The sequence below is a fragment of the Lunatibacter salilacus genome, assembly GCF_009797935.1.
Taxonomy (GTDB): Bacteria; Bacteroidota; Bacteroidia; order Cytophagales; family Cyclobacteriaceae; genus Lunatibacter; species Lunatibacter salilacus.
On record NZ_VOLC01000021.1, the window covers coordinates 57,672 to 115,342 of the forward strand.

Annotated in this window: 53 protein-coding genes and 2 tRNA genes (2 of these 55 cut by a window edge); 34 read left to right on the forward strand and 21 right to left on the reverse strand. The window is 42.3% G+C overall.

Features of this window, described 5'->3' with window-relative positions:
- Both FQ608_RS22610 and FQ608_RS22615 read right to left on the reverse strand, forming a co-directional pair.
- Positions 1-186 carry the start of a hypothetical protein gene (locus FQ608_RS22610; RefSeq protein ID WP_158860774.1) on the reverse strand. Its footprint begins 321 nt before the window's first position, so only the first 186 of its 507 coding nucleotides appear in the window; it begins with the start codon at positions 184-186; its stop codon lies off the left edge, out of view.
- A 219-nt stretch (positions 187-405) separates the two neighbouring features.
- The gene (locus FQ608_RS22615) at positions 406-915 is read right to left on the reverse strand and encodes an META domain-containing protein (protein ID WP_158860775.1); all 510 of its coding nucleotides are present in this window, start codon (positions 913-915) and stop codon (positions 406-408) included.
- A gap of 294 nt (positions 916-1,209) precedes the next feature.
- On the opposite strand from FQ608_RS22615, the gene FQ608_RS22620 reads away from it, so the two are divergent.
- Entirely contained in the window at positions 1,210-1,635 is a 426-nt protein-coding gene (locus FQ608_RS22620; RefSeq protein WP_158860776.1) for a hypothetical protein, read from the forward strand.
- 793 nt (positions 1,636-2,428) lie between these two features.
- Here the strand turns inward: FQ608_RS22620 and FQ608_RS22625 are convergent.
- Positions 2,429-4,171, reverse strand: coding sequence for a GMC family oxidoreductase (locus FQ608_RS22625; RefSeq protein ID WP_158860777.1), 1,743 nt, complete (start codon positions 4,169-4,171; stop codon positions 2,429-2,431).
- 257 nt (positions 4,172-4,428) lie between these two features.
- On the opposite strand from FQ608_RS22625, the gene FQ608_RS22630 reads away from it, so the two are divergent.
- The 18 genes from FQ608_RS22630 to FQ608_RS22715 all read left to right on the forward strand — a co-directional run bounded on the left by FQ608_RS22630 (position 4,429) and on the right by FQ608_RS22715 (position 23,001).
- Positions 4,429-6,144, forward strand: a complete 1,716-nt coding sequence (locus FQ608_RS22630; RefSeq protein WP_158860778.1) for an IlvD/Edd family dehydratase — start codon at positions 4,429-4,431, stop codon at positions 6,142-6,144.
- A 91-nt stretch (positions 6,145-6,235) separates the two neighbouring features.
- Positions 6,236-7,015: an SDR family NAD(P)-dependent oxidoreductase gene (locus tag FQ608_RS22635; protein ID WP_158860779.1), complete on the forward strand. Its 780-nt coding sequence runs from the start codon at positions 6,236-6,238 to the stop codon at positions 7,013-7,015.
- Positions 7,016-7,218: 203 nt separating this feature from the next.
- Positions 7,219-9,327: a bifunctional aldolase/short-chain dehydrogenase gene (locus FQ608_RS22640; RefSeq protein WP_158860780.1), complete on the forward strand. Its 2,109-nt coding sequence runs from the start codon at positions 7,219-7,221 to the stop codon at positions 9,325-9,327.
- A 9-nt stretch (positions 9,328-9,336) separates the two neighbouring features.
- On the forward strand, positions 9,337-10,620 hold the full coding sequence (locus tag FQ608_RS22645) for a TIM barrel protein (protein ID WP_158860781.1): 1,284 nt from the start codon (positions 9,337-9,339) through the stop codon (positions 10,618-10,620).
- Between the two features lie 63 nt (positions 10,621-10,683).
- Positions 10,684-12,024 carry an FGGY-family carbohydrate kinase gene (locus FQ608_RS22650; RefSeq protein ID WP_158860782.1) on the forward strand — a complete coding sequence of 447 codons (1,341 nt, stop codon included), beginning with the start codon at positions 10,684-10,686 and terminating at the stop codon, positions 12,022-12,024.
- A gap of 27 nt (positions 12,025-12,051) precedes the next feature.
- A complete protein-coding gene (locus FQ608_RS22655; protein WP_158860783.1) occupies positions 12,052-12,984 on the forward strand; it encodes an alpha/beta hydrolase in 933 nt (310 codons plus the stop codon).
- Between the two features lie 404 nt (positions 12,985-13,388).
- A complete protein-coding gene (locus FQ608_RS22660) occupies positions 13,389-14,240 on the forward strand; it encodes a universal stress protein (protein ID WP_158860784.1) in 852 nt (283 codons plus the stop codon).
- A gap of 78 nt (positions 14,241-14,318) precedes the next feature.
- Positions 14,319-15,008 carry a DUF1538 domain-containing protein gene (locus FQ608_RS22665; protein WP_158860785.1) on the forward strand — a complete coding sequence of 230 codons (690 nt, stop codon included), beginning with the start codon at positions 14,319-14,321 and terminating at the stop codon, positions 15,006-15,008.
- 10 nt (positions 15,009-15,018) lie between these two features.
- Positions 15,019-15,807, forward strand: coding sequence for a DUF1538 domain-containing protein (locus tag FQ608_RS22670; protein ID WP_158860786.1), 789 nt, complete (start codon positions 15,019-15,021; stop codon positions 15,805-15,807).
- Positions 15,797-16,144: a P-II family nitrogen regulator gene (locus tag FQ608_RS22675; protein WP_234364343.1), complete on the forward strand. Its 348-nt coding sequence runs from the start codon at positions 15,797-15,799 to the stop codon at positions 16,142-16,144. The genes FQ608_RS22670 and FQ608_RS22675 overlap by 11 nt, the downstream gene beginning before the upstream one ends.
- Positions 16,145-16,163: 19 nt before the next feature.
- Positions 16,164-16,568 (forward strand): CBS domain-containing protein, encoded by a 405-nt coding sequence (locus tag FQ608_RS22680; RefSeq protein ID WP_158860787.1) that lies wholly within the window; start codon positions 16,164-16,166, stop codon positions 16,566-16,568.
- Between the two features lie 325 nt (positions 16,569-16,893).
- Entirely contained in the window at positions 16,894-17,262 is a 369-nt protein-coding gene (gene arsD / locus FQ608_RS22685) for an arsenite efflux transporter metallochaperone ArsD (protein ID WP_158860788.1), read from the forward strand.
- A gap of 35 nt (positions 17,263-17,297) precedes the next feature.
- A complete protein-coding gene (arsA, locus tag FQ608_RS22690) occupies positions 17,298-19,088 on the forward strand; it encodes an arsenical pump-driving ATPase (protein WP_158860789.1) in 1,791 nt (596 codons plus the stop codon).
- Position 19,089: 1 nt separating this feature from the next.
- Complete coding sequence (locus tag FQ608_RS22695) at positions 19,090-19,422, forward strand: ArsR/SmtB family transcription factor (RefSeq protein WP_158860790.1); 333 nt, start codon at positions 19,090-19,092, stop codon at positions 19,420-19,422.
- An 11-nt stretch (positions 19,423-19,433) separates the two neighbouring features.
- A complete protein-coding gene (locus FQ608_RS22700; RefSeq protein ID WP_158860791.1) occupies positions 19,434-20,312 on the forward strand; it encodes an arsenite methyltransferase in 879 nt (292 codons plus the stop codon).
- 33 nt (positions 20,313-20,345) lie between these two features.
- A complete protein-coding gene (locus tag FQ608_RS22705; protein WP_158860792.1) occupies positions 20,346-20,981 on the forward strand; it encodes an arsenate-mycothiol transferase ArsC in 636 nt (211 codons plus the stop codon).
- Positions 20,978-22,009 carry an ACR3 family arsenite efflux transporter gene (gene arsB, locus FQ608_RS22710; protein WP_158860793.1) on the forward strand — a complete coding sequence of 344 codons (1,032 nt, stop codon included), beginning with the start codon at positions 20,978-20,980 and terminating at the stop codon, positions 22,007-22,009. The genes FQ608_RS22705 and arsB overlap by 4 nt, the downstream gene beginning before the upstream one ends.
- Positions 22,010-22,224: 215 nt before the next feature.
- Complete coding sequence (locus tag FQ608_RS22715) at positions 22,225-23,001, forward strand: alpha/beta fold hydrolase (RefSeq protein ID WP_158860794.1); 777 nt, start codon at positions 22,225-22,227, stop codon at positions 22,999-23,001.
- Positions 23,002-23,324: 323 nt separating this feature from the next.
- Here FQ608_RS22715 and FQ608_RS22720 read toward each other — a convergent pair whose 3' ends face one another.
- Complete coding sequence (locus FQ608_RS22720) at positions 23,325-24,434, reverse strand: Na/Pi symporter (protein ID WP_158860795.1); 1,110 nt, start codon at positions 24,432-24,434, stop codon at positions 23,325-23,327.
- A gap of 314 nt (positions 24,435-24,748) precedes the next feature.
- On the opposite strand from FQ608_RS22720, the gene FQ608_RS22725 reads away from it, so the two are divergent.
- The 4 genes from FQ608_RS22725 to FQ608_RS22740 all read left to right on the forward strand — a co-directional run bounded on the left by FQ608_RS22725 (position 24,749) and on the right by FQ608_RS22740 (position 29,745).
- Positions 24,749-25,888 carry a hypothetical protein gene (locus FQ608_RS22725; RefSeq protein WP_158860796.1) on the forward strand — a complete coding sequence of 380 codons (1,140 nt, stop codon included), beginning with the start codon at positions 24,749-24,751 and terminating at the stop codon, positions 25,886-25,888.
- A gap of 38 nt (positions 25,889-25,926) precedes the next feature.
- Entirely contained in the window at positions 25,927-26,370 is a 444-nt protein-coding gene (locus FQ608_RS22730; protein WP_158860828.1) for a nucleoside deaminase, read from the forward strand.
- 114 nt (positions 26,371-26,484) lie between these two features.
- Positions 26,485-27,093, forward strand: a complete 609-nt coding sequence (locus tag FQ608_RS22735) for a superoxide dismutase (protein ID WP_158860797.1) — start codon at positions 26,485-26,487, stop codon at positions 27,091-27,093.
- 216 nt (positions 27,094-27,309) lie between these two features.
- Positions 27,310-29,745, forward strand: a complete 2,436-nt coding sequence (locus FQ608_RS22740) for an outer membrane beta-barrel protein (RefSeq protein WP_158860798.1) — start codon at positions 27,310-27,312, stop codon at positions 29,743-29,745.
- Positions 29,746-29,822: 77 nt separating this feature from the next.
- On the opposite strand, the gene FQ608_RS22745 is transcribed toward FQ608_RS22740, so the two are convergent.
- Positions 29,823-30,287: a MaoC family dehydratase gene (locus tag FQ608_RS22745; protein ID WP_158860799.1), complete on the reverse strand. Its 465-nt coding sequence runs from the start codon at positions 30,285-30,287 to the stop codon at positions 29,823-29,825.
- Between the two features lie 179 nt (positions 30,288-30,466).
- Complete coding sequence (locus FQ608_RS22750; protein WP_158860800.1) at positions 30,467-30,703, reverse strand: acyl carrier protein; 237 nt, start codon at positions 30,701-30,703, stop codon at positions 30,467-30,469.
- A gap of 196 nt (positions 30,704-30,899) precedes the next feature.
- Between FQ608_RS22750 and FQ608_RS22755 the strand changes: the two genes are divergently transcribed.
- Entirely contained in the window at positions 30,900-31,409 is a 510-nt protein-coding gene (locus tag FQ608_RS22755) for a DUF1572 family protein (RefSeq protein ID WP_158860801.1), read from the forward strand.
- A 214-nt stretch (positions 31,410-31,623) separates the two neighbouring features.
- On the opposite strand, the gene FQ608_RS22760 is transcribed toward FQ608_RS22755, so the two are convergent.
- Entirely contained in the window at positions 31,624-32,700 is a 1,077-nt protein-coding gene (locus FQ608_RS22760; RefSeq protein WP_158860802.1) for a CNNM domain-containing protein, read from the reverse strand.
- A gap of 331 nt (positions 32,701-33,031) precedes the next feature.
- Here FQ608_RS22760 and FQ608_RS22765 point away from each other — a divergent pair, with 331 nt between their 5' ends.
- Positions 33,032-35,389 carry a TonB-dependent receptor gene (locus tag FQ608_RS22765; RefSeq protein WP_234364344.1) on the forward strand — a complete coding sequence of 786 codons (2,358 nt, stop codon included), beginning with the start codon at positions 33,032-33,034 and terminating at the stop codon, positions 35,387-35,389.
- A 90-nt stretch (positions 35,390-35,479) separates the two neighbouring features.
- Positions 35,480-35,710: an acyl carrier protein gene (locus tag FQ608_RS22770; RefSeq protein ID WP_158860803.1), complete on the forward strand. Its 231-nt coding sequence runs from the start codon at positions 35,480-35,482 to the stop codon at positions 35,708-35,710.
- Between the two features lie 72 nt (positions 35,711-35,782).
- Here the strand turns inward: FQ608_RS22770 and FQ608_RS22775 are convergent, their stop codons facing one another.
- The 9 genes from FQ608_RS22775 to FQ608_RS22815 all read right to left on the reverse strand — a co-directional run bounded on the left by FQ608_RS22775 (position 35,783) and on the right by FQ608_RS22815 (position 45,568).
- The gene (locus FQ608_RS22775) at positions 35,783-37,555 is read right to left on the reverse strand and encodes a hypothetical protein (RefSeq protein WP_158860804.1); all 1,773 of its coding nucleotides are present in this window, start codon (positions 37,553-37,555) and stop codon (positions 35,783-35,785) included.
- Between the two features lie 35 nt (positions 37,556-37,590).
- On the reverse strand, positions 37,591-38,562 hold the full coding sequence (locus FQ608_RS22780; protein ID WP_158860805.1) for a FecR domain-containing protein: 972 nt from the start codon (positions 38,560-38,562) through the stop codon (positions 37,591-37,593).
- Positions 38,563-38,567: 5 nt separating this feature from the next.
- Positions 38,568-39,149, reverse strand: a complete 582-nt coding sequence (locus FQ608_RS22785; RefSeq protein WP_234364345.1) for an RNA polymerase sigma-70 factor — start codon at positions 39,147-39,149, stop codon at positions 38,568-38,570.
- Positions 39,150-39,205: 56 nt separating this feature from the next.
- Positions 39,206-40,339 (reverse strand): hypothetical protein, encoded by a 1,134-nt coding sequence (locus FQ608_RS22790; protein WP_158860806.1) that lies wholly within the window; start codon positions 40,337-40,339, stop codon positions 39,206-39,208.
- Positions 40,340-40,827: 488 nt separating this feature from the next.
- Positions 40,828-41,085 carry a DUF5683 domain-containing protein gene (locus FQ608_RS22795; protein ID WP_158860807.1) on the reverse strand — a complete coding sequence of 86 codons (258 nt, stop codon included), beginning with the start codon at positions 41,083-41,085 and terminating at the stop codon, positions 40,828-40,830.
- A gap of 118 nt (positions 41,086-41,203) precedes the next feature.
- Positions 41,204-42,649, reverse strand: coding sequence for a M48 family metalloprotease (locus FQ608_RS22800; RefSeq protein ID WP_158860808.1), 1,446 nt, complete (start codon positions 42,647-42,649; stop codon positions 41,204-41,206).
- 198 nt (positions 42,650-42,847) lie between these two features.
- Entirely contained in the window at positions 42,848-43,819 is a 972-nt protein-coding gene (locus tag FQ608_RS22805; RefSeq protein WP_158860809.1) for a YihY/virulence factor BrkB family protein, read from the reverse strand.
- Between the two features lie 171 nt (positions 43,820-43,990).
- Positions 43,991-44,929 (reverse strand): SGNH/GDSL hydrolase family protein, encoded by a 939-nt coding sequence (locus FQ608_RS22810; RefSeq protein WP_158860810.1) that lies wholly within the window; start codon positions 44,927-44,929, stop codon positions 43,991-43,993.
- Entirely contained in the window at positions 44,930-45,568 is a 639-nt protein-coding gene (locus FQ608_RS22815) for a DUF459 domain-containing protein (protein ID WP_158860811.1), read from the reverse strand.
- Positions 45,569-45,661: 93 nt separating this feature from the next.
- On the opposite strand from FQ608_RS22815, the gene FQ608_RS22820 reads away from it, so the two are divergent.
- From FQ608_RS22820 to FQ608_RS22830, 3 genes are all read left to right on the forward strand, one after another.
- Positions 45,662-46,507, forward strand: coding sequence for a UbiA prenyltransferase family protein (locus FQ608_RS22820; RefSeq protein WP_158860812.1), 846 nt, complete (start codon positions 45,662-45,664; stop codon positions 46,505-46,507).
- Positions 46,508-47,149, forward strand: a complete 642-nt coding sequence (locus FQ608_RS22825) for a class I SAM-dependent methyltransferase (RefSeq protein ID WP_158860813.1) — start codon at positions 46,508-46,510, stop codon at positions 47,147-47,149.
- A 353-nt stretch (positions 47,150-47,502) separates the two neighbouring features.
- Positions 47,503-48,483 carry a bile acid:sodium symporter family protein gene (locus FQ608_RS22830; protein WP_158860814.1) on the forward strand — a complete coding sequence of 327 codons (981 nt, stop codon included), beginning with the start codon at positions 47,503-47,505 and terminating at the stop codon, positions 48,481-48,483.
- 54 nt (positions 48,484-48,537) lie between these two features.
- Here the strand turns inward: FQ608_RS22830 and FQ608_RS22835 are convergent, their stop codons facing one another.
- Complete coding sequence (locus FQ608_RS22835; protein ID WP_158860815.1) at positions 48,538-49,890, reverse strand: M24 family metallopeptidase; 1,353 nt, start codon at positions 49,888-49,890, stop codon at positions 48,538-48,540.
- 21 nt (positions 49,891-49,911) lie between these two features.
- The gene (locus FQ608_RS22840) at positions 49,912-50,211 is read right to left on the reverse strand and encodes a winged helix-turn-helix domain-containing protein (protein WP_158860816.1); all 300 of its coding nucleotides are present in this window, start codon (positions 50,209-50,211) and stop codon (positions 49,912-49,914) included.
- A gap of 422 nt (positions 50,212-50,633) precedes the next feature.
- On the opposite strand from FQ608_RS22840, the gene FQ608_RS22845 reads away from it, so the two are divergent.
- From FQ608_RS22845 to FQ608_RS22855, 3 genes are all read left to right on the forward strand, one after another.
- The gene (locus FQ608_RS22845; RefSeq protein WP_158860817.1) at positions 50,634-51,080 is read left to right on the forward strand and encodes a macro domain-containing protein; all 447 of its coding nucleotides are present in this window, start codon (positions 50,634-50,636) and stop codon (positions 51,078-51,080) included.
- A 109-nt stretch (positions 51,081-51,189) separates the two neighbouring features.
- Positions 51,190-52,014 carry a KilA-N domain-containing protein gene (locus tag FQ608_RS22850; RefSeq protein WP_158860818.1) on the forward strand — a complete coding sequence of 275 codons (825 nt, stop codon included), beginning with the start codon at positions 51,190-51,192 and terminating at the stop codon, positions 52,012-52,014.
- Between the two features lie 274 nt (positions 52,015-52,288).
- The gene (locus FQ608_RS22855) at positions 52,289-52,807 is read left to right on the forward strand and encodes a lipocalin-like domain-containing protein (RefSeq protein WP_158860819.1); all 519 of its coding nucleotides are present in this window, start codon (positions 52,289-52,291) and stop codon (positions 52,805-52,807) included.
- A gap of 210 nt (positions 52,808-53,017) precedes the next feature.
- Here the strand turns inward: FQ608_RS22855 and FQ608_RS22860 are convergent, their stop codons facing one another.
- The 3 genes from FQ608_RS22860 to FQ608_RS22870 all read right to left on the reverse strand — a co-directional run bounded on the left by FQ608_RS22860 (position 53,018) and on the right by FQ608_RS22870 (position 54,278).
- Positions 53,018-53,452 carry a response regulator gene (locus FQ608_RS22860; RefSeq protein WP_158860820.1) on the reverse strand — a complete coding sequence of 145 codons (435 nt, stop codon included), beginning with the start codon at positions 53,450-53,452 and terminating at the stop codon, positions 53,018-53,020.
- Between the two features lie 283 nt (positions 53,453-53,735).
- Positions 53,736-53,809, reverse strand: a tRNA-Asn gene (locus FQ608_RS22865).
- Positions 53,810-54,095: 286 nt separating this feature from the next.
- Positions 54,096-54,278, reverse strand: coding sequence for a hypothetical protein (locus FQ608_RS22870; RefSeq protein ID WP_158860821.1), 183 nt, complete (start codon positions 54,276-54,278; stop codon positions 54,096-54,098).
- Between FQ608_RS22870 and FQ608_RS22875 the strand changes: the two genes are divergently transcribed.
- Together FQ608_RS22875 and FQ608_RS22880 are read left to right on the forward strand one after the other, a co-directional pair.
- Positions 54,245-54,318, forward strand: a tRNA-Pro gene (locus FQ608_RS22875). The two genes, FQ608_RS22870 and FQ608_RS22875, sit on opposite strands and share 34 nt — an antisense overlap.
- A 788-nt stretch (positions 54,319-55,106) precedes the next feature.
- Positions 55,107-57,671: the 5' portion of a S8 family peptidase gene (locus FQ608_RS22880; protein ID WP_158860822.1), read on the forward strand. It continues 138 nt past the right edge of the window; 2,565 of the gene's 2,703 nt are visible here — the first part of the coding sequence; the start codon lies at positions 55,107-55,109; its stop codon lies off the right edge, out of view.

The window sequence follows — 57,671 nt, forward strand, 5'->3', positions numbered from 1 at the left end:
AAAACCTATCAGCTTCCATTTTGTGCTAATCAAGGGAAGAGAGGAATAGTCCTGGTTGTTGGAAATTTGGCTTAAAAAAACCTCTCCCTCCGGTAATTCTTCGCCCTGACATCCTTGTAGTAGAAGTAGAATAAAAAATACTCCCAAAATAAAGACCCAATTTAGACCGAAAACTATTAGCTTCATTTTTTATTTATTTAATTAAAATCCATTTTACCTCACTTCAATGGAAACCTCCATATCCACCGTTACCGGAACCCGATTAATTATTCCCGCATCTTTTACAAAAGAGCAGTATGTTCCGCGAGGAACTGATTCGTTTTCGGGATTTTCATCCCAAAATTCGCTTTCTTATTTTCATATTATGTGTGGAAAGGGATGATTTCTTTACATGACCCTCTTAAATTAATGGGGAGAATTATTTGTTTCCCCCGGTTTGAATAACAGGTACTTTTGCGTATCATAATGTAGAGCGAGTCCTTTTGTCGAGATTTGATACGTATATACACTGTTCATGGAAGCTATAAAAGGATCATCATCTGGAAATCTGGCCGCTTCTGTGATATCCCTGAAATCGGAAACGAGCAGTTGTTTATTTGTTAACGTATAGCTTCCGTGTGTCAGATTGGCCGCCGTGCGACCCGAGACCACACCACCCACATGAAAAGTAAGCGTATACCCGCCGGGTGCTTGGGGTAATCTTATGCGGCTCCCATTTACAAACCCGATAAGTTGCCATTCGGTCTCTATCAAATCAAGAGAGACGTAGTCCGTATTATCCGGAATTTGGGTCAACCGCTTTACGTCCGCACCCTCTCCGTCCGGAAGTGCACTTTCCTGACATCCAACTATCAATAGCAGTAACATTACTACCAAATAATGCCTTTGGAGAATATATCTGGAAAGTGGATTCATATTAAAGCGGGTTTATTTGACATGTTAGCATTTTGGCATTGTTGGGTTGGCCAAGTGCATAAACCATACGATCCAATCAGCAAGGCAGGAAACGATACACTCTCAACCTCAAGTATAGTAATGGTATATATTCCTGACGAAATATTATCCGATACTGCTACAAGGTAAATAAAGAAACTGATCAAAGACAATCAGTTGAAGGAATCTACAATAAATTCGGAAAGAAGATTAAAAAAATATTGATGACAAATTCAGCTAAATGCGATGTCAAATACAAGCCAAAAATCTAAAAAAATGAAAAAGCACATGCCTACTTCCAGAAACCCTTTTATTGTGATTTTATTGATGATGTCCTTCCTGATATTTTCTTGTAACAACGACGACGAGCCAGGGGGAGTGGAACTCTACCAAGGCACTTGGAGTGGAACTTATTCAGGCGATGTTGACAACGGCACTTGGTCGGTACAAATCAATGAAATGGGCGGTATTTCAGGTACTGCCACCTCCACTGTGATGTCCATGAATTACGGGCTTACGGGAACCGTAAATTCCGACGGAGACTTTCTTGCAACCTCTGGATCCGCCACCACCGGAACGACCTTTACCGGAGTGCTTACTGCTACGAACGGGCAGGGAACTTGGGAAAACAATCAGTCGGGATTATCCGGAATCTGGTCAGGAAACAAGCTGGGGGAATCCGGAAATGGAATAAGTTTTTGAATCTATTTAGTTTCTCCGACATCCAAACAGAATTTGTCGATTAAGGTGACAGTAAAGAGAAAAGGTACCTCTTGTTATATTGTCTGTTTCGCATAGCTTTAGGCCATAATTTGATCCGCTAAGGTCCGATTTCTATTGTATTTCTACAATGTTTTGGCCGTAGGCCATATCTCAACCTTATTTCGGCCCATAGGCCTAACTTGCCTGACGGCAGGTTTCCAGCAAATTCACGAAGATATTTTCTTCTTATATATAATAAAAATCAAAGGCCTTTGTAAATTCAAACTATATTGTTAGGAATAATCAAATCAATTTCGATTAATTAGATGAGAAAAAAGCGGTTTGTATACCAACCTTCCAATGGGCAATTTATAACCCGAATGAGCTTTGTGAACGAAAAAGGTTTGAATATGGCGTTTGTTGATTTTGAAAATGAGGATAAACTAAATTTTGTTAGTTTTAAAATTGATAGAGAATAAAAAGCACCGCCAGTTTTTTACGTGGCGGTGCTGGTTTTCGTCATAGAAGCAGCAATTTTGTACGCAATAAATAGTCGGAGTACTTTATATTACCCCCTTTTCGAGCAACCGCTTTAGTCGGGATTTCCGCTTATTTTCGACTTTGTCCATAGACCCTATTTCAATATAATTTCGGCCGTAGGCCATACCTGCCGGCAGGCTCGTTTCTACAAAATCTCCCCGATATTTCAATTTACTTCCAATATCAATTAATATCTAATATCCACTAATATCAATTCACCAATATTTCGGCCGATAGGCCATATTTCAATTCATCACCCAATATTCTTTTTACTCAACTGATCAATAATATACTCTGAAGTTCGGATAGACAATGCCATAATGGTCCAAGTCGGGTTCTTGTCGGCCTGGGAAACGAAGGATCCGGCATCCACGACAAACAGGTTTTTACACTCATGGGCCTGGGCATATTTGTTGAGCACGGAGGTTTTCGGGTCGTCTCCCATTCTGGAAGTACCCACCTCGTGAATGATCCTGCCGGGTGCAGCCAATCCGTACTGGGTTTCGGTTCCGGGCTTGTTGCCCAGAATTTTTGCCCCCATCGCCGTGAATATCTCCTCAAAGGTATCCTGCATATGCTTGGCCTGCTTCACTTCATGCTCTGTCCACTTATAGTGGAAGCGCAGCACGGGAATACCAAACTTATCCACCACATTGGGGTCAATTTCGCAATAGTTGTCATATTGGGGCACGCTTTCTCCCCGGCCCGCAATGCCGATGGTGGCACCGTACACGCTGCGGATATCTTTTTTCAGACCTGCACCATATCCTCCGTTGGTACCTGGATTTCCAAATTCATCTTTTATGTTCTGCCGCATACTATCCATACCAAAGCCGAAGCCATAATTTGGCATACGCATTCCCCCTCCAAATTCTAAGTGGTAACCTCGGGGGAAATCTAATTTTTTGTTATCCAGCCACCAAGGCGTATACACGTGCATGGAGCCAGTCCCATCCTCATTATATTTGTCTCTTCCCAGAAATTCCGGCACCAACGCTGATCGGCTGGCACCTGTGGAATCATGTAGATATCTTCCAAGCGTTCCACTACTATTGGACAGCCCATTGGGATGCTTTGGGGAGCTGGAATTCATCATGATTCTGGCTGTCTCACAGGCTGATGCACCAAGAACTACTACTCTTGACTTGAGCTTATATTCCTGCATGTCCACTTTACTCACAAAGGAAATTCCCGTGGCCTCTCCGTTTTCATTTGTGGTAACTTTTCGGACCATCGCATAAGTGTACAGGTCTACATGGCCTTTTTTGATGGCAGGCTTAACCAATACTGTACCGGCTGAGAAATCCGCATACACCTGACAGGCCCTGTTACACTGGGCGCAGAAGAAACAAACACCCCGCTCATTGTTGACGGGACGGGTCAAGATGGAAATCCGGGAGGGAATAACCGGGATATTGGCTTTTTTGCCACCCCTCATAAATGCAAGTTCGTGTAGTCTTGGCTTGGGAGGAGGAAGGAAAAATCCGTCCGGCTCGTTCCGTATTCCCTCTTTGGTACCAAAAACACCCACAATTTTATCCACCCTGTCATAGTAGGGTTTTACATCATCATAGCTGATAGGCCAGTTATCTCCTAAGCCGTCAATGCTTTTTCGTTTGAAATCATCCGGACCAAAGCGCAGCGATATTCTACCCCAGTGGTTTGTACGGCCGCCCAACATACGTGCCCGAAACCAATCGAACTGAGTGCCGTCCTTTCTGGTATAGGGTTCACCTTCAATTTCCCAACCTCCATAAGCCGCATCAAAATCCCCGAAATCCCGAACGGTACTCGCCCCTCGTCGAGGAGATTCCCAAGGGTATCGCATCTGGGTTCGGTATTCTTCTAGTGCCGGGTCGAAGTCGCTACCCGCTTCTACTACGGCAACACTCAGCCCAGCCTCCGAAAGGATTTTGCTGGCCATTCCCCCTCCCGCACCGGAGCCCACGATAATGGCGTCATATACTTCTGTCGATGATTTGATTTCAAAACTCATTGTGGATTACTTATTTGGTCTATTATTATTTTTCGTGGCCTAATATAGGTAACAACTTTTTATTGAAAATTGATTTGCGAGGATTTTATCAAATAAAATTTTAATTTCGGGATATCAACCACTAACCTTATACGGCAAAAAACCGGAATAGTACTACATGTCAATTTAGGGGGATTCCCTTCCTTTACCACAGGTCTTGGTAACGAATCGATCAAACCTGTATTTTGACCATTAATCAAAAAAATAACCTTATTACTATGAAAGAATCTACAAGGAGAAGCCAAGGCTGGTTTGGCAAGACAGGAAAAGACGGGCTGATATACAGGTCTTGGTTTCAGAAGCAGGGAATTCCAACCCATGAAATGGCCGGAAAGCCCATCATTGGAATTTGCAACACCTGGTCTGAACTGACACCTTGTAATTCTCACTTCCGTGAGTTGGCGGAATTTGTAAAAAAAGGAGTTTTGGAAGCTGGGGGCTATCCTGTGGAATTTCCTGTAATGTCCCTTGGCGAAACCGTAATGAAACCCACCGCCATGCTGTTCCGGAATTTGGCCAGCATGGATACGGAAGAATCCATCCGTGCTAATCCACTTGATGGAGTAGTGTTACTTTGTGGCTGTGACAAGACAACACCTTCCTTGGTGATGGGGGCCTGTAGCGTGGATATTCCTACCATAGTCGTTTCTGGCGGACCGATGCTGACTGGAAGATATCGAGGGCGTCAAATCAGTACCAGTGATATTTGGAGGTTCAGCGAGGATTCTAGAGCCGGAAAAATTAATCAGGAGGAATTGTTTGAAGCCGAAAGGGGCCTGTGCCGCAGTGACGGCCACTGTGGGGTGATGGGAACTGCCTCTACGATGGCCTGTATGGTGGAATCTCTCGGACTAACACTTCCAGGAAATGCCGCTATACCCGCACCCGATACCGGAAGGAAAATCCTAGCACACCTCTCCGGAATGGAGATAGTAAAGATGGTGGAGAATGACATTAAGCCCAGTGATATCCTCACCCGGGAGGCGTTTGAAAATTCCATTATGGTAAATGCCGCAATCGGCGGATCCACCAATTTTGTAATTCACCTTCTGGCAATAGCAGGAAGAATAGGAGTTGACTTGACATTGGATGATTTTGACAAATTCTCACAAAATATCCCGCTAATGGCTAATCTACAGCCATCCGGCATGTATTTTATGGAGGATTTTTACTACGCAGGTGGTCTGCCACCAATTATTCGGCAATTAAAAGACCACCTGAACAACGAGTCCATAACAGTTACCGGAAGAGGAATTGGGGATGTCAACTCCATTTTCTTTGACTACAACGAGGAAGTAATAGCGGGAATTGATAAGCCGTTTAATCCTACCTCTGGCATCGTTGTCCTGAAGGGAAACCTTTGTGAGACAGGTGCCATCATTAAGCCATCTGCAGCAAGTCCGGAACTGATGAAGCATACGGGAAAAGCAATAGTTTTTGAAGATATTGACGATTATAAAAATAAGATAGACGATCCTGACTTGGACATTGATGAGACTTCAGTAATGATCCTTAAAAATGTTGGTCCAAAGGGATATCCCGGTATGCCTGAAGTAGGTAACATGGGCTTGCCTCCTAAGGTATTGGCAAAAGGAATAACCGATATGGTCCGAATTTCAGATGGGCGTATGAGTGGAACAGGCTTTGGCACGGTGGTCCTTCACGCAACCCCCGAATCCGCTGAAGGGGGTAATTTTGCCGTAGTTCAGACTGGAGACATGATTGAATTGGATGTTCAGGCGCGAAAACTTAATGTTTTGGTATCGGATGAAGAACTGGATAGGCGCAAGGCAGCATGGAAGCGACCAGCGCCTCTAGTCGAAAGAGGATACGTAGGTCTGTATATAAAGCACGTTGAACAGGCTAATTTGGGAGCTGATTTGGATTTCCTTAAAGGTAGCTCCGGAAGTGAGGTCTCCAAAGATTCCCATTAAATTTACGAGTAAGACTTAAAAGCCTCCGTAATCCGGTTTTGGATATTCCCGGGGGTTTTTATTTTTCCTAACCATCAAATTAACCTATTACATGAATAATAACAAGCAGGACGTGGCTATAGTCACCGGAGCCGGAGTAGGAATTGGTCTGGCCATCGTCCGAGAATTGGCAAAATCCGGAGCAAAAGTCATCCTGAACGACGTGGAACTTTCTTTAATTGCGGACGCTGTTTCAGAAATCAACGCTGAATTTCCCGGATCTTGCGTAGGATTGCCTGGAGATGCCTCTGATCCTGCCTTTATACAAGAAATGGTTGATGCGGCTGTGAATCATTTTGGTGGACTTACCATCGCGATTCCAAATGCAGGGATCACCATCTATGGAGAATTTCTTTCCTTTACCCCGGAGGATTTCAGACGGGTCACCCAGTTAAATTTGGGAGGCAGTTTTTTTCTGGCCCAAGCTGCTTCCAAGCAAATGATCAAACAAGGAAAAGGAGGATCAATTCTTTTCATGTCCTCCGTTACCGGACATCAGGCCCATAAAAACCTAGCCGCCTATGGCATGACCAAGGCTGGTTTGGAATTGCTGGCCAAAACGCTCGTAGTAGAACTTTCCCAGTACGGAATTACTGTAAATGCCGTGGCTCCAGGGGCCACAGTGACAGAAAGGACTTCCACGCAAGAGGATTTTGTTGGAATATGGTCCGATATCACGCCTCTGGGCAAACCTGCCTATCCAGAGGATATTGCCCAAGCAGTGGCATTTCTGGTTTCTGGAAAAGCCCGACATATTACAGGACAGAGCCTAGTGATTGATGGGGGCTGGACGTCGACAAGTCCTTCTCCCTACAAAAAAGAGGCGAATTAAAATCCTAAAATTCTCTTATCGTGACGTGTAATTCGAACAGAAAAACTCCTGCTTTTTTGGTTGAATTAGTAGTTCCTGAACAAAAAAAGTGAAAGTCTTTGTTAAATATGCATAATAACAGCACAGAACAGGACAGTTAAAAACGTTTTATCGGTTATATTCGCCTGATTTCAAACCTAAATTTTAAACAATTAAATTCATATATGTCAGTTTTAGATAGAAACTTTAAGTACGTAAATTACCTTTGGGATAAGGAAAAGGAAAAAGAGCTGGGAGACGATCAAGTAGCATTGTTGCTGTATCGTTCCAATATTTTGGGCTCAGATTTGAGAATCACCAATTACGGTGGAGGCAATACCAGTTGCAAGACAATGGAAATTGATCCCCTGACAAAAAAGGAAACGGAGATCATGTGGATTAAGGGATCCGGTGGAGATATCGGAACCCTTAAGCGAAGTGGATTAGCCGGATTATACCAAGAGAAACTTCATGCTTTGAAAAATGTCTACAGGGGATTGGAATTTGAAGATGAAATGGTGGGTCTATTCAACCACTGTATCTATGATTTGGATTCCAAGGCACCTTCTATCGATACTCCTTTGCATGCTTTTTTGCCCTACAAGCACATTGATCACTTGCATCCAGATGCGGCTATCGCCATTGCGGCGGCTAAGGACGGGGAAAAAATCACCCACGATCTTTTCGACGGACAAATCGCTTGGGTTCCGTGGCAGAGGCCCGGCTTTGACATTGCCTTGAAATTGGAAAAGGCTGTAAATGACAATCCCGGTATACGTGGTATCATGCTCGGTGGTCACGGATTGTTTACTTGGGGAGAAACAGCCCATGAATGTTATGTGAACAGCTTGGAAGTAATCGAAAAAGCTTCGCAATATTTAGAAGACAATTACGGAAAAGACCGTCCTGTTTTTGGTGGTCAGCGCATTCAGTCTCTGGCAAGTGATCTACGGAAAGACCAGGCTGCTAAAATCGCTCCTTTGTTAAGGGGCTTGGCATCCAGCTATGACCGCATGGTGGGTACCTTTACAGATGATGAAAGAGTGCTGGAATTTATCAACAGTAATGATATTGACAAGTTAGCTCCATTGGGTACTAGCTGCCCGGATCACTTTTTGCGAACAAAAATTCGGCCTTTGGTTTTGGATATTCCTGCAGACCAAGACTTGAGTGACATCAGCACACTTAAAACTCATTTGGAAGAAGCTTTTTCGAAATATAGAGATTATTACGCTGAATACTATGACAACCACAAGCGTTCCAACAGCCCCGGCATGCGGGATTCCAATCCAGTTGTCATCTTGTGGCCTGGTGTGGGAATGTTCTCTTATGCCAAAAACAAGCAAACCTCCCGGGTAGCGAGCGAATTCTACATCAATGCCATCAACGTGATGAAAGGTGCTGAAGCTATTTCGGAATATGTTTCACTACCTCTACAAGAAGCTTTTGACATTGAATATTGGTTGCTTGAGGAAGCAAAACTTCAGCGTATGCCGAAAGAGCAACCGCTTTCCCGTAAAATTGCTTTTGTCACCGGTGGTGCCGGAGGAATTGGCAAAGCAATTGCCGACAGACTGGCCGCGGAAGGTGCCTGTGTATTTATCACAGATATCAACAATGATAATTTAGATGCCGCCTTAGCCACCTACAATAAAGACACCGGATCAGGCACCCTTATGGATGTGACCAACATGGGAGATATTGAGCGGGCACTTAAAGAAGCTACCTTGAAATTTGGCGGAGTTGATATCATTGTCAACTGCGCTGGCTTAGCCATCTCCAAGCCGATTGAGCAGACTTCTGAAAAAGACTGGGATATCTTGCAGGATGTGTTGGTAAAAGGTCAGTTTGCTGTTTCAAAAGCGGCAGTGGCTATCTTAAGAGCCCAAAACAAAGGCGGAGATATTATCAATATTGCGAGTAAAAATGCCTTGGTATCCGGGCCAAACAATGTGGGTTATGGTACGGCGAAAGCCGCCCAAGTTCATATGAGCCGATTATTGGCTGCTGAGTTGGGACCTGATAAAATCCGTGTAAACGTAGTGAATCCGGATGCCGTAATCGAAGGAAGTAAAATCTGGGAAGGCTCCTGGGCGGCCGGAAGGGCAAAAGCTTATGGAATTTCTATCGAAGAGCTTCCTGCCTTTTACGCCAAACGTACCATCATGAATGAAATCATAGGTACTGCTGATATCGCTGCTGGAGTTTTTGCCTTCGTGGGTGGAGACTTGAGCAAGAGTACGGGTAATATTTTGAACGTTGACGGTGGTGTAGCTGCTGCTTTTGTCAGATAAATCAGAACTATGCGAATTGATTCCAATTTAATCCAATCGCATAATGACAAAACTCTTCCGGATCACCGGGAGAGTTTTGGTCATTTAAGCCGTTCATTGGAAAGGAAAACTTTAGACAGCGGTTCAATAATCCGTAAAATCCAAGACTTTCAGATTGCCATTCCAAGCTGGGCACTAGGCACTGGCGGGACACGCTTTGGGCGATTCCCAGGAGGGGGAGAACCCCGTTCACTGGAAGAGAAAATGGATGATGTCGGGCTCTTACATGCCTTGAACCGGGCTTCTGGGGCGATTTCCCTCCATATTCCATGGGATATCCCGTCCGATGTGTCGGCCATTCAAGCCCATGCAGCTTCGCATGGCCTTTTGTTTGATGCTGTCAATTCCAATACCTTCCAAGACCAGCCAGACCAAAAGCATTCCTACAAATTTGGCTCGCTTTGCCATTCCTCTGCGGATGTGCGGAAGCAGGCCATCGACCATAATTTGGAGGTAATCCGTTATGGGGAGGCATTGGGCTCAAAGTCACTGACGGTCTGGTTGGCTGATGGGTCATCTTTCCCCGGTCAGATGAATTTTAGAAAAGCCTTGCAAAGGACCCTGGATTCCCTGAAAGAAATCTATGCCGGCATGCCGGAAGACTGGAAACTCTTTGTGGAATACAAGCCCTATGAACCGTATTTCTATTCCACCGTCATTCAAGACTGGGGTACCTCACACCTACTGGCCAGCCAATTGGGTGATAGGGCGTTTACCTTGGTCGATCTTGGTCATCACCTGCCCAATACCAACATTGAGCAGATCGTCGCTACCCTAATGATGCAGGGTAAGTTGGGAGGATTCCACTTCAACGACTCGAAGTTCGGTGATGACGATCTCACGGTCGGTGCAATGAAACCTTACCAACTGTTTTTGATCTTCAACGAGTTGGTAGAAGGCATGGAGGATTCCGGAAGCAAAAATCCGGCTCCTGCTTGGATGATTGATGCCAGCCATAATTTGAAGGATCCACTGGAGGACTTGCTGCAATCGGTTGAAGCTATTCAGCTCGCTTACGCACAGGCACTGCTAATAGACAGAGAGGCGTTGGAAGAAGCCAGGGAGGCTAATGATCCCACGTTGGCTCAGGAAATCCTTCAAGAGGCTTTCCGCACGGATGTGCGTCCGTTAGTTGCCGAAGCCCGTCTTCAGGCCGGAGGAGCGATCAATCCGATCGGGGTATTCCGAGACAAACAAGTAAGAAAAGAACTCATTAAAGAAAGAGGGGCAAAAGCCCTCTCTACAGGATTATAATGTAAAAGCCCCGCAGTGCCATGGCTTTGCGGGGCTTTTATTTACCCATACTACCTATACCAAATGGCCCAACCCGTAATCGCTATCTTTGATATTGGAAAGACCAATAAGAAATTTTTCCTTTTTGATGAGGATTTAAATGAAATAAGTGAAGAGTATGTCAAATTCCCCACCATCGTAGATGAAGATGGGGAAGAATGCGATGACTTAGAAAAAATTACCGCCTGGGCCAAAGAGAAGGTGGAAGAACTCTGCCAAAATCCAGCCTTTGAGGTAAAAGCCCTTAACTTCTCGACCTATGGTGCTTCTTTCGTTTCTATTGATGCATCAGGTAAACCCGTCACCCCGATTTACAATTACCTGAAGGAATTTCCCAAAAATTTGCATGATGAGTTTTATGGTAAATATCCCGAGGAAGAAATTAACCGAATCACAGCTTCCCCAACCTTGGGAATGTTGAATTCCGGGCTTCAGTTGCTTTGGATCAAACGTATGCGCCCCGAGACTTTTAAAAAGATTCGCTACTCCCTTCACCTTCCCCAGTATATATCTTACTTATTTACGGGTGAAGCTGTTGCCGAACCTACTTCCATCGGGTGTCATACAAAACTCTGGGACTTTCCAAAGAAAGATTACCATGACTGGGTGTATGAAGAGAAGATTGCGGAAAAGTTGCCGGCTACTGTTCCCACTACTCAATTTTTCATCAAGGAAATTTGTGGTCAGCAGGTCCAAGTTGGCGTAGGCATACACGACAGCTCCTCGGCTTTGGCTTCCTATTTACTGAAAATAAAAGAACCCTTTGTATTAATATCCACGGGGACTTGGAGCATTACATTGAATCCTTTTCCAGTTGGTGAGCTGACTTTTGAGGAACTTCAAAATGACTGTTTGAACTTTCTTTCCATTCAGGGAGAGACAGTAAAGGCTAGTCGGTTTTTTCTGGGCTATGAACTCGACCATCAGTTGGAGAAATTGAACCGGATTTTTGATAAACAGGCTAAGTATTACAAAGAAATTGAAGCGGACGAGGCTTACTTGGAAAGCTTGTTCACAGGGACCAAACAGGCTGACTTTTATCCGGAGACCATACAGCGTACTCCATTAGTTAGCAAAATTTTCCCCGAAAATAACTGGAAACCCGACACCTATCCGGATTTTGATTCGGCTTACCACCAATTAATGTGGGGTTTGGCCAAAATGCAGGTGGCCTCGCTAAGACTCGCTTTAGGTCAGTCCGAAATAAAAAAGGTATATATTGACGGCGGGTTTGTCCACAACCAGGTATTTATCCGGATGCTTAGGAAACTGCTCCCAGGATTTGACCTTCAGTTTTCCGATTTCCCCTTGGGTTCCGCCTATGGGGCTGCCCTGATGCTCAAAGCCGCTCAGAAAGAAGTATAATTTAATAAACCCAATACAATTACTGACATGAAAATTACCCTCGCACTAATGGCCTTTGTTTGGAGCACGTCTGCGGCATTCGCCCAATTAGAACCCATTACCCTTCCGCTCTATGGAGAAGGAACTATTCCCTATGCCAAGGCATCATCGGAGACGGAGCAAATTCAAAGTACCCATATAGTTGTAGTCAGTAAAGTGCAGGAACCTCTCATTCAGGTGTTTTTGCCTTCAAAGGCAAACGCGACTGGGCAGGCCGTAGTTATCTGTCCCGGCGGAGGATACGGTGTGCTGGCTTATGATTGGGAAGGATTGGATATGGCCAAGTGGTTAAATAGTCATGGTATTGCTGGAATAGTGCTGAAATATCGCCTTCCATCTGCGGAATCACAGACAGAACCCCATATGGTACCTTTGACCGATGCAAAACGGGCTCTTAGACTTGCCCGGTCGCATGCGGAGGAATGGAATATATCCCCCGACAAGATCGGCATTATGGGATTTTCGGCCGGAGGGCATCTAGCCTCCACCTTGGCTACACATTTTGATACAGGAAATGATCAGAGTACGGATTCAATTGAGAAACTATCTTCCAGACCAGACTTTGCCATTTTAGCCTATCCGGTGGTTTCTTTCGACATGTCATTTACCCATAGCGGCTCCCGCAACAATTTAATTGGGCAAAACCCAGACCCGAAATGGGTGGAGTATTTTTCAAATGAGAAACAGGTAACGGAAGAAACCCCTCCTACCTTTCTATTTCATGCCCAGGACGATGAAGCTGTTCCGGTACGGCATAGTTTGGACTTCTTTCAGGCGTTGACAGCCCATAAAGTCCCGGCAGAATTGCATGTCTACCCCACCGGAGGTCACGGCTTTTCTTTGTCTATTAACAAGGAAGGAACTCAAAAAGGCTGGGCGGATAGTTGTATTAGGTGGCTTGGGGAGCTAAACAAAAAATAGCTTGCCTAAAAGTTTATAGAATTCTTGTTAAAACACGATTCTAAAAATCCCCTACCTGCCGATAGTCTAATATCTATCAATATCAGGTCTATCCCATATTTCGGACGAAAGGCCATACCCTGAACCGCTACGCTCCTCAGGATCTACGCTTCGCTCGGATTTCCACCATATTTCCATTTAAATCCAACCTACCGATAGTCAAATATCAAATAGTATCTAGTATCCATCAATTACATCCAATATTTCGGCCGATAGGCCATATCTCCACTATATTTCTATTATATTTCAACTATCAATATCAATGAATATCCAGTATCTACCAATATCAATTTTTCAACCTCGACTATCTAGTTTAATTCACCTCTTTTTATTAATTTATGGATTCTAACTAAATGGTTACCGATATGACAGGACTGCCCGATCGAATAGTATCATTGACGGATTTTTCGGAGACGTCAAATAATGCCGCAAAGCGTGCTGCAGAGTTGGCTTTGATAATGAAGCGTCCAATGACGCTTTTGCATATTTCAGAATCTACCGCAATTCCCTCCCTGGCAGATGCCTCCCTAAGAAATCAGCTTATGGAGGAAGAGCTTGAGATAAAAGGAGAAAAACTTCAGCAGGTGGCGGACGAGCTTACGGAAATATACTCCAATTTGGCATTAAACATCCGGATTATTGCTGATCCGGTCTTTGATACAGGAATAGAACGGTTTCTAACCGAAATGCCGGCAAGCCTTTTGGTTTTGGGGAAAAAACACCGTACTACCCTGGAAAAGATATTTATAGGCAGCAATATTAAACGACTGCTGCGAAACGGCCATTTTACCGTGCCCCTGCTGCTAGTCCCTCCACAGTTAGACCGGTTTGAATTGAAGCACCTGATCCTTGCTGTAAATCTTCGGGAAAAAATGGCGGAAATAGGGTTTTCTTTTTTGGAAAAATTAATAGCCAATTATGGCGTAACACTGGGAGTGGTTTACAGTCAGGGAAAAGACGGGCTTTCGGAAAAAGAGGTGGACGCAAAACTAAAAGAAATCCTACCCAAAGCAATGAGTGAAAAAATACAAAGCATCACTCTGGTGGGCGATAAGGAAGATATACCGACTACTCCGTATGTCGATGAACTTCCTACGGACATCGTAGTGGCCTTTCCAGGGAAAAAGGGATTGTTTGAATCGCTTGTTAAAGGGTCGTTTAGTGAGTATTTGGCGGATAATTACGAAAAACCAATATTGTTAATACCCCAACCTTAGCCCCTTTCTTTCACTTAACCAACTGCCTTTTTGCATGCTATTTTAAAACATATACTCCATAAGCTTAAATCTGTCTTTATGGATTTGCTGCCGATTGTTATAGTGGTAGCTTTTTTTCAACTAGCCGTAATTAGGCAACCGCTTCCCGATGTGGGGAGTGTTGTATTTGGAGGGTTACTAGTTGCAGCCGGTTTATTGTTGTTTATAGAGGGACTGGAAATGAGTTTGTTTCCAATAGGGGAAGCCATGGCCAATGCTCTGGCACAAAAAGGAAGTTTGTTTTGGCTATTTACCTTTGCCTTTTTACTTGGATTTTCTACAACGATTGCCGAGCCCGCATTGATTGCGATTACCAATGAAGCGGGAAGAATTTCGGCAGAAGATGACCTGCTACCTAATGAGCCTGAGGTTTTGAGAAATTATGCGTTGGGATTACGGTTGACCGTTGCTTTTTCCGTGGGATTGGCTATTGTGCTGGGGGTTGTACGTATATTGAAAGGTTGGCCGTTACATTACATCGTGATAGGGGGATATGTGTTGGTTATTGGGATGACATTAATTTCTCCTGATGAGATTGTAGGATTGGCGTATGATACGGGTGGAGTAACTACCTCTACCATTACCGTCCCCTTGGTCACGGCATTAGGGGTTGGGCTGGCACAGGCAATCAAGGGCAGAAACCCTTTGTTGGATGGATTTGGGATGATTGCCTTAGCCTCCATGGCTCCGATTATTTTTGTTATGATCTACGGTTTTTTCTGGTTTTAGGGGTACTTAGATGGATAATTTTTCTAATGAAATAATAGCTGTTTTAATGTCCACCGTAGTGGATGTGTTACCTATTCTGATCCTCATTCTTGGATTTCAATTATTTGTATTAAAAAAACCTATTCCACAACTCCGCAAAGTGGTGATAGGTAGCGTGTATGTGGTTCTTGGTTTGGCAATGTTTCTTCTTGGGCTCGAAAAAGCGCTCTTTCCTATAGGAAATATGATGGCGGAGCAGCTTTCCAATCCGGAGTTTTTGGGCATACCCGAAGGACAAGAAGTTGATTGGAAAGACTATTACTGGATATATCTGTTTGCGGCGATGATTGGATTTTCGACGACTATTGCGGAGCCATCGTTAATCGCCGTTGCCATCAAGGCAGATGAGGTCTCCTCGGGAACGATTAGTCGATGGGGATTGCGTCTTACTGTTGCCTGTGGAGTTTCGCTGGCATTGGCAGTAGGCACATACCGGATTATTACGGGAACGCCGATATACCTTTACATTATGACTGGATACTTGGTGGTGATTGTACAAACCCTGTTTGCACCAAAACACATGATTCCTCTGGCCTATGATTCTGGAGGGGTTACTACATCTACGGTCACCGTTCCATTGGTCGCCGCATTAGGATTGGGTCTTTCGGCAACTATTCCCGGTAGAAATCCTGCGGTGGACGGTTTTGGTTTGATTGCCTTTGCCAGTGTATTCCCCATCATCACCGTACTAGGTTATGCCCAACTAACAGTGATTAAAAAAAAGATTGTTACCTTAAAGCAGAAAAGAGATGCGATTTAAATTAATCATGGCTTTGGTCAGGCCTGAAAAGACCGACGAAGTTGTCCTCGCTATGCGTGAAGCAGGTGCCACAGGTGATACGATCATCCGCGCAAGAGGGTCAGGACTACATATTGCCAAGACCTTTTTGGGACTAAACATCGAAGGGCAAAGTGAGATTATCCTTGTTTTGGCAGAGGAAAATATGGTGAGTGGTCTTTTGGAAACGGTAAAGAAAGTCGTTCCCTTTGAGGACCCTGGCAATGGTATCGCTTTTGTAATTCCGGTAGACCAAGTGATTGGGTTGGAATCCCAAATCAAAAAACTGAAAGACCAGGCTAAAGATTCGTATTTCTAAACAATACCCAACTAAATTTATGGAAAATCAACAAAAAAACCGGTTGACTGCCAAGGAGGCCATGAGCCGGGATTTGATATTTATTAACGGTATAGCATCGACCGGGGAAGCAGTGGATCTGATGAAGGAGCACCAAGTAGATGTGCTCATAGTCAACAAAAGGAATGAATTTGATGCCTATGGCATTGTGGTTGCCCAGGATTTGATCCGAGGAGTCTTGGCGGCCTCCAGGTCGGCCGATGATGTAAGTGTCTATGAGATAATGACAAAGCCACTGGTAAGTGTCCCTTCATCCATGGATGTGAAATATGTCGCAAGGCTATTGCTCAATCTGGGTTTGAAGCAGGTGCCGGTGGAGGAAAATGGTACGTTGATAGGTATAATATCTCTTCGATCCTTGGTTTTTGACAATGGGTTGTTTTAATCAGGCTGATTTAAAACAGAAGAGGAATAAACTGATTGTACTTTTTAGAGCCAACCTCTTCGAGGAATGGGCTGGTGAACTCAATTGGATGTAACGCAGGAACAGTCTAAAGCTTGAGCGTCACTATGCACAAGGTAAGAAGCTGTTCATCGGAAATCAGGGAAGTGCGGTGGGTAAGTTTAGCTTTGTCAATCCATTCAATGGATCATGTAGGATATTGAGCTGATTATTCAAGAACCTTATTAAAATAAATTTTGATTCATTTGTGTTCAATATTAATATATCGTAATATTGCAATGTAATAAGTACTCAAAATTATTGAATCATGAAAATAACACTATTAGAACCCGCCATGTGCTGTAGTACTGGATTATGCGGTGAAGACGTTGACGATGTATTGGTAGCAACAGCAGCCAATATTAAGTGGCTCAAATCTCTCGGCCATGAAGTAGGCAGACACAATATTTCAAATGATGCCGCGGCATTCAAACAATATCCTCAAGTGGTTGCAAAATTGCAACAGGAAGGAGTTGATTCCCTGCCCTATGTGCTTATTAACGACCGGCTAGTCATGGCAGGTGTTTATCCCACCAAGCCACAATGGGAAAAATGGATAAGTGGTAAAAAAGAATCTCTCCAGATAGTAGGAACTACAGAAGATGCAAACTGTTGCTCCGGCCCGGGATGCTGCTGATTTAAAAAACACATTTATCTTTAAATGGCAATAATATGACACGTGGAACAACGCCCTATATGTTCTTTACCGGCAAAGGTGGCGTGGGTAAAACCTCGCTTTCCTGTGCCCACGCCGTAAAATTGGCCGATGAAGGGAAAAAGGTGCTGATCGTAAGTACAGATCCTGCTTCCAATTTGTCGGATGTACTGGACAGCCTTGTGCATGAATCAATTGCCCAAGTCAAGGGAGTTGAAAATCTTTTTGCCATCAACATCAATCCGGAGGTTTCTGCCGATGAATACAGAAAGCGGGCTACAGAACCTCTAAAAGGCCTACTCCCGGAAACAGAAATCAAAAAAATGAACGAAGAGCTATCCGGTGCCTGTACTACCGAGATCGCTTCATTTGATGAATTTTCCCGCTTCATTTCAGGAGAGCATGAAGGTGGGGATTTTGATGTCATAGTGTTTGATACCGCACCTACCGGACACACCTTACGCCTATTGGAATTACCCGCTGCCTGGGCTTCCTTTTCGGAGGAAAACCCTGATGGAGCTTCCTGCCTTGGGCCTACCTCTGCTCTTAAAAGCAGCCAAGAACGTTATAACAAGGTGGTAAATACACTAAGAGATGATAGCAAAACCACTTTTTTCCTAGTAGCCAGAGCTGATCAGTCTTCTTTGAAAGAAGCATCCAGAACAAGTGCTGAATTGAGTGAACTGGGTTTAAATCAACAGGAGCTATTTATCAATGGCGTCTTCAAAGCGACCTATTCCCATGATGCCTTTGCACAAAAAATGGAGGCTATGGCAGAAAATCATCTCCACCAAATTCCTGAAAACTTAAAGGACCTACCCTTACAAACTTTTCCACTTCTGCCTTATAATGTACTTGGAGCTGAAAAACTCCGTTCACTTTTGGATGTGGAAAGGCAACAAGAAATTCTATCATCCACAACTGACTCAATTACCGAATGGACATCGTCTATTGATGGCTTGGATGTGCTCGTAGAAGATATTATCGGAGAAAATAACCACGGACTGATAATGACTATGGGTAAAGGCGGGGTGGGAAAAACACTGGCTGCATCTGCAATTGCTGTGATGATTGCCCAAAAAGGCCATGACGTGCATCTTACCACTACAGACCCTGCTGCGCACGTGCAAGATTATATCGATCAATTGGGCACATTGCCCGACAATTTGACTATTGACCGCATAGATCCCAAATTGGAAACTGAACGCTACACCGAGAAAGTGCTCCAGCAAAAGGGCAAAAACATGGATGAGGAAGGTCGAAAGCTCTTGCTCGAAGACCTGAAATCACCATGTACGGAAGAAGTGGCAGTCTTTCACGCATTCTCCAAAGCTATTCACGAAGCCAAAAGAAAATTTGTGGTAATTGATACTGCTCCGACTGGACATACATTGTTGCTTTTGGATACTGCCGGTAGTTACCACAAAGAGATTATGCGCAATACGGGAATGGACACTTCCAAAATCAAGACGCCTTACATGAATCTTCAAGATGCTTCTCTTTCAAAAGTTATTTTGGTTTCCTTACCGGAGACTACGCCCATGCGGGAAGCAGCAGCTTTGCAGGATGACTTGAAACGGGCCGGCATTACGCCATTCGCTTGGGTGATTAATCAAAGTTTATCCATGCAGGAAGCTATTACTGATATTTTATTGAAAAAAAGAGCGATTGCGGAACTGAAGGTCATTGAAGAAATCGAAAATAAGCATGCCAACAAAACCTACGGCATCCCATTTCTTCCCGAGGAAAATGTGCTTCCCGCGCTCTTGGAATTCTATCATAATTCTCCAGCCAAAAAATTAACTTGATATGGGTGTTACAAAATCAGACCTATTTACCGAAACACAGAATGAATTGGCAACTTACGCTAAAGTCCTGGCACACCCGGCACGTATTGCAATCATTCAATACTTGCTCAGAACCAACACATGCTGCAATTCCATTTTGGTGGGAGATTTGGGTTTAGCCCAAGCCACTATAAGTCAGCATCTAAAAGAGCTCAAAAATATTGGAATTATTCAAGGAACTGTGGAAGGGGTATCTGTCAATTATTGCATCAATTCAGAAAAGTGGCATTATATCAAAGAAATGCTATTCGAGTTATTCGAGAGTTATGAATCCCAAAACTGTTCAAATTGCTAAACACACCAAAAATGAAAACATCAGAAGAATTAAAAAAGATAGTTCAAAATAAATACAGTGAAATCGCCAATCAGGAGGGTTCATCTTGTTGTGGTGGAGAAAGTGGCAGCCCGGAAGTATATTCCATTATGACAGATGATTATTCACAAGTAGAAGGTTATGCTGCTGAAGCTGATTTGGGTTTGGGTTGTGGACTTCCCACCCAATTTGCAAAAATTAAAAAAGGGAATACTGTAATTGATTTGGGTTCAGGAGCGGGTAATGACTGTTTTATAGCGCGCTACGAAACCGGTGAAACCGGAAAAGTTATCGGTATCGATTTTACAGAAGCTATGATAAGAAAAGCTCGTCTTAATGCTGAAAAGTTAGGTTTCAATAATGTGGAATTTCGCCAGGGTGACATAGAAAACATGCCGGTTTCTGATGCGGTTGCAGATGTCATTGTAAGCAATTGTGTGCTCAACTTGGTCCCTAACAAGGAAAAAGTGATTCAAGAAATCTATCGCACTTTAAAACCCGGAGGTCATTTCAGTATTTCTGATATTGTTTTGGTGGGTGAATTGCCTGACGCGTTAAAAACTGATGCAGAAATGTATGCCGGATGTGTGGCAGGAGCCATTCAGAAGGATCTTTATATGGGTTACATCAATCAGAATGGCTTTGAAAATGTGACCATTCAAAAAGAAAAAAAAATCAACATTCCTGACGCTATTTTGGACAGGTATCTAAATGCATCAGAAAAGGATCAATTTAAAACTGGTTCAACAGGCATTTTCAGTATCTCTGTATTTGCTAAAAAGCCGGAGAGTGCCGAAACAAAGTCTGAAATACCTGCTGTCGAAATCCAAAGCAATTTTTGTGGTCCTGTTAGCTCTAAAAGCTGCTGCTAATTTGATGAATCATCTTAATGTGATTTTACTTTTATGACACAAACTAAAAATACGCTATTTCAAAAAATAGAAGACCTCATTCAGTCTTTGGACATAAAATCTATTTCTGAAGCCAGAAAGACAACACTTCAGCCACTGTTAGACTACATACAATCCAAAGTACAACAGCAGGAAGATGTGCTTTTGAATTTCATCTGCACACACAATTCCCGCCGAAGCCACCTCTCACAGGTGTGGGCGCAGGTGATGGCTGCCCATTTTGGTATTCCCAAGGTCTTTACGTACTCAGGAGGAACAGAAGCTACTGCAATGTTTCCCAAGGTGGGTGAAACTCTAAAAGGGCAGGGCTTTGAAATTACCCCTCTTTCAGAGGGCATAAATCCGGTATACGCGATAAAATATGCAGAAAATGCCCCGCCAATCATCGCCTTTTCCAAAACCTACGATCATACTTTCAACCCTACATCAAGCTTTGCTGCCATCATGACTTGCTCTCAAGCCGACGCAGGTTGTCCTTTTATTGCAGGGGCTGAAAAGCGGATCCCTATCACATACGATGATCCCAAAGCTTTTGACGGCACACCACAACAAGCAGAAAAATACAAGGAGCGGAGTTTGCAGATTGCCACTGAATTATACTGTGTGTTTTCCAAAATCAGTGTGAAATGACAAGCAGTAAAAAACAATTGCCCATTTTTGAACGCTACCTGAGTTTATGGGTGGCACTTTGTATTGCGGCAGGAATAGGTATTGGGCAAGTTGCTGGTGACAGCATGCAGGTTTTGGCCGATGCTGAAATTTACAATGTCAATATTCCAATTGCTATTCTAATCTGGTTGATGATTTACCCTATGATGCTGCAAATAGATTTTAGCAGTATCAAAAATGTTGGGAAAGCTCCGAAAGGACTAATTTTGACACTAGTGGTCAACTGGATGATCAAACCTTTTACCATGGCCTTTTTTGCTTGGATATTTTTTGAACATCTTTACTCTGCTTGGATAGAACCTGAGTTGGCAGGAGAATACATTGCTGGGGCAATTCTATTGGGCGTAGCTCCGTGTACAGCGATGGTATTCGTATGGTCCTACCTTACGGATGGGGATCCAAATTATACCCTTGTTCAGGTTTCAGTAAATGACCTGATTATTTTGATCGCCTTTGTGCCTTTGGTCGGATTTCTTTTGGGTATTACCGATGTAGAAATTCCATATAATACGTTGATTGCGTCAGTGTTGATTTTTGTGGTGGTGCCTTTAGTAGCAGGAGTCATTACCAACAAGCTATTGATTAAAAAGTATGGTGAGGAATGGTTTAAAACTATATTTCTTCCCCGTCTAAAGCCTTTGAGTATCTTTGCACTATTGATAACCTTGGTATTGTTATTCGCCTTTCAAGGATTCACTATTTTGGATAATCCGTTGATCATATTATTGGTAGCAGTTCCACTGATTATTCAATCCTATTTTATTTTCTTCCTAACTTGGTTTGCGGGGCAAAAGCTAAAACTTTCCCATGCCATTTGTGCCCCTGCGGCCATGATTGGAACCAGCAATTTCTTTGAGCTCGCAGTAGCTGTAGCTATTGCGCTCTTTGGGCTTCAAAGTCCGGCAGCATTGGTGACGGTTGTGGGAGTATTAGTGGAGGTTCCCGTGATGCTAAGCTTGGTTGCCCTTGCTAATAAATGGAGGTATTAACCTTGGAGGAAATTGGGATCAATTCATTGATCGTGCCGAACCCGGAGTAGTGGCTGAATATTTGCTTAAACTAATTGATTTAAATCCAGTTGAGAAATGCAAAAAATCTTTTCCCTTCCCATATGTTGACAAGGAGTAAATTTAAAATTGTCATTGGTTGAAATCGGTATTGAAAATAGATTGAACTTTTTCCAAACATTATAGTTTAAAATCAGATGCTTCATTATACACTATACCGCCACAAAGAATCTACGGATTGGGTAACTTTTGTCCATGGGGCGGGAGGGAGCAGTTCCATCTGGTTTAAGCAGATACGTGATTTTAGTCGGGAATTTAATGTATTGCTCATAGATCTAAGAGGCCATGGCAAATCAAAAAGCCCCGCCTATGATAAATTGCAGACTTATTCCTTTGATGTGATAGGGGATGAAGTCATCGAGGTCCTAGATCACCTAAAGATATCCGACTCCCACTTTGTAGGTATATCACTTGGTACGATAATCATTCGGGAGATCAGCGAACGCTACCCGGACCGTGTAAAAAGCCTTGTACTGGCGGGTGCCATTATGAAAATGAACGTTAGGGGACAGGTTTTGATGCGTATGGGCTTTTTGCTAAAATCGATCATTCCTTACCTGGTACTCTACAAGCTCTTTGCCTTTATCATCATGCCCCGTAAAAAGCACCGGGAGTCACGCTATTTGTTTATTGAGGAAGCTAAAAAGCTATATCAAAAGGAATTTATCCGTTGGTTTACTTTGGTAACCCAAGTGAACCCATTGCTTTCATTTTTTAGGATCAAAGACATCAACATTCCAACCCTCTATGTGATGGGGCAGGAAGACTACATGTTTTTGCCCTCCATTACCAAACTGGTAAAAGATCACCGATCCGCAATGCTTGAAGTAATCCCAGATTGTGGTCATGTCGTAAATGTGGACAAACCGGAAATCTTCAACGAAACCACGTTAAAGTTCCTGAAAACCCTTTGACCTACAATAATATTTAAAAGTTGACTCTTCTCAATTTTTACATCTGAATTATGTTTTGTTCAATAGTATATGCCACGAATTAATCCCAAACAAGGACTCAACGGATAATCCATTTCACTTAAATTAACTTCTAAATAATTTTTCCTTGAAAGTCAATTTTTTGAATAGTACCACAAAGGAAACGGAGGTAACTCAGAGGACACAAAGAATTTTAAAAAAACTTTGTGCTCTTTGTGCATTCTTTGAGCCCTTCGTGGTCTCTTTTCAACGTAAACGCAATAACGCCAATTTTTATTGGAGGAATGCTTATTTCAACTATCTCATTACCCCCTATTAAAATATATCAAGAGGAAAGGAATTATAAAAAAGGTTAGTAAAATATATGCCAAGCCAATTAACCTGGTTTTCACAGTTTTTTCACCGAATAGAGTCGCTAGTTGCACTGGGATATTTCTTATAGCCGGGAAGGGAAGGAAAATCAAAGCCCCGATAAAATTGAAAAGAAAATGTACTAATGCGATGCTTATAGCAGCCTCTGTCTGATAAAGTGCGGCTATTGCGGCAGTGATGGTCGTTCCGATATTGGCGCCTATGATAAAGGGAAATGCTTTATTGACAGAAACCTTACCTGTCGCCACTATGGTGACGATCAGCGAGGTGGTGATTGTGCTCGATTGAACTGCCGCCGTACTAAATGCCCCATATCCAAACGCTCTTAAAGGATTTAGAAAAATATGCTTGCTAATCTTCTTATACTGGGGAGATATCAATGATCTGTAAACTAGGTTAGACAACACGTAGATCGAGAAAAATAATAGAAGCACTCCCAAGAGCAACCAAAATATAGGAATGTCTATCCAAGAGTATACCTCAAGCGTCAATGGACGAAGGAAAATACGTTGGGAATTAAACCCTGAACCGGTAGCGCTTCCTGCCAAAAACGGCTGCGTCAAAAAGGTAGCAATTTCGCTCACGAAGTCAAAGTACACTTCCAGAGGAAAAAGAATCAGCACCGTAATTATATTGAAAAAATCATGTACAACAGCGGCGGAAATTGCCTTTTTAAAGGTTTTACGCTGCATGATATAGCTCAATGAGACCAAGTTGGAGGTTAGGGTAGTTCCAATGTTCGCCCCCATAATTAATGGGACAGCCTGCGATAAACTGATGCTTCCGGAAGCAACCACCGCAACTACCATGGCAGTAATGGTCGAACTGGACTGAACCAGAGCAGTCATCAATATCCCAATGAAAAGCCCTACAAACGGATTGTTTGTGGCTTGGAAGATATCATTGGCAAGCTCACTGTTAAGCAAGCCTAAGGATAACGTGAGTAAGTCTATGGAAAAAATAAACAACAAAAGCCCGAGAATAGATGCAACAAACAAAAGCCAGTTAAGCTTCCATCTCTTTACTTTTTCTTTGGTAATCATCTGTATGATTGATGGTATTTAAACAGTAAAATTTGCGCAAAATTCCGATAGAAAAAAGGAAATCACTTCTTTTTTAGATGAAGGTTATGTTAATGTTTTAATCTGTCTTTATTAAATATAAATTCTTTTGGGGTTCGAATACCAGATCTACTGAAAAATTAGTAACTTTAATTCGATGATCCAAATGTTATAGTGAGGATTTTATTGAATGAGGGGTTTTTTGCGGCATTATTCCTTCTTAACAATTTCTTAACATTGAGCTATTGCAAACTTATTTACCTTTGTGACTGCATTTCACCAGCCAAAGCAATGACATGGTCAAATTAAAGGATCAAAACATCAATCAGGATGCCCTGTCCAAGGCAGCCTATTCACTTTTTGATTTCACGAAAAAGGAAAAATCCTTTCTTCTAGTTGTTTGTATATTAGTTTCAATTGCAGGCATTATTACTCCTTACACCTATGCGGCAATGTGGTTTGGCTTTGCTTTGGCCGCATATTCAGCTATTGCCAATGACAGCATTCAGACAATAGGTACCTTTATTGCATCCAACCAGAGGCAAAAGTGGTACTACTTATGGCTGTTTATGGGGCTGATTTTCGTTGGCACTGTTACTTTTAGTTGGTTTTATTATTCCGGAGATGTCAGCTATCAGCGCCTGCGGGTTGAAGGGCTGGATCGGGCTCCTGAAAGTTTTGTGTTTTTACAACTGGCTGCTCCAATCGTATTGCTGGTAATGACCCGTCTTAGGATGCCGGTATCTACCACCTTTCTATTGCTTAACGTATTCACCTATAAAGCAGGCACTATCTTAGGTGTGATGCAGAAGAGTTTTATAGGTTATTTTGTTGCTTTTTTCGCTGCGATAGCCGTTTGGTTTCTGTTGGAACGTTTTGTGAAAAATTACCTCAAGGGCAAGGCTAGTCCCTATTGGTATATCTTCCAGTGGATAACGTCTGGGTTACTTTGGGCAGTATGGATCATGCAGGATGCGGCCAATATTGCGGTATTTTTACCCCGTGAATTGAATGTTTGGGAATTTTCAGCATATACAGGGTTTGTATTTATAGGTCTTGGCTTTCTTTTCTATTTCAAGGGAGACAAAATCCAGGGTATAGTCAATGAGAAAACCCAAGTAACTGACGTTCGCGCAGCGACCATTGTTGATTTGGTGTATGCTGCGATTCTATTTTACTTTAAAGGGTATAGCGATATGCCTATGAGTACCACTTGGGTTTTTATCGGGTTGCTGGGTGGAAGGGAACTGGCCATAGCTTTAGCCAAATCGAGAAAACTGAAAAAGAGGAAAGCCCGGTTGGTTCGCGCCTACCGACTGGCAAAAAATGATATTGTAAAAGCAGGCATTGGTCTAATAATATCTCTAATTTTAGCTTTGATTATTAATGACGGGGTACGAAAGGAAATTTTTGATTTGGTTTTAGGGATTTTTTAATACGTGTTATTCTTATTGAATATTATGATGAAACGATGATCGACCTTTATACCGACGAGTACTTTATGAAGGAAGCCTTCAAACAAGCCCAGACTGGATTTGACGAAGGGGAAATACCTGTCGGTGCGGTGGTTGTCTGTAAAAACCGAATAATCGCTAAAGCCTACAATCAAACGGAAAAATTGACAGATGTCACCGCTCATGCTGAGATGCTGGCATTAACTTCGGCTTCAAATTACCTTGGATCCAAATACCTTCCGGAATGTAAGTTGTATGTAACCTTGGAACCTTGCGTGATGTGCGCGGGTGCCACCTTCTGGGCGCAATTGGGAGAGTTACATTTTTCGGCCAAGGATCCTAACCGTGGATATTCCCGCATACAGCCTTCACTACTGCACCCCAAGACGGTAGTAAAGCAGGGATTGATGGCCGAAGAATGCACCCAAATCCTACTTGAGTTTTTTAAAAACCTCAGAAAATAGAGTTTCCTTGATTATAAAGAACCATTTTTCATCTTTCTTGGTTGGTTTAGTAGGTTTTTAAAACACCTACAACCATCAACAAACTTAATGTTAAACTTTAAATTTAGATAAAAAATGGCTTTTGAACTTCCAGCATTACCTTATGATTTCAATGCGTTAGAACCACATATCGACGCAAAAACGATGGAAATCCATCATGGCAAGCACCACAACGGTTATGTTACCAATTTAAATAATGCTGTTAACGGTACAGACCTAGAGGGAAAAAGCATTGAGGAGTTGATGTCTTCCATATCCTCAGCCCCCGGTGCAGTAAGAAATAACGGCGGTGGTCACTACAACCACTCTCTTTTTTGGACCGTTTTGTCACCAAATGGTGGCGGTGAGCCAAGTGGCGAATTGGCTAAGGCCATAACCGATAAATTTGGTTCCTTCGCTGCTTTCAAAGAAGAATTTAACAAAGCTGCCGCTACAAGATTTGGTTCAGGTTGGGCATGGTTGAGTGTAGATGGTTCAGGAGCCCTGCAGGTAAGCTCAACTCCCAATCAGGATAATCCACTTATGGATGTCGCCGATGTGAAGGGTACGCCCATTCTTGGGTTGGATGTGTGGGAACACGCCTATTACCTTAACTATCAAAACAGAAGACCTGACTACATTGCGGCGTTTTGGTCGGTTGTAAATTGGGAAGAAGTTAACAAAAGATTTTCTGCTGCCAAATAGATCGACAACAAGTACGTTTGAGTGAAATCCCCTCGGTCACTATGGCCAGGGGATTTTTTTGTACCCAGACCGAACGGTTAAAGTGTTCGGTAATGATACACCATATACTTTTCAAGATTATTTAGTGTACTGATTTACAGTTCGTTATAAGTTTTTTTCTTGATTGGCACTTCTTTTTCATATTGAAGGTCATATCTACAAATCAGTATTCAAATCATGAAAATTTCAACCCAGTTTTTCGTAGTTGCTTTGACCTTCTTTCTTGGATTAAGCGAATTAGCTGCGCAGCAAGAAAATACCCCAATAATTGGTATTGTTAAAGATGATAAGGGAGAAGTGCTTCCTTATGTAAACGTTGCCCTTCTGGACGAAGCTTCAGAGTCCCTAATCACAGGGGCTGTCACAGATGAAGATGGACATTTTTTACTTTCGGTAATTAAAGAGGGGAATTTCTATCTTTCCGTTTCCAGTATCGGCTATGAAACATATCGCACAGAAGCATTTACGCTTAAGACTGGGCAAAAACGGGATTTTGGAGTGCTGACGATCAAAGACGAAGCGGCGACTCTTGGCGAGGTTACGGTGAATGCCCAAAGAGCACAGATTGTGATCGAAGCAGACAAAACAATCGTAAATATTGAAGGGACAGTCCTCGCAGAAGGAAACACAGCCTTGGATGTTATCGGTAGATCTCCAGGGGTGTTCGTAGATTCGGATGGAAACATCAACCTGAACGGCAGGTCAGGAGTAGTAGTGATGTTGGATGACAGACAGACATATATGAGTGCCACAGATTTGGCAGACTTCTTACGGGCCATGCCAGCAGACAATATCAAAAGCATAGAGGTAATCAACAATCCGTCTTCCCGCTTTGATGCGGAAGGTGCCGCAGGTGTGATAAATATCAAACTCAAGAAAAATGACCTAAACGGCATCAATGGCAGTGCCAACTTAGGTTACAGATACAACGGAATACATGCGCCTACGGCGGGAGCAAATCTGAATATCAAAAAAGGAAAATGGACCACTAATTCAAGCCTGAACTACAATGAATGGGCTCAATATAATGACCTTGAGATTTTACGAAGATTCGAGCTTGATGAGGGTACCTCTTCCTTTGATCAGGAAGCGAGGTTAAAACTGATTAGAAAAAACCTCTTCTTTAATGGTGGTACTGACTACAAAATAAACGATAGCCACAGTGTAGGGATTAATCTCCAGGCTTCCAGACAGAATGGCACCGAAGATGGACTTTCAGAAACGCTGATTTCAAACCCCTCTACCATTGATCTCAATAATCTAAAAGCTATCAATGACGGAAGATCGGACAATAACCGACTTTTTGGAAATTTTCATTATGTGGGTAACTTGGATACCCTTGGGACAAAAATCACGGCTGATTTGGATTTCACCCAAATGAACGCAGGCAGCCGAAGCCTACTTTCCAACCGATATTGGCTAAATGATGATCTCCTCAACACAGATTTTAATCGTATCCTCACCGAAAATGCCATGGACTACCACATATTTACCGCAAAAGCAGATTATACCCGGCCTCTAGGTAAAGGTAAAGAAGTAGAAATGGGTGTGAAGGGAAGTTGGGTGAAATCGGACAATGAGCTACAACTGTTCAAAAGCGAAGAAGAAGGACCTTTTATGCCAGACCAAAACAGTAACCGTTTTATCTATCACGAAAATGTACTGGCTGCATATGGAAATTACAAGACGGGCTTAGGTGAGAAGTTGAAGCTACAGGCTGGCTTACGCTTGGAATATTCGGATATTACGGGGAATTCGGTCACTTCCAATCAAATCAATTCCCAAAGATATTTAGATTATTTCCCCAGTGTAAATTTGAATCATAAGATATCTGACAATTACCAAATTACATACACTGGTAACAGAAGAATCACCAGACCAAACTATAGGCTGCTAAACCCCTATGTATTTTATATCGACCCCCTTACCGTCGAAGTGGGCAACCCAACCCTTACGCCTCAATATGCCACCAACTTGGAAATGAACCATACCATCAAAGGAATGTATCAGGTAAGTCTGGGATATTCCAGAACCCAAAATGCCTTTGGCCAGATTATGGTTCAGGACGAAGAAACTAGGACTACATCCATTCAGGTACAAAACCTGGATGTCACCGAAAACCTCAACCTTCGTATGATAGTACCTGTTGAATTTGCACCCTGGTATACCTCGAATCACACTTTACAGGTAAGCAACAATACCTTTCAATCGCAGCTTGGAGATGAAATGCTTGATGTCAGTCAGGTATCCATGATGGCACGGACACAGCATAACCTGACCTTGGGTAAAGGTTGGAAAGCAGAGGTAGTCGGTACCTATATGAGTCGGTCCAGGTATGGGCAGATGGTTCTCAACGGTCTGGCTTGGGTAGATGCAGGAATTACTAAGAGCTTCAAAGATGATAAATGGAGTATGAGCATCAACGGCTCCGATCTACTGAGGACACAGCGGTTTGCGGGAAATATACGATTTGACCAGATCAACACCAACGTCGCCCAATACAACAATATCCAATCTGTTCGTGTGGGCATACGGTGGAAATTTTCCCAAGGCGAAAATTTCCGAGTCTCCCAACAAAGCGGAAGCACTGAGGAACGTAATCGGTTAGATTAATACATCCAATAAACTAGAAAAGCACCCAGTGGGGTGCTTTTTTTGGTTATATGCTATGACATATCTTGAGGTAATCCTTATAGAAAGTGGTACAAAAAGATCAGTGTAGCTGCCAAAGCAGGCTTTTTCTCGCCCTTGATTTCTATTTTTACCTTCATTTCAGTTTTGATAGTGCCCCTCAAATCGCTAATATTCGCAAGATGGGCATGCATGCGGATTTCATCATTGACTTTTACCGGATTGGCAAAACGAAGATGTTCAATCCCATAGTTCACCATCATTTTTAAGTTATTAACCTGCACAATTTGATCCCATAGGTAGGGCACTAGCGACAAGGTCAGGTAACCATGAGCAATTGTGCCCCCAAATGCTCCTTCGGCTTTAGCTCTCTCGGGATCGGTATGTATCCATTGATGGTCGATAGTTGCTTCGGCAAATAAATTAATTTGCTCCTGAGTAACTTTGTGATAGTCAGAAACCCCCAAATCTTGGCCGACATAGGCTTGGAATCCTTCGAAACTATCAATAATTAATTGGCTCATTTTCTGTATGGATTGGTGTGAAAGCTGGGTTTCATTGATTTAAATCCAAGTTATTTCCTATTGAGAAAGGTGCCAGGAGGAAAATTACTTGTCAAACAATCAAATTAAGCCGCAAGATAAGGGAACTTTATCAAATTTTCCCCTTACAATCCAAAATTCAATCCACAAGATGAGTCTGCTTAGGATGCTTGCAGCAGCGTATAGATCAATTCGGAAGGGGTTTGAATACTTGCAGCTTTCTCATCTTCCAACTCCTTTTCCAGCTCTGATTCAAGTTCGTAAATCAAGCCTGACACAAAGATTTTATCCATGCGTAGGTCATTATAAAAGTTTGCTCCTTTGAGCTTCCCTGTCAGGGGAATGCCGTATGACTGAAAGACTCCAATCGTTTTTCTGAGCGCAGTTATATTTTTCATGGGATGGTAGTTAAATGAATTGATCCTAAGACGAATTGAACCTTCATTATGTTTTGTTTAAACGACAAAAAATAAATAAATTATAGTCTTTTAGTTAATTTAACAAGTCGCCTAAGATAGTAGATACAAGAAAACAAACCTTGAACATTATTTTTTGCACGTAAAAAACAAAAAAATCAAAATTTAATTGCCCTTTATGTCAACAACCGGAAATTACCTGCAAAGTGTCATTCAGCTTTTAAAAGACTATAAACGGACCGGGGAACTGGCTATCCGACAAATTCCTGAAGAAAAGGTCTTTTGGCAGTACAATGCGGAAAGCAATTCGGTAGCTATCATCGTGAAGCACCTTTGGGGAAATATGCTATCCCGCTGGACGGAATTCCTAAACAGTAATGGTGAAAAGTCTTGGAGGGAAAGAGATGAGGAGTTTGAACCGGGTATAGAAACTATGGAGGAGCTATGGTCCAAATGGGAGGAAGGGTGGCAGTTGCTCTTTGATGCCTTGGAACCGTTAACGGAAGATGATTTGATGCGGATAGTGGTAATCGGAAACAAGGAACACACTGTGGTGGACGCCATCAGTAGGCAGCTTGCCCACTATGCTTCCCACATCGGACAAATTATCTACCTGGCTAAGATGCTTGCTGACAAGCCTTGGGAAAGTTTAAGCGTACCTAAAGGACAATCGCCAAAGTTCAATTGAGCTATAATGTAATGGTAGGATATAGAAAGCGGGGTAACATAAGTAGAAAAACCTGCCAGGTTTCATCTGTTATTTGAATAGCTAGCAGAGTATCTACAAAACATGGCAGGTTTTCGCATTTACTAGCAGTTGATCATTCCTTAAAGAATTCCTCAAAAATCCCGTCGATTTGAAAATTGGTAACACCGTTTTAAGATTACAACCGACAAGAGTGTTAATTTTTTTTATTAGATTGTTTAGCTTCCCCATCACGTAGTAGCTCATATTTTTTCTGTTTGGTTTTCCAGCGTTCAAGGGCGTATTGCTGCATATCATCTACCCTGTCTTTTTCGTCCACAATTTCAAAGCCCAAAAGGGATTCGATAATATCTTCCAAGGAAGCTATACCATCCATACCACCATATTCGTCGATCACTATTGAAATATGTTCTTTTTTTGTAATCATCACATCCCAGGCGTCAAACAGTGTAGTATTCTCCGGAAATGTCAAGATATCCCGCTTGATATCCTTTAGTTTAAGATCGAACTGATCTTCTGCCAATTTTTCAAACACCAATTCTCTAAAAACATATCCAGTGATATTATCACGCATGTTGTCGTATATGGGGATTCGGGAGAAATGCAGGAAATCCTTGTTCTTAAGAAACTCCTGTAAAGTCATTTCTTCATTCGCTACCACTACCACAATGCGGGGAGTCATGATTTCCGATATTCTGACACTTTTTAGTTTGATAAGGTTTTGGATTATTTTGTTTTCCTTGTCAGCAAAGATTCCTTCCTGCGTTCCGATACTGGCCAATGCGGAAATCTCTTCTCTACTGATTGTCAATTCTTTTGTATCCCTAGCAAGGGCTCTTGTCAAAACGGCAGAGATTACAACCAACGGGTACGTGATAAAAATCATCCCCCGAATAACCTTCGACGATATGCTCACTAGCTCCTTGCTGTAATTTGCACCTAGCGTTTTGGGAATAATTTCGGTCAAAATCAGAATTAAAATAGTCAAGACGGCTGAGACCAGTCCAAAATAAGCCTCGCCAAAGACAATAGTCGCTTGGGCACCAACTCCGGCAGCCCCTACTGTATGGGCTACGGTATTTAAAGAAAGTATAGCAGATAAGGGTTTGTCAATATCCTCTTTCAATCGAATCATCGCTAAAGAACTCCCATCTCCGTTTTCTGCTTTTGATTTCAGGTAGGAAAGAGGGGTGGACAGCAATACCGCCTCCATAATCGAACATACAAATGAAACGATCAGGGCAATGGCCAGGTAAATAAATAAAAGCGTCATATTTGGATCAAAGTAGCGATAGTGTTTTAGTTAACAGGGAAGAACATAGTGGACTAATCATCCAACTTAAATTCCTATAAAATTACAATAAATTTTACCATTTAGCGATTCTGCCCACTAATTAGTTGGTCAACATTCTCAATCTCTGGTAATTGACTCAGCAGCAAAGCTGAATATTTTCCTTCACTTCGACGTAGCCTTTTAAAAATGTCGATGCGTTTGAGAGACGCCTTTTTAACACCGAAATAACATCAAAAAGGCAACAATTTATTTCGATCCACTAAGGGTGAACTCATTCCAAGTTGTCATGGACCAAAACCATGATAATACCATGAAGAATACAATGAAATGGGGTGCAGCTATTTTTCTCTGCTTTATATTTAATTCTCTTATAGGCCAGCAACCTTCTCAATCCATCAGGGGAAAAGTTGTAGATGCGGATACCAAGATGGGTATTCCGGCTGTGAATGTTATCATATTAAATTCCGAACCCTTGATTGGTGTGGCTACTGATGCCGGGGGAAATTTTAAACTTCCACAGATTCCGATCGGAAGGGTAAGCCTGAAAATCTCTAGTCTTGGATTTGAGGAACAGGTCGTGCCAAATCTTTTGGTAATCGCTGGAAAGGAAACCGTCTTGGAACTGGAACTTATGGAATCCTTCATCGGGATGGGCGAAGTGGTGGTCAGCAGCGATGCGGACAAGACTCAATTGACCAATGAGATGGCCTTGGTATCAGCCCGGAATTTTACCGTGGAGGAGACAAAGCGGTTTGCGGGCTCCTTCAATGACCCTGCCCGTATGGCAGCTTCCTATGCGGGTGTCAATTCCGACGGGGGAGGAAACAATGATATTATCGTAAGGGGAAACAATTCCCGCTTTATCCAGTGGAAACTGGAAGGCATAGAAATTCCCAATCCCAACCATTTTGGGCAGGAAGGCCTGACCGGTGGTCCTATTAGTGCGCTAAACAGCCAAATGCTGGCCAACTCGGAATTTTACACAGGAGCTTTCTCTCCCTCCTATGGCAATGCACTTGCCGGAATCTTTGACATGAAGCTTCGAAAGGGAAATAACGAAAAAAGTGAGCAGTCATTCTCCTTGGGGGTATTGGGCACAGATATGACCTTAGAAGGACCGTTCAGCAAAAAAAGTCGAGCAAGTTATTTGATCAATTATCGCTATTCGACATTGGGCTTGCTGAGTAACTTGGGTATTGTGGATTTCAGCGGTGTACCCAAGTACCAGGATCTTTCTTTTAAGTTTCACCTCCCGACAAATAGTTTTGGGACATTCATATTATTTGGCCTCGGTGGTAAAAGTGGGCTGGATATGGAGTTTTTTGAAGAGAATAATCCGTCATTGATGAATGAAAAGGCAACTCAAGCAAGCAACCTGGCCATTGCTGGTTTAAACCATTACCTGCCATTTGGCTCGAAAATCTTTCTTCAAAACTCCATATCCTATGCAACCAATGGCGGAGGTTTTGCAAGTGAGGTGCCTCTCAATGACCGGGAATTCCGTGAGGAGATTAAAGGTAATCTACAAAACAAGACTTTTAGAGCCGCATCAACAATAAATTTTAAATTCAACAGCCGCCATTTTGCAGAGGCTGGAGTGGTTATCTCCCGATTTGACTTTGATTTCTCAAGTAGATATTTCGATAGAAGTTTAAATGAAGAGATAGTAAATCAAGACCATAATGGCAACGCTAATCTCGTTCAAGCATTTGTAAGCTGGCGCTGGAGAATTAGCCCCACACTAACTATGCTCAATGGCATTCACAGCCAAAAGACATCCCAGAATCCGGCTCTGTCTATTGAGCCCAGATCATCTTTGAGGTTGGATCTTCCCCGTGGCCAAGCACTAACTGCCGGATTTGGACAGCACAGTAAGATGACATCCCTGCCTAATTATTTCGCAAGAATAGGTAACTCTCAAGGGGGTACTTCTATGCCCAATAAAGGTCTGGACCTTCTAAAAGCCAGGCATTTGGTGGTGGGCTATGAAAATAAGCTTGGCGACCAACTTTTTATGAAAATAGAGGCCTATCACCAATACCTTTATAATATTCCCATTGACCCGAATTCCCTGAGCACCTTTTCGTTGCTAAATCAGGACGATCTTTGGTCGGATAGGCTACTCGTAAATGAAGGCCGTGGAGAAAACTACGGTTTGGAAATCACCTTGGAGAGGTTTTTTGCGGACGGCTATTATTTCCTGATGACGGGTTCTGTATTTGAATCGACCTATGTGGCTGGGGACAAAAGATGGCGGAACTCCCGATTTAGCGGAAACTATATGGGAAATCTTCTTTTCGGAAAAGAATTTAAACTCAATAATTCTTCTGAAAAATTTAGGGTCTTGGGTCTTAATGGAAGAACGGCTCTATTGGGAGGACGAAGGTTGTTGCCAATCGATGTAGCGGCTTCGGTTGCAGCTGAACGGGTGATCTATGATGAAAGTAGAGCCTTTGAGATCAAAAATGATGATATTTTTTCCCTTAACATTGCAGTAAGCTACCGGGTGGATAAGAAAAAATTCAGCCAAGAAATTAAATTGGACGTGCAAAACGTAACCAACAATGCCGCAATTTCAGACTATTATTGGAATAATACCTCTCAGAAAATCGAATCGATTCCCCAATTGTCCACACTCCCCGTGTTAAGCTATACTGTCCACTTTTAATCTTAATCATCTAATCAATTAGCCACTTCGTATCTGAACAAAGAATCAGTATACTGGAAATCCAATTAGCGTTTGAAAACAAATCATAAAATGAAGAATTACACCAACTTCCGAAAAATTATCGCTGTTTTCCACCTCTATGGCATTAGCCTTATGGGAAAGAGAAAGTTTGACAACCTTTATGAGGTACATAAGATGGATCAGATTTTTGTGTTGGGATTGATATTTGAACTTGAGCTGGCCCTTCACCGGGAAATGGAAGATGACGAAGCGTATGCGGCACAGGTGCCTGTAAATATCATTGAGAAACTGCTTGAGTGATTGGCTGGAAGGGAATCGTGATAAAGGAATTCTAGAAAGGCTATTACGGCTTGAACGATCCCGACGGTAATCTTAAAATTCAACTCTAACACCTCCAATTACCCCTGCGAACAATCCGTAAATATTGGCTTGTGAATTGTATTCTGCCACTACAAGCCCAGGGATTTCCTTTTCCGGGCTATAATCCAGAACAGTAAAATTAATGGATGGACCGACAAATATTCTGGTCTGTGAGGATAAACGGAAAGCAGGGAGTAGTCGAAAGGAGCTGGTATGGTCGGTTTGTGACTTGAAATCGGTCGATACACGACTTACCCATTCCGTATCCAATGAAAACTCGCCATTCTCCAACAGGTATAAACCAAAGCCCACGTCATATCCGAAGGGAATTCGATTGTTACCCAACCCGTATGAAAAACCCAAAATCCCATATAGCTTTTGCCCCCCTGTGCGCAAGGTAGCCTGTAAAGTGGCAGACTCGTCAATGGCTAACGATACACTCTTCCTCCCGTTTTTGACTAAATTGACCAGACCAATGGGGTAATTGCTTTCATCTGCAATATTCAAAAGACCAAGTTGGAATCTACTTACGTTGGAGGCTCTATTGACCAGTCCGGAAATTTGCCTTTCCACTGATCCCCCAGAATTGTTTATTAACCCGGCAATTTGGAGTATACCTCCTTGATTGGTGGTATGGTTTATTAATCCTGCAATTTGAAAGCCATTTGTCTGGTTAGTAGTGTTTATCAACCCGGCAATTTGGTTGCCAGCAGTACTGTCCGATCGGTTATAAAGTCCGGCTATCTGCAAACCCTTGGATCCTGATCTGGCAAAGTTGTAAAGTCCGGCTATTTGGATTCCATCGACTTTTTGGAAGACAGTGTTGTAGATGCCGGCCACCTGCACGCCCTGCATCTCACCTCCTACCAAATTTGCCATACCGGCGACCTGTACTCCCCGGGTATGCTGTTGATTGATATTGAATACTCCGGCCGTTTCGAAGCCTTCTGTACCTGCGGAGTATCCGCCGATAAGGTTGAGTGAAAAATGGTTGACCATCTGACTGCCAAACATCCCCTGTGAACCGATTCCAGGTAACAAAGACATCTGATAGGGGGTTTCCCCGAAGAAGCCGCCCAGATTTATCCGTTGAACCCGCTGCCTAAACCCGATAAACAGGCGACCAAAAAAGCTTTCTTCTAACGCATCTGCGTTGCCGGACTGCGGAGAAAAGCGGAGGCGATTTTGAATATTCCTGCCGGCAATGTCCACCACAGGCAAGATCATAAAACTGGTATCCCGATAGTTTTCCTTGCTAAGGGTGACATAAATGGAGGATTGTGGGTTTTTAACTTTAAGTTCAAAATAGCCCTCCTGATTGCTCATCGTAGAGACCAGTTGACTATGCTCGTAGATGCTGGCAAATGCTACCGACTCCTGAGTTTTGAAATCTCTTATAAATCCTTTGACGGTAGTCTGCTTTTCTGCTTTTTCAATTTCTGCCTCTACGTCAAGCATCTTTGGAGCATAGCGGATGATTATATATCCGGGGATTTCCTTGAATTCATACTCCGCTCCCAGTGCCATAGCAAGAAACCCCCCAATGGATCCGGTGTAAAGGCCTACGGGCGCAGGATCGTCTACAGCAATTACAGTACTGGCATATGAAAAAAAGAAGTCATTTCCATCTTGCAAATGCTCAAGAGCCTCCTGAAGTCTAAGTTCCCGGGAAGGCTCATAAACAATTTGACGCTGCAGATACTGCTGGGCAAATGCAGGTAATCCACGCAAAAAAACAATTGCGAAGAAAAGACATGAAAGAATAAAAAATTTGGTTTTCAGCATGTTAAACCCGCAAAATTCGTGCTCAAAGGTAGGTGTTATTCAATGATGATTTGCTTTCCCTGTCTCAAAATCTCCACATTTAAGGTTTCGCTAATGACTGCGAGGTTTTCGTCTAGCGAACCAAATATTAATGTAGTCGTGATGGGTTGAGTTTGCAAAGTTTTATCCCGAATAAGAATAACTTCCCCATAGGCCTCACTTAGTGCCCCGACCAAATCCTCCAATGGAATACTTTCTGCAACGAAGAGGTTGTTGACATAATATTTGTACAGATCGTTTCCCGGTCTGGATCTTTTTAGCTGATTTGTATTTGTATCAACTAATGCCATTTCGCCTGGTTTCAAGGTCAACTTCTCTGTTCCTGAAGATACCTCCACAGATCCCTTTTCCAAGATGACTTCTTGCTGGTTGGGACTGGTCTTGACATGAAAGGCAGTTCCCAAAACCCGTATAGAAAGATCCTGCACAGTAACAAGAAAAGGCCTGTCTGAATCGGGCTTCACGTCGAAAAATGCTTCTCCGGCAATTAAATCCACACTACGTTGCTTTGAAAGAAGGGGTTGGGAATAGCTGAGACTAGTGTGTTTATTAAGGGTGATCCAGGAACCATCCAAGAGGCGTTCGGTGATGACTCGGTCGCCGGATTCTAATTTCACCGACATAAAATAGGCCTGGCCACCGTGAGGAAGGAGAAAAGTAAATATCCAAACGAATCCAACGAGCAAGACTATTGAGGCAGCTACCTTAATCCATGGCGACGACCACAGCAGGCGGGATTTTGTCACACTAGATTGAAACGATGTTCTTCGTTCTTTGAAGCGTTGCCAAGCGTGGTCTATGTTTGGGGTTTCGGAAGGATTGATTTTTTTACTTTTCTCCCAAACCCATCGCAGTTCTGAATACCGCTTCTCATTGGTCGGGTCAGCTTTCAGCCAAGTTTGAATGGCCTCGATTTCTTCCGGTGTTGTTTCCCGCAGCAGGTATTTGATTAGCAGATCGTCGCTCATGGGGTTCAAGTTTTGATTAGGAGTTGAAGGAATAAAATCAGCAGCGGCAAGAATTCCGCTAGTTCCAGTCGAAGGGTTTTTAGCGCTTTGGACATATGGGCTTCAACCGTCTTGACCGATATTCCAAGTTGCTCCGCAATTTCACCATACTTCAGCTCCTCAAATCGGCTCAGATGGAAAACCATTCGGCATTTTTCTGGGAGCTCAACCAAGATCTGTTGAATTCGCTGCATCAATTCCTTTTCCTGGCCTTCCATAATCTGTGAGTTATCCGAGGACAATTGTTGATTCAATTCATAGTGTGTTTGTTCCCAATGACGTTGGCGCACCTTTTGGTGCTTGAGGTGATTCAAGCTGTAATGGTAGACCGCCTTATAGAGATAGGCCTTGAGGGAGCTTGTGATTCGCAGCCCGGATCTTTTTTCCCAAAGCTTTAAGAATACAGTCTGGACGACTTCCTCTGCCCCAGCGCTATCTTTTAGGATGACGTTGGCATAGGCATGCAGTGCCCCGTAATGCTCCTTAAAAACCTGTTCAAAGGTGGGCTCATCCAGAGAAAATTCTGCTGAAATGGTCTGTTCATTCACGGCTATTTGTCAACCTTAGAGCCAGAAATATACATAAAACCTATCACTTAACGGAATTATAGGGTGAGTTGTATACCTACCGTGTAGCCTAAGTCCAATGACCGATAGTCTCCCCAACGATTACTGCCCCAGATTTCCAGGCCTCCGGAAGGGTACCGCTTGGAGTTGTCTGTGTGCATAAAATTCAGACTGGGACCTCCATAAAGCTGTAATCCGGCTCCCAATCGGAGAGCTGGGAGGAGCCGAATTCCTGATTTGGAGTATTCGCTGCCGTGGAAATCTGTCATAAACAAATTGAATCCCTCCAGATCCATCCTGAAGCTGCTGCTATTATGCAGGGCGAGTCCAAGTCCGGCTTCAAATCCGTATGCAAGTTCCGAATATTGGAGATTGGTACCCAAGCCAATCAGACCATAAAGTTTGCTCCCCCCTGACCGAAAACTCAGCATAGTAGAAAGGTTTTCGTCCGTGCCTAGCCCAATACGTTTTTCTCCTGTCTTGATAAGGTTGATGATTGCTATGGGGTAATCACTGCTGTCAGCAATATTGATCAGTCCAGCGATTTGCACTCCCCGTACCACTTTGGCCCGGTTGATAAGTCCGCTGATTTGTGAACCATTGACCTCTTCGGCCGTGTTCACCAAACCGGCTACCTGCACGCCTGAACTACGCTTGGTAAAATTTCCCAACCCGGCAATTTGAACCCCGTCAGATTCCCCGGTAGTATTTACAAGTCCGGCAATTTGAACGGCATCCGATTTGTCTGTATTGTTGTATAAGCCGCTAATTTGAATCGGGGTATTTCCGCGGCTGAGATTGGTCAGTCCGGCAATCTGAATGCCTTCGCTGGAACCTCCCGCTCTATTTAATAGCCCCGCTACTTGAAGGCCAGAGAGATTTCCCTCGGTGAGGTTTACCAAGCCCGCCACCTGAAGTCCCTCGGCATCGCCTTTGATAATGCCAGCAAGTCCATATACAGCCAGCCCTCTTTCCCCACCCGAAATTCCGGACAGTGCGTGCAAGCTGAAATAGTTAGTGTTATTTGGCGAGAATGTTCCTTGGGTACTAAGGGGATAAAGCAGTCCAAAATGGGCTGGTTGTACATCCTGAGCTATAAGTTGGGAAGGGAGCCCCCATGTCAATGCAATAAGTAGGGAAAAGAAGTTGAGAGATGTTTGGGCTTTTTTCATGGATTAATGTATAGTTGTTTAATCCATGACACCATTCCCTTGAGTTACCCTTAGTCAAAATTAAAATTTTATTTAAAGAATTACCCAGTTCCTCAATAGTTGAATTCTATGTACTATTAAGATGCGTCGATTTGTGAAGTGACAACCCGCCGCTGCCTATCATTTTACTCAAGTGTTGCTAAAAGGACCACGAGGGGCACGGAGAAGGCGCAAAGAGCACAACGTTTTTTTTAGAAAATTCTCCGAGTCCACTAGGGGAATTTCTGTGAACTCTGTAGTGAAAAAAAAAGACCACGAAGGGCACGGAGAAGGCACAAAGAACACAACGTTTTTTTCTAAAACCTCTGCGTAACCTCTGTGACTCTATTCAAAAATTGATTTTGAGGGAAACTTTACTTGGAGCTTTATGTAAGTGAAATGGATTAATCATTGAATTTTTTTAGTGATCATTTGGTAGTAGGAAATATTAAACAAAAACCTAATTCATTTTATTTGTCAGGCTTTACATAGGCAGCCTCCAGGGTGCAAATAATATGGATGAATAGTCCGAGAATTATTGCGAAAAAATAACAGGCTGCGGTTACAATTAGCCATATGATCCCGGTTTTTAGTTGGCCTTTATATATCTGGCCCCATCCAGGGATGATAAAACTTAAAAATGCGGCTGTTCCGGGAATCCATTTACCCTTGTTTTCAATTATGGATTTGAAATCTCCAATTACTGTTGAACCGTTTTCATCATCCATGGTTTCTATAGTTTACTGCTGGGGGTTGTGTTTCGACTTGCTTCTATCCACAAAAACCACCCATACTAAATTGGAAATCAATTTATTGGGTGGTTTAGGTAAATTTATCAAAATCTTTTTATTTCCCAACTACCTTGATCCACATATCTTTTTCAAGGGTATCTTCTAGTGCCATTCCATTTAAAATAGCCAATTCTTCCATGCGGTCCTGTGGCATACTGAAATGCTCCAAAGCAGCTTGCAAGGTCATCCTTCTGGGAACTGCTTTTATCCGAACCACATCAGGTTTTCTGTTTAATTTGTCCGCTTCTTTCAATTCCTGGAAGGCACGCATGGTGCGGTGAAAAATCGGCAAATAGGTAGGGGAATTGTCCAATGTGGATATGCCCAAGATTGCATAGATATTACCGTCAAATTGGATCAGGCTGGCATTTACCCGGATGGTTTGTTGCTCCTGCTTTTGATCGGCGGTGGTCATCAAAGCGGATAGGCCATTGATTTTTTCCTCTTTGGAGTCAACTAACTCCAGTTGATACTGCTCCAACAAAGATTTTGAAGCCTCCGTGAGCGAAGTTCCTTTTGCCAAGGTAAGCATCATCAGTGCTTCCCCATTAGTAGGTGCCATCTGTACTTGTTGGGGGGTATTTTGTAGGTTCCAGTCAGCGGGGATTGGAAAGGAAAATTTTAGTACCGGATGGTAGAAAGTATTGTTTTCTACAAACCCCTGCTTTGGATCTTCACCCAATACCAAGCCTTCAATCCGTTGGAGATAACTGTTACGGTTTACTTCAGCATTTTTCAACTGAAGCTTTTCCTGCCATTCCAACGCCATTCTAGCGACTGTGGTATTCCGCTCTGCCGGCGAAGGGTGCGTAGAAAGGAAATCGGGAATATCACCTCCACCAGATTTTGCCTGTTGCCGCTCCAATGTCTGGAAAAATCCGGCCATTTCAGTCGCATCGTAGCCAATTTTAGAAGAATATTCCACGCCAAGTTTATCGGATTCCCTTTCCGCATCCCTTCCAAAACTCAGCAAGGCCAACTGCATTCCCTGCGACATGGGTTCCATAAACTGAGAAAGCTCGGGCATCAAGATCACTCCCGCAATCATACCGAGTTGTCCGAGCATTTGATTTCGCTGTTGGATCACGGAATGTCTTGCGGTAATATGACCTATTTCATGTCCTAATACCCCTGCAAATTCTGCCTCATTATTAAAGTGGGCCATAATGCCTCTGGTGAAGTAGACGAAACCTCCCGGCACTGCAAAGGCATTGATTACGGGAGAATCTACTATTTTGAATTCATAATTCAAGTTGGGACGATGTGAAATGGCTGCCATTTCCAATCCCTTTTCGGTAATGAACTGCTGTAGCTTGGGATCGTCGTAAACACCAAAGAATGCGGTAATCTGCGGATCGGATTCTTTACCCATGCTGATTTCCTGGGCTTCCGACATAAAGACCAATTGTTTTCTTCCAGTGACTGGATTTATGGCACAGGAGACGAGCCAGAAAGCAACCACCAACTGGCTTAGTATAATTAAAAATGATTTTTGTGTCATGGTTTTTATATTGTGTAATTTGTTTTTTTAAGAATAAAATAGCTTTTAAACCTATATTTAAATACATATAGCAATTTTGGATCCAACTATTGCAGTACAAAATTTATAGGTAAAACCATTTAGTACGATTAATTAAATAAGCTAATCAATTTGCCAATTATGGGCTCACGTGCAGTGCCTTATTTCGGAAGTGTAAATTTATTCGTCTGAGGTGGAATTATCACTCCCTTTTTCCACCACTACTTCCTTTGTTTCCACTATCATGGCATAATCCTCAGGATGAAGTTTCGGGCCATATTTCTCAGCGTAGACCCGTGTGAAAGCCGCTCCGAAGAAAAGTATCAAACAGGAATAGGAAACCCAAAGCAATACCAGCACTACTGAACCCGCGGCTCCATATGTTGATCCGGGTTCAGAAAATCCGAAATAGAGGCTTAATAATATTTTTCCCAAGTTAAATAAAAGAGCCGTAATGAAGCCCCCGAGCCAAACTGAATTCCAGTAGATTTTCATATCCGGCATAAACCGGAAAATAAGGACAAACAATAAACCAAGTATGCCTGTAGAAACTATAAATTCCATTAATTGGGCAACGAGGACAAAACCAGGCTCCCAAATTCGGGTAAGATATGTGCTAACAACTGTCAAAGCGGTGGATACGACAAAACTAATGATCAACAAAAAGGCAATGGCCATGACAAATGCCAAACTCACTGCCCTGTCCTTTATGACTTTTATAAATCCGGCCTTGGGATCTATCTTCACACCCCAAATTTCATTCATGGAAATTTGAAGCTGGTAAAATACCCCCGTTGCCCCAAATATCAGAACTGCTATTCCTATAATTGTCGCAAACAATGTTCTTCCATCTTCTTGGGTATTAGCAATAATCCCAATCACCGCTTGTGCGGCATCTGGACCGATAGCCTCTGAAATCTCCCCCGTAATCTGCCCTTGGACGATTTCGGTCCCCCAGATAGCACCGACAGAGTTTATAATCACAATCAATAGTCCTGGCAGGGACAAAACAGCGTAATAGGCCACTACTGCACCCAATCTCCATGGATTATTGGCGTTCCAGATCTTCGCCGCTTCCCAAAACAGTTTCGGTAAATCCACGATTTTGAATTTGGGTTTTCTTCTCGATGACTTCTTGTGTATTTTTTTCATTTGAATAAAAATTTGGGAACCGGATAATTTTGCCGTCCTATATAATAGCATGAACCATGCCCACCTTTTAAAGGTGAAGAAATATCCCATCACCGGGGAAAGCCTTCAAAAAAATTTAGTTGGGGGAAGTGAGTTGAAAATTGGCTGATAAACTACCTTTTTCCCCACTTTTTATTGCTTTAACGATTTTAATTTTTTCAAAACTTGGGTACTTGCTTCATTCGCTTTTTCCAATGGAATGCCGGATTTCATACCGGGCCTTTTATGCCCAATATGTGTCAACCATGCATCTTTTGTCACCGCCTGGTATTCCTCAACCAGGTCCAAGATTTCCGTCCCATTCGTTTGCTTCGAAAAATAGTCGTTATGGGAGTTTACGCCATAAACGTGATGTTCCCCTATCCCCAGCAACAGTTCTCTGGCCATGAGCCAGTGTCCCGTCTCATTGGGATGTATGCCGTCAGCCGCCAAAAAATAATCTTGTGATTCCTCCCGCTTTTCTTCCAGGAATTTCCGCATAGGCCAATGCAGATCTATCACCTGCCAGTCCTGGGTATATCGCTGACTCAGTAGCCAACTGCTATAAATATCCAGCACATTGGCGTATGCCGCACCTTTATTTTCATCATAAATGGGAGGCGTGAGGTGAACAAGGCCGGCTCCAGTCGCTGTTACTTTTTTATGCAGCATTTCCTGCCCCTTTCTATAGCTTAAAAACCTCCCGTCCTCAAAGGGAAGATAAATTCCGTCATTCATGCCGTAGCAGGAAAACACAAAATCAGGCTTGACTTCTACCAATATGCGATCAAGGCGCTCATGTAGATCCGGTCTTGGGAATTTTCCATCGGCATGACCCGCTTCGGAAAGTCCGGATACGGTTTCACTCGGCAAGCCAACATTGATAAACTCGAAATCCCGGTCGGGATAGTTCAGGTGCAGGTAGGCAATTACGTAATTCACATAATGGGCTCCGTATGTAATACTGTTTCCCAAAAACAAAATTCGCTCAGCCTTCTCGGGAATCTTATAGACCGTTTGCGCTGTTGTTGCTCCAAGAATTCCTGACAAACAGCTAATAATCAGTACTCTTTTCCAAAAATATGGTTTCATTTACTCTCTGATAAGATTGGCAATCAATTCCGCCATTTGGGCATTTCCTTCCGCATTGGGGTGGACGCCATCGGGAAACAATCCCGCCTTAGTGGAAAATGGTTTGTGCAGATCAATGACTTTGGCTCCAGTAGCTCTTGCTACTTTCCTAAGCATAGGCCGCATTTCCTTAACGAGAATTCGCTCTGTAATACCCCAATTGTCTTCAAAGACAGGAACGGGGAGACAAATATACACTTGGCCATTTTCCGGCATTACTTCTTTGATAGTTTCGACCAGTTCAGTGTAATTCTCCACAAAATCGTCCTTGAATTTCCAGTTTTGGGGTTTCGAATCATTGGTTCCCAATTTCACAATCAGGACATCCGGTTTGAATTCCAAGGCTTCCTTATACTGTGCCTGATCCCAATAGGGTAGATCTCCCTCCTTTAGGAGCGTGCTGCCGCTGACACCGAAATTCTTCACCCAATAGGCATCTCCCAATAACTTCTGCATCATCAGGGGATAGCTGTTGATATTATTTCTTCCAGGTCCCTCGGTAATACTGTTGCCGACACAGGCTACCCGAATGCCCTCTAGGTTTTGTGCGAGACTATCAACGCCCAGCAAAACAAGCAGGGCAAACATCCATTTTTTCATTCGATTGTAGCTTGATTTTATAAACATATTGTCAGGCCATGAATTTACACCTTTTTGGTGTAAAATCCCTCTTTGAATGGCTAACTTTGTCCCATGTCCGCTTGGTTGGCTTCATTCTACCGAATTTTACATTATCTGTCTATCGATGTAGCTTTGGGTGCCTGTGCGGGCATGTATTTCTTTGCCAGGCTGTTGGATGCCCCGCTCTCTGGGATGACTTACTTGATCCTTGCACTCTCGGTGTGGATTATATATACCTTTGACCATCTACTTGATGCAGAGTTTTCACCGGGGAAATTGGAATCTCCCCGGCATCTTTTCCATCGTGAATATTTTAAACCACTTGTCATTTCAGCCCTTTTGGCAACAGGAATCGTTTTGGGGTTGGCATGGGTCTTTTTGCCATCCACGGCTATATTTCTAACAGGCGCATTTCTTGCCGCAATGATTCTGGGTGGAATGCTGCTTACGCAAAAGTTCAAAGAAAAATTGGGGCCATTTAAAGAGGGCATTATTGCTTTCCTGTATGTGGCCGGACTGCTATTGCTCCCACTGATGCAGGAGTTTGAAAGCTTGACTAGCTGGAAATGGATTCATTTTGCCCTCGCCTACCTACTCTTAGCTTGGTTTAACTTGGTCTATCTTTCGTTGCTGGATCAGCAGACGGATTCTCAGGCCGGACAAAAATCCCTTGTCTCTGCATTGGGATTTGAAAAAACCCGCCGGCTTTTATTTTGGCTTGGTCTAGTAGGACTACTTTATATCATCAGTTTGTTTTTTCTGCTTTCCTCCGCTTACCATGTTTTCACTTTAATTGTCCTGATAATGTTTCTTTTGCATGTTAGGTACTTTTTGGAGGGAAAATTAAGCAGTGAAAAAACACGAAGTATGCTGGAAATTATCTTTTTTCTACCCAGCACTTTGATTCTATTGGCATAAATGGGGCGAAGACCGATAAATCCGCTAAACGCATACAATCAAATTGCCTGGATATATGACCCACTTTCACGCTATTTCTTGGGTAAACAATTTATCCGAAGTAAGTACAGCTATTTGGAAAGAATACGAACCGGACAAACTGTCCTTATACTCGGTGGAGGCACGGGTGAAAATCTTCCGGAAATTGTGCGAAGAATAGGGGCAAAGGGCAGAGTATATTTTATGGATGCATCTACAGTCATGATTCGAAGGGCGAAAAGGCGATTTCAGGGTGGTGTTCCAGTGAATATCCAGTTTATACACAGTGCTGATTTCTCCCAGCTAAGTACCATAAATCCAGACGTTATCCTCACCCAATATTTTTTGGATGTGTTGTCTGATAAAAAGTTGGAGATTTTATTTGACCAACTTGCTGAAGTTGGCGACAAGCATACCGAGTGGATTTTTGTGGATTTTTATAATATTCCAGCAAAGCGGTGGTTGATAAGGATACTGATTGGACTATTCAACATTGTAGTTGATCATCCTAGGAGGGATCTGCCGGATTATGCGTACTTTTTTGATCGTTGGGGCTGGAAGGAAAAGGAGACCTGCAGTATTATGGATGGGTTTATTCAGGCAAAGGTGTTTAGAAGATTTTAACCACATAGATTGTTTCAGGCACTGGGCACAACGGATTAGGTAGCTCTATGTGAACTATTGTGCGCTATGTGGTAACTCATCCCCAATTTTTTTTACCACTTAGTAACACAGTTCACATAGGGGTTTTCAAGAACATATAAAAAATACAATAAAGGACGCAAAGAATGCACAAAGGGATTTAAAAAAAACCTCTGTGCCCTCCTATGTGCAACCTCCGTGTTCTCCGTGGTTCTTTTTTTACCCTCAGTATCTGTCTCTTTGGGAATTAAAAGGAATGCGGCAGTTCATTAATATTTGGATATATTGTCCTACTTGTTGAGCTTCGCATTTGATTTGGTTTTGTGAAAATCCCTATGAAAATAAAAATTGATAATTTTGTTCTGGCCATTATCGTGGTGATCATGCTGGCCTATTTTTTTCCGCATTGGGGTAGCAAAGACAGTCCGGTTCCGATTGATTTGATAGGAAGCATAGGCATTTCCCTGATATTCTTTTTCTATGGGTTGAAACTCAGTCCCGCAAAAATCAGAAACGGGCTAAAAAACTGGCGGCTGCACCTTCTTGTGCAGGCCTCCACCTTTTTTGTTTTCCCATTGATCATATTGGCTTTTCAACCTCTTATCCAGACAGAAAACGGAGAAATGATTTGGCTTGCTTTCCTTTTTCTGGCAGCCTTGCCGTCTACGGTTTCGTCATCCGTTGTAATGGTTTCCATAGCCAAAGGGAATATCCCCGCAGCCATTTTCAATGCCAGCATTTCGGGCCTGTTGGGAATTGTGCTGACTCCCTTGTGGATGGGGTTGTTTTTGACACAGGCGGCGGGGGATTTTGATTTGGGTGTTATTTATATAAAGTTGCTTACGGAAATACTGGTTCCCATAGTGATTGGAATCAGCTTGCAGCGCTTTTTCGGGAAATGGGTGCAGCAATACAGCAAGCAACTATCAACCTTTGATAAATCCATCATCCTGTTAATCATCTATAAAAGCTTTGCCGAATCCTTTGAAGATAGGGTATTCAGTTCGGTGGGTATTGCGGATCTGTTGTATATCACATTGGCAACCACGATCCTTTTCTACCTCGTTTATTTTCTGGTCGGATTCCTCTCCAAAAAACTGGGTTTTGACGAGGAGGACCGCATCACAGCTCAGTTTTGCGGATCGAAGAAATCGCTGATTCACGGCACCGTTTTCTCTAAAATTCTATTTCCAGCCTCCTTTCCAGTGGGAATTATCCTGCTTCCTTTGATGATTTATCATGCCATCCAGATATTTATCATCAGCATTATTGCGACACGGATGGCGGAAAGGCGGTTGGTTGAGCATAAGGAATAGAAAGGGATTAGTTAATTTCCTTTCTAGCAAATGAATTCCGAAAAGGTATTTACATCACTCGCCTAAATAGGACTTCACCCTAGGTATCGTCAACCATTCCTTTTGCCTGCCATTTAGGTAGATCACTTTTTCTCCGTCAAAATAGGCTCCTTCTTCCAGCAGGATCCGAACATCCTTGCCCCATTCAGGCACATTTACCACGGCATTTAACTCGATGGCATAGGCCGTGTGGGGATTAAGCGGATAATCTCCAGCGCCTGGCGTATCGCCCTGATTGTCCCACATGCCAATCGTGGGGCCGGACGCATGGCCGTGGTAGCCCATGGGATGGGAGTAAATACTGCCCTTAATACCCTCCGCTTCCATAATTTTCCGGGTTTCCCGCAGGATCTCATTGCCAGTGCGTCCGGTTACAAACTGGCTAGTTAGTATATCCTGCACCCGGTTGCCCACTTTCATAGCATCTTTCAGGTAAGCAGGAACATCATTCTCGCCGGGCTTTAACACATAGGCCAGTTGCTGCGTATCCGTCATCAGGCGGAGGTAGGCTATGCCAAAGTCCATATGCAGCAGATCGCCGGGCATAATGACTTGCGACTCCGCTTTGACGGCAAAAGACCGGAGTTGCTCCTGATTGCCGGGATCCTCCCGCTGAATATCAACCGAAGGGTGAAACCAGGTGTCCAGTTTCAGTTCTTTGATGCGCTCCCTATACCACCATACCACGTCATCCGTGGTGGTAACACCGGGAGTGATCACCTTTTCGGAAAGTCCTTCCTGAATAATCTCATGGGCGATGGACTGAATATGTCTGTAGGCGGCCATTTCGGAAGGAATACGTGTTTCAAGCCAGCCTACGGACAGATTTTGTGCGGAGGTGACTTTTGGATGGAAGTTTTTCGGCAAATAGCTCATTAACAAATCATGCTCTGTGCGCGTCAGCCCATCCGCATGTCCAAAGTCATCGGAAACATTGATTCCGATCTTCTTGGGGTTTCGCTCCACAATCAAGTCGGTCAACTGTTTCCACTGATCCGGTTGCGTTTCCGGGTCCCAGGCTTTTGTAAAGGATTTTCCCACATCATAACGGGCCACAGCAAGTGCTTCCACCTCTTGGTTGCCCTCCGGTTTATACATCAGCAGCATGGTACGTCTTCTAGCTGCATGCCAGGTAGCCGGCAGAAAGGTGCGGATCACCGGATCCTCGTTATACTCCCTGGAAATCACCACCCACATATCAATCCCCGAACGGTCCATCAGTTCCGGAAGCAAAGTCTGAATACGTTCCTCCAGCCATTCGTCGATGACTACGGCCTGTTCCCGCTGGGAGAGGATCTGGTGTGTTTGGGAGTGGGACAGGTGTAGGGTACAGAGTCCAATAGAGATGAGCAGGAGGATTTTTTTCATGGTAGTTGTTAGGTTGTGGGGTTAATGTAGGGGAGGGGGAGTGGATTGTATTATTTGAAGTCCCTCTGGGGATATCTGATATACTCCTCTTTTAACGGTAGTTACCAGACCAGCACGCTCTAAGTAAAACTTAGCCCACCCCACTCTATTATTGATGATAGCTTGGTTGCCACTGGGTAGTAATTCTTCCCTTTGATCATCAGTTAATTGGAACTGATCGGAAAGAATCTTGACGATTTCTGACGATACATACTCCTTTCCGTCCTGAATGATTTTTAGAAATGGCAGCATGATTGACTGGTAATCGGGGATTTCGTTCATGGTTCGAATCTAATTAAAATTTGTGTTTCCAATGTAACTTTTGAACATTTTGGTAAGATCGAAGAAAACGCCGAAATTGAAAAGGGGCCGAATCCCCATTTTAATATCCGAAGTAATTTTTATTTCGTATTTTACACACCAATACCTCAATTAACCTTCGGTTTTGACTGCTTTTTGGAAGATGCAGATAGGTTTTTCTTGAAAATTTATATAAAGCGAAATACCTTTTGCCGACTTTACGATAATCCAGCCTTCGCCGACGGAAAGTTGAAAGGTCGATGAAAATCAAACTGGCCTTATTTGATGTGAAAACATTGTTTTATAAACGCAACTTTAAATTCTAGAACTAAATTAGTCCAACATGTTGCTGGACAATTCCAAAAATAGTATGCTAAATTCCTTAGTTCTTATATTTATGAACCATGAAATTTAAAACCGGAAATATATTCGCCAGCGATACAGAGGCTCTGGTTAACGCAGTCAATACCGTTGGAGTCATGGGAAAGGGGGTTGCCCTCCAGTTTAAAAAGCGTTTTCCAACCAATTTCAAATTGTACGCTGCGGCCTGCAAGAAGGACGAGGTAGAGATAGGGAAAATGTTTATCACGGCTACAAATAGTCTATTGAACCCAAAGTGGATTGTCAATTTCCCTACAAAGAAGCACTGGATCGACAAATCCAGCTACTCTTTTATTGAATTAGGTTTAGATGATTTGGTAGGACAAATTGAAAATTTAGACATCAAATCCATCGCAATTCCTGCTTTGGGGGCAGGCCTGGGTGGGCTGGATTGGGAAAAGGTAAAAGCAATTATTGAGAATAAACTTCATCATTTGAATATTGAAATCACCATTTTTGATCCGCTGTGAAATTAAAAGCGGGCACAAAAATCCGAAAACAATATTTCGAAGAATTTCACAAGCGAGTCAAAAAAAATCATTATTTTAATCGGGATCATATCCACAATAAGATTTGAATATGGTAAAGAATAAGAAAATAGAAGTAAAAGGTCGGGAAATAAGCCTCTATTCTGATAAGCTAGATGATTTTATTTCCTTAACCGATATTGCAAGATATCGTGACGCTGAACGCAGTGATTACATCCTACAGAACTGGATGCGTAATAGAAGTACTATCGAGTTTATGGGACTTTGGGAACAATTCAATAACCCCGATTTTAATTCCATCGAATTCGATGGAATTAAAAATATGGCAGGTTCCAATAGCTTTTCTCTTACACCTAAACGCTGGATAGAAGCCACCAATGCAATAGGCGTCGTTTCTAAAACCGGACGCTACGGCGGAACATTTGCTCACCGAGACATCGCTTTTGAATTTGCTACCTGGATAAGTGCAGAGTTTAAATTTTATTTAATTAACGAATTCCAACGCCTTAAAGAACAAGAAAACAACCGCCAACAACTCGACTGGAATCTCCAACGCACCCTCGCAAAAGTCAATTATACCATCCACACAGATGCCATTAAGGAGCGACTGATTCCTGAGAAACTAACCGGCAAGCAAATCTCTTTTGTTTATGCTTCCGAAGCCGATTTGCTCAATATGGCGCTTTTTGGAATAACAGCTGCGGATTGGCGAACTGAAAATCCTGATGGCAAAGGGAATATGAGGGATGATGCCACCCTTGAACAGTTGGTAGTACTGTCCAATTTAGAAAGTATCAATGCCGTTTTGATTCGCCAAGACCTAAATCAATCAGAACGCCTAATTCAACTCAACCAAATTGCCATTACACAAATGACTTCGTTGGTCAATAATGCAAACTTGAAAAAACGCAAATAGTGAATAGCCACGAATGCACAAATATTCGTGCATTCGTGGCAAGAAATAAAACAACTGCCGAATGCACGAGATAATTTATAAAGGAGAAAGTTACAACATGAATATTACCAATAATTTAGCTTAAAGGTGGAACAGCTCTTCGTTCATAGCCAAATATCTTATGTATTAATTGGCGTTTTTTGTAACAAAGTACTTTATATTGCCTAAATTCCTTATCTTTATAAAGATTATTTCAATTCACGTTTTAAACTTAAATTATTTCCCAATGCAAAACATGTTTAGATCACTTTTCATCCTCGGCATCGCTTCCTCTATGGCGTTCTTTTCTTCATGTAGTAAAGACGATGATGGTGCGCCAGCAGTTTCTCCTATTGTAGGCACTTGGAATTATAGTGATTCTGAGGTGACTATTTTAGTTGATAACCAGAGCATATCTCAATTTCTAATAGCCAACGGCGAAGATCCTGTAGATGCAGCACTCCAAGAAAGTTTCTATAAAGTTTTTATAGAAAATGCTCTTGATCTTCAGGGAAGTTCTTTTGTTTTTAATGCAGATGGAACTTACTCCGCACGTGAAAATGGAGCAGTGCAGGAATCAGGTACTTATCAACTCACTAACAACAACACCAAATTAACGATTTCTTCAAGTGAAGGACCACAGGAAATGGACGTTTTGGAATTGACGAACAATAAACTGAAGCTTTCCTTTTCTGAAGAAGAAATAGAGGACTTTAACGATGATGGTACTGATAATACTGTCTCATTTAGTTTTGTTATTGATTTAATAAAATAATCCACTCACTCTCAAAAACGCAAATGGTTCTAGGGTAAAATCCTGGGGCCATTTTTTGTTTATTAAAGAAAAAGCATAAAAGTTGATACTCCCCTTTTAAGAAGATATTGACTCGGCGATTAATAAAAAAAATTCACCTAAGAAATATTTGGTCAAAGAGAGAAATAACAGAACTTTGGTAGCATCAGACGAGTTAAGACTCCTGTTACTTTATTGGGGATTTTTTAGATAATTAGGAGATTCACATTCTTGCCAGTATTCCACGATTGTTACCATAAGATCTTTTAGCTTACTGTATTCGGTCGGTTTGACAAAAAATCCTTGAATAGACCTTGAATAAGCGTTTATCACATCCTTTTGCTCGGCAGTTGTGGAAAAGAACAGATAGGGTATTGTTTTTAATCTTATTTTTTCATTGTTAATTAGCTTTTCCCATAATTCCATTCCATTAAGTTTAGGCATTCTTAGGTCAGAAAGTACAAGAAACGGTTCAACGTCCGTGTCAGTCAAATACTCCAAAGCCAATTCACTGTCATCGAAAAAAATTAACTTATTAACATAGTTGAGTTCATCGAAGATCTCGGAAAGTATTTCTTGGTCAGCCGGGTTGTCTTCAATTATTATAATGGGGCCACTTTTGTTCATAGGGAAAATGTAAATTGGTATATTATTCGTTGGATTTTCGAATAAAATCAATGATGCGTTAAATTTACGTTCTATTTAATTCTTTAGCTATTTATAAATTTTAAACTCTGTCAAAAATGGAAGAATTAAACGGCCAACCAATAATCAGCCCACAAAAAAAGAGCTACAGAAATTAATCTGTAGCTCTTTTAAATTGTGAAATGATGAGTGGCAATTAAAAAGATTATCCTAACAACCCTTACAAGATTCTGACTAAAAATTAGCCAACTATTTGTCACTTCTGCTCCTCCTCTTGGGCTCGAACCAAGGACCCTTTGATTAACAGTCAAATGCTCTAACCAACTGAGCTAAGGAGGAATTAAACAGAGAAATCAAGACTGATCCATGATTTCGTGATGCAAACATAACAGGTTGAGGTTTTTTTTCCAAATATCAACCCGTTATTTTATAAATCTATTGGTTTTACCCTCAAATTCAAGGTGTTAATTTTTTTGTGTTCTTAAAGGAAATCATTTATGTTGCCACGTCGGGAGGTGTTTTCAAAGAGTCAGATTTTTTTTGGAGTTAAATTTTCATATGACTAAAAAAATTCTAATTTTGCAGTCCAATCAACTCGGGACATAGCGCAGTCTCCTGACTGACGTTAGGTAGGTCTTCGGCTTAATTCTAGAGTTGGTGTGTGATTAGTATTCTCGGGGTATAGCGCAGTCCGGTAGCGTGTCCTGACTGAAGTCAGGAAGGTCATGGGGTCGAATCCCGGGTTGGTGTATTTAATTAGTGAGTTAAAATTCTCGGGGTGTAGCGCAGTCCGGTAGCGTGCTTGCATGGGGTGTAAGAGGTCGTGGGTTCGAATCCCGCCACCCCGACTGAATTGAAGATAAGCCACTGAAAATCAGTGGCTTTTTCTTTTTTGCGGACATAATGCGGACAGATTTTCCCTTCATTTTGGAAAGTGGTTAAAGTAAGGTAAAGTGGGACAACTAGTAATTATGATTCGGATCTTATAGGTAGGGATAGGAACAGGCCAGTCCTAAATAGGTGGAGTTGTTTTTCATTGTGTAAAAAGGATTGAAGAAACTGAATGCCTAAGAGTGCTATTGCCTGGATTTTTAAATGACCTAGACGTCACTGAAAGACAATTACTATTACAGCTACCTGGAGGAGATTGACATCCGCCCCCGCATATCGAAAGTGCAAAGCTCACCTTCAAAGACTTTTATGAAGAAATGCTCGTCCACGGCTTCCAATTTCAGGGCAAAGCCTGTTTCCTGAAGATAAAGAAAATGAAATGGCTGAACGATAAGGCAGACAAAAACGTCAATGGGTTCAGAGCCTTTGTGGTGGTGCGAGGCACGTGGGTTTGAGAGTAGTACTCACTTTTTTTAAATCAGAAAAACTGAACTCAACCTCTGCAAGCTGAGACAGCTTGGCTGATACATTCTATTTAAACTACAAATCTTGAACACCATAATGTTTTTTCCCAACGCAGCATCACTGCTTGACCGCCGCTGAAACATGCCAAAAAGTGGGTTCTTTTTCTGGTCAACCAAAGAGTTCGTAAATTAGATCCAATCTCCTAAATGGTATACGAATCTAAAGCAACTTGTTAAAAAAATAACCCTATATTTAAATTTTACCAAAGGAATGATTTGCAATGAACTCAAAACTCCCACATTTATACCTTAGGAATCCCTCTGGATATGCTAACAAATTCGATAAGTCACGAAATATTACTAACACCAACTCTATTGATAAAGACCCAGAAGCCTATAGACGTCACAAGCAAAGGATTCATGCCTCATTTAACCAATTATTAAAGGATAAAGCTGAACGCTTGCAACAAAAAGCTTTAATTCTAGAACATATTGAGATTATCGAGATAAAGTTCTTCGTCCCCTTTAGCGATGGCGCTACTTTTAAGACCCGGACGATATTTTTAGACGATTTTGGGTTGAGTCCTGTCATGCAAAAAGATTTCAACCGGACGGTTTTATTTGCGATAGTCGATGAAGAGAAGCTAAAGAAATTTAATAACCTTTTAAATAAATATATACAAAGTGATGACCACACCTCACCTCGAAAAACGAGTTATGCAATTATGACTATCTTATACGATGTCAAATTTCATACAGCCACCGATATTCGTAATCAATGTTCAGGAGATATGGTGTTTGAGCTTATTAACAACAATGAGCATATTCATGGTGTATACGATAAACAGCTGAATATTTTAAAAAAACATCTCGATAATTTGGTCATCGAGGGAGATATTAATTTTTTTAATATGGATCCTTATGAAAAAATGATCCAAATAAAAGGCCTGAATAAAGATCTTTCAGCGGAATTGGCTAGCAACTTTGATATCCTAGCCCAGGCACATGCGTTGCGTAGCGTCACTATTAAACCGGATCAATTTAATAATGCAAAGCTAACATGGGATTTAACGATAAAAAATAACAACAAAAAAAACACGGTTGTAGGAATATTAGATAATGGTATCCGGCCTATAGATCCTGTTAAGGAGATTATCCGAGGAGGATACGACATTACTTCTACTAATGATGCATTATCCGCTGCTCATCGACATGGTACAGTAGTAGCGAGTTTAGCGTCTGTCGGTGAACGATATTTTACAGAGGACAAAGAGTTAGTGGCTGATGCCCATATTTACTCAATAAAGATATTGGAAAACTTTGACGGGTATATTGATGTAATTAAGGTAGTTGAAGCCATTCGCAATGTACATCTTGCCCAGGGTATACGACTATTTAACCTTTCTGTGTGCGCACAGAGTAAGTTGTATAATGAGTCTCCTTCCCTTTTCGCTTATTTATTGGATAAATTGGCTTATGAAGAGGATTTACTGATTTTTATTGCAGCCGGAAATATGCATTATGATGACTTAGTTGCAATGCAAGACGAACCACATGAACTGCATAATTACCCTAATCAATTTTATAATCCTGGAGCGGAATCAGAAATGCATTCCTGTATTTATACGAATATCTGCACACCAGCAGAGAGCATGAACAATATCACAGTAGGCGCATTAGCCGAGAACTATAGGAATGATACTCAGCCGGATTTAAGTCTTGATAAAAACCTCCCCGCATACTACTCTCGCAAAAATCACTATGATTTTAAGCAGAGGATTAATGGAGGAATATTAAGTCATAATCATGGAAACAGAAATTTGTTTAAGCCTGATATTGTTATGCCCGGTGGCGATGTTTTGCAGATCGACTCAGGTATGCAAGTATTGGGCTTTGGGGAGTTAGGCAATGATTATTACATTTTTGACTCCGGCACCAGTCTTGCTACACCATTGGCTTTAAATCTTGCCGTTCAGCTTTTAAATTTATATCCAAACATTAGTTTACAATCCATTAAGGCGTTAATGATTAATAGCGCTGATCCTTATTCACCTAGTTATTTGGAGGATATGGTTATGCGACGAAAACAATCCCTATCCTCTGATAAATATGGCCGGCCTTTCGAAATGTTGGATAAACCCCAAAAAACTGATATTAGCAGGCAAGTGCTATCTGCAAAGGACATCCATCGTAATCTTGTAGGATATGGAAGGCCAGATTTAGAAAAAATGCTTTATTCTACCCCTCATGAAGTATCACTTTTAGTAGAGGATACAATTAATACTGATCATCACAAAGTTTTACTAGTGCATGTACCTAAATATTTGTTGGACTGTATAGGTTCCAAATGTTTAGATATTCGAGCTACTTTATGTTTTAAAACTAATCCTGCATGGGGCAATCATGTTGATTATAATCCTCTACATATTTCATTCAATTTTGCTAATTGTGTGGTTAAAGACTTGGACGAACTCGCTGCTATTTTGGCTGATAGAGACCATGACTTCTATAGGGATAAGTGGACTGACGAGATTTGGAGTCTTCAGGATAAAAAGGACAGGGGGAGCATTTCAGAAGAGGAGAATAATAAACTAGCGAAATTAAAATTGGACAAAAAGAATGAACTTCTTGGTGTCAAGACCTCTTTAAATTGTTGGTCTGAGGATTTCTTTCCTTTGGTCAACAAACCGCTTTCCAACCGGCAGCAAATGACAATTCGATTAGATAAGCGTGATATTGAAAAAATAGATAATCAACTTGTCGTTGTTATGCGTTGTGCAGTGAAGGAAAATTTAGATGCTGATCTCCAGAACTGGGTGGCGAACACATCCACACATTCTTTCTCC

Excerpts from the sequence above, each read along its gene's own strand:
- FQ608_RS22700 (WP_158860791.1), top strand. The coding sequence starts at position 19,434 with ATGAAAACATCAGAAGAATTAAAAAAGATAGTTCAAAATAAATACAGT.
- FQ608_RS22640 (WP_158860780.1), top strand. The coding sequence starts at position 7,219 with ATGTCAGTTTTAGATAGAAACTTTAAGTACGTAAATTACCTTTGGGAT.
- FQ608_RS22825 (WP_158860813.1), top strand. The coding sequence starts at position 46,508 with ATGGGGCGAAGACCGATAAATCCGCTAAACGCATACAATCAAATTGCC.
- FQ608_RS22655 (WP_158860783.1), top strand. The coding sequence starts at position 12,052 with ATGAAAATTACCCTCGCACTAATGGCCTTTGTTTGGAGCACGTCTGCG.
- FQ608_RS22715 (WP_158860794.1), top strand. The coding sequence starts at position 22,225 with ATGCTTCATTATACACTATACCGCCACAAAGAATCTACGGATTGGGTA.
- FQ608_RS22760 (WP_158860802.1), bottom strand. The coding sequence starts at position 32,700 with ATGACGCTTTTATTTATTTACCTGGCCATTGCCCTGATCGTTTCATTT.
- FQ608_RS22765 (WP_234364344.1), top strand. The coding sequence starts at position 33,032 with ATGAAGAATACAATGAAATGGGGTGCAGCTATTTTTCTCTGCTTTATA.
- FQ608_RS22815 (WP_158860811.1), bottom strand. The coding sequence starts at position 45,568 with ATGAAAAAATGGATGTTTGCCCTGCTTGTTTTGCTGGGCGTTGATAGT.
- FQ608_RS22705 (WP_158860792.1), top strand. The coding sequence starts at position 20,346 with ATGACACAAACTAAAAATACGCTATTTCAAAAAATAGAAGACCTCATT.
- FQ608_RS22845 (WP_158860817.1), top strand. The coding sequence starts at position 50,634 with ATGAAATTTAAAACCGGAAATATATTCGCCAGCGATACAGAGGCTCTG.
- FQ608_RS22810 (WP_158860810.1), bottom strand. The coding sequence starts at position 44,929 with ATGAAACCATATTTTTGGAAAAGAGTACTGATTATTAGCTGTTTGTCA.
- FQ608_RS22660 (WP_158860784.1), top strand. The coding sequence starts at position 13,389 with ATGACAGGACTGCCCGATCGAATAGTATCATTGACGGATTTTTCGGAG.
- arsA (WP_158860789.1), top strand. The coding sequence starts at position 17,298 with ATGACACGTGGAACAACGCCCTATATGTTCTTTACCGGCAAAGGTGGC.
- FQ608_RS22695 (WP_158860790.1), top strand. The coding sequence starts at position 19,090 with ATGGGTGTTACAAAATCAGACCTATTTACCGAAACACAGAATGAATTG.
- FQ608_RS22820 (WP_158860812.1), top strand. The coding sequence starts at position 45,662 with ATGTCCGCTTGGTTGGCTTCATTCTACCGAATTTTACATTATCTGTCT.
- FQ608_RS22855 (WP_158860819.1), top strand. The coding sequence starts at position 52,289 with ATGTTTAGATCACTTTTCATCCTCGGCATCGCTTCCTCTATGGCGTTC.
- FQ608_RS22725 (WP_158860796.1), top strand. The coding sequence starts at position 24,749 with ATGGTCAAATTAAAGGATCAAAACATCAATCAGGATGCCCTGTCCAAG.
- FQ608_RS22740 (WP_158860798.1), top strand. The coding sequence starts at position 27,310 with ATGAAAATTTCAACCCAGTTTTTCGTAGTTGCTTTGACCTTCTTTCTT.
- arsD (WP_158860788.1), top strand. The coding sequence starts at position 16,894 with ATGAAAATAACACTATTAGAACCCGCCATGTGCTGTAGTACTGGATTA.
- FQ608_RS22780 (WP_158860805.1), bottom strand. The coding sequence starts at position 38,562 with ATGAGCGACGATCTGCTAATCAAATACCTGCTGCGGGAAACAACACCG.
- FQ608_RS22755 (WP_158860801.1), top strand. The coding sequence starts at position 30,900 with ATGTCAACAACCGGAAATTACCTGCAAAGTGTCATTCAGCTTTTAAAA.
- FQ608_RS22650 (WP_158860782.1), top strand. The coding sequence starts at position 10,684 with ATGGCCCAACCCGTAATCGCTATCTTTGATATTGGAAAGACCAATAAG.
- FQ608_RS22830 (WP_158860814.1), top strand. The coding sequence starts at position 47,503 with ATGAAAATAAAAATTGATAATTTTGTTCTGGCCATTATCGTGGTGATC.
- FQ608_RS22870 (WP_158860821.1), bottom strand. The coding sequence starts at position 54,278 with ATGCAAGCACGCTACCGGACTGCGCTACACCCCGAGAATTTTAACTCA.
- FQ608_RS22805 (WP_158860809.1), bottom strand. The coding sequence starts at position 43,819 with ATGAAAAAAATACACAAGAAGTCATCGAGAAGAAAACCCAAATTCAAA.
- FQ608_RS22665 (WP_158860785.1), top strand. The coding sequence starts at position 14,319 with ATGGATTTGCTGCCGATTGTTATAGTGGTAGCTTTTTTTCAACTAGCC.
- FQ608_RS22625 (WP_158860777.1), bottom strand. The coding sequence starts at position 4,171 with ATGAGTTTTGAAATCAAATCATCGACAGAAGTATATGACGCCATTATC.
- FQ608_RS22615 (WP_158860775.1), bottom strand. The coding sequence starts at position 915 with ATGAATCCACTTTCCAGATATATTCTCCAAAGGCATTATTTGGTAGTA.
- FQ608_RS22770 (WP_158860803.1), top strand. The coding sequence starts at position 35,480 with ATGAAGAATTACACCAACTTCCGAAAAATTATCGCTGTTTTCCACCTC.
- FQ608_RS22860 (WP_158860820.1), bottom strand. The coding sequence starts at position 53,452 with ATGAACAAAAGTGGCCCCATTATAATAATTGAAGACAACCCGGCTGAC.
- FQ608_RS22840 (WP_158860816.1), bottom strand. The coding sequence starts at position 50,211 with ATGAACGAAATCCCCGATTACCAGTCAATCATGCTGCCATTTCTAAAA.
- FQ608_RS22745 (WP_158860799.1), bottom strand. The coding sequence starts at position 30,287 with ATGAGCCAATTAATTATTGATAGTTTCGAAGGATTCCAAGCCTATGTC.
- FQ608_RS22720 (WP_158860795.1), bottom strand. The coding sequence starts at position 24,434 with ATGATTACCAAAGAAAAAGTAAAGAGATGGAAGCTTAACTGGCTTTTG.
- FQ608_RS22795 (WP_158860807.1), bottom strand. The coding sequence starts at position 41,085 with ATGGATGATGAAAACGGTTCAACAGTAATTGGAGATTTCAAATCCATA.
- FQ608_RS22675 (WP_234364343.1), top strand. The coding sequence starts at position 15,797 with ATGCGATTTAAATTAATCATGGCTTTGGTCAGGCCTGAAAAGACCGAC.
- FQ608_RS22750 (WP_158860800.1), bottom strand. The coding sequence starts at position 30,703 with ATGAAAAATATAACTGCGCTCAGAAAAACGATTGGAGTCTTTCAGTCA.
- FQ608_RS22735 (WP_158860797.1), top strand. The coding sequence starts at position 26,485 with ATGGCTTTTGAACTTCCAGCATTACCTTATGATTTCAATGCGTTAGAA.
- FQ608_RS22800 (WP_158860808.1), bottom strand. The coding sequence starts at position 42,649 with ATGACACAAAAATCATTTTTAATTATACTAAGCCAGTTGGTGGTTGCT.
- FQ608_RS22850 (WP_158860818.1), top strand. The coding sequence starts at position 51,190 with ATGGTAAAGAATAAGAAAATAGAAGTAAAAGGTCGGGAAATAAGCCTC.
- arsB (WP_158860793.1), top strand. The coding sequence starts at position 20,978 with ATGACAAGCAGTAAAAAACAATTGCCCATTTTTGAACGCTACCTGAGT.
- FQ608_RS22620 (WP_158860776.1), top strand. The coding sequence starts at position 1,210 with ATGAAAAAGCACATGCCTACTTCCAGAAACCCTTTTATTGTGATTTTA.
- FQ608_RS22835 (WP_158860815.1), bottom strand. The coding sequence starts at position 49,890 with ATGAAAAAAATCCTCCTGCTCATCTCTATTGGACTCTGTACCCTACAC.
- FQ608_RS22635 (WP_158860779.1), top strand. The coding sequence starts at position 6,236 with ATGAATAATAACAAGCAGGACGTGGCTATAGTCACCGGAGCCGGAGTA.
- FQ608_RS22645 (WP_158860781.1), top strand. The coding sequence starts at position 9,337 with ATGCGAATTGATTCCAATTTAATCCAATCGCATAATGACAAAACTCTT.
- FQ608_RS22775 (WP_158860804.1), bottom strand. The coding sequence starts at position 37,555 with ATGCTGAAAACCAAATTTTTTATTCTTTCATGTCTTTTCTTCGCAATT.
- FQ608_RS22630 (WP_158860778.1), top strand. The coding sequence starts at position 4,429 with ATGAAAGAATCTACAAGGAGAAGCCAAGGCTGGTTTGGCAAGACAGGA.
- FQ608_RS22790 (WP_158860806.1), bottom strand. The coding sequence starts at position 40,339 with ATGAAAAAAGCCCAAACATCTCTCAACTTCTTTTCCCTACTTATTGCA.
- FQ608_RS22680 (WP_158860787.1), top strand. The coding sequence starts at position 16,164 with ATGGAAAATCAACAAAAAAACCGGTTGACTGCCAAGGAGGCCATGAGC.
- FQ608_RS22670 (WP_158860786.1), top strand. The coding sequence starts at position 15,019 with ATGGATAATTTTTCTAATGAAATAATAGCTGTTTTAATGTCCACCGTA.